The following is a 56227-nucleotide window of genomic DNA, read 5'->3' on the forward strand; positions in this document are numbered from 1 at the left end:
CCGGCGGGCCAGAGCACGGCCACGAACAGACCCCCGCCGAGGGCGAGGGCCACTCCGAGGTACGCCACGGCGCGGCCGACCGCGGCGACGACGGGGACCGCGCGGTCGGTGTCCTGCTCCGCCGGGACGGCCGTCGCGCTCGGGTGGCCGACGCTGAAGCTGAACGCGCCCGACACCACGTGCGAGTCCACGGAGGTGACCCGCCAGGACACCACGTAGGTACCCTCGGCCAGGTCCCGGGGCAGGCTCGCCCGCGCCGTGTCGATCCTGCCGTCCGCGTACTCCGCGGCGCCGATCACCAGCTCCTTGCCGGTGGGGTCGAGCAGCTGGATGGACCGCCGGCCCAGACTCACCGCTTCGTCGAAGCGCAGCCGGACCTCAGCCGGGGGCGAGGCCAGCACCTTGCCGTCGACCGGCGAGCTCTCCAGCAGGTAGGCGTGCGCGTACGCCGGCCGGGCGGCCGTACCGGGGAAGAGGCCCACGACCAGGCCGCCGGCGGCCAGGAGCACGACCGCCACGAGCCGCGCGAACAGCCGGGCCCGGCGGGGCCCCGCAATGGGCACGGCGGCTCCCGCCCCTCGCGTGACATGTCGGCGTCGCACCGTCAACCTTCCACTCCATCAGCGGCGAAGCCGGCCCGAGCGGGGCTCCGCGCTCGGGCCGGCTTCGGCTCAGACGGTTACTTGTCGCAAGAGTTCCAGCAGATCTTCTCGTCCGGCTCGCCGGCCAGCTTGCCGTCGAACCGCAGCACGTCGACGCCCCGGTTGTAGTCCGCGATGTAGACCAGGCCGTTGTGCCAGTACGCCGCCGACGCCGAGCCGGCGGTCACGCCCGTGCCCGACGGCACCCGGAAGTAGCCGACCTGGGTCGGCTTGGCCGGATCGGACACGTCGAGGAACCGGGTGCCCTGCCCGTACCACGCTATGGCCACGATGTTGCCGTTCACCGTGAACCAGTGGGCGGAGCAGCTACCGCTGGTGGCCGACCCCTCCTTGCCCCACGGCGACCAGTGGCTGACCAGGTTGAGCCGGAGCGGGGCCTCCGGCGTGGACTTCCAGCCCTCGCCGTCGTAGCTGCCCTTCAGCGAGACGATTTTGAACTCGCCGGCCTTCGAGCAGGTGGTGATGTTCTCGTTGGTCACGTAGACCAGCTCGCCCTTGTCGAAGGAGCCGAGCTTCTCGGTGTTGTGGTACGCGTTGTGGTCGAAATAGTCGAAGAAGGCGGTGCCCTGCGGGTCGGTCGGGACGGCCGTACCACCCGCGTACGGGACCGGGTCGTACGCCGTCGCCACTCGCTTGACCTTCTGCACCGGGTCGTAGTGGTTGCCCTTGGTCCAGTAGCCGCGGACGCCGCCCTCGCCGGAGACCCAGGCGACACCGTTCTTGTCGACGTCGACACTGTGCACGTAGTCCGTGACGCCGTCGAACCGGCCGAGGTCGAGCGCCAGGTCCAGGGTCTTCGGGTGCTTGACGTCACGGATGTCGGTGACCCGGACCGGCACGCCCTTCCAGGACGGGTCCTGGCCCGGCGTGCCGGTGTTGGCCGGTCCGACCGACCACAGATACGAGCAGTCGTTGATGCAGGTGGCCGTGTGGCCGGCCGCGATCGGCTGGAAGACGACGACTTCCGGCTTCCACGGGTTCTTCACGTCGACGATGTAGACACCCGACTGGCCGGTCGAGACGGTGCCGCCGAAGCCCCGCGGGTCCCTGCTGAGGAAGACCAGCTTGCGCTTCGGGTCGACGGTCATGTTCTCGCCTTCCCAGAACCTGTCCTGGGTGTCCCCCGGCTGGCGCAGCTGGGCAGCCGTGACGGTGGAGACCAGCGCCGGATGCTTGGGGTCCTTCAGCGACCAGACGGCGAGGCCGCCGGTGCCGTTGGCGAACATGAAGTCGTAGCCGTACTTGTCGTAGCTGATGAAGTTCAGCCCTGAGTAGCCACTCACGCCTTTGACGTTGTCAAGGAACGTGACCTTGCTCGCGACGGCGGTCGTCGGGACGTTGTGGACGTCCTCCAGGACCGGTCCGCCGTGGGCGGAGTTGTCGGACGGACTGGGATCGGACGGGCCGGCGAACGCCGGGCCGACTCCGGAGATCTGCAGTGCCGCCGCGGCTAGCAGGGCGACGGCACCGGCGACGAGGGGTTTCGTTCTCACACACCCTCCTTGGGGGGCAGCGACGCGGAGGGGGGAGCCGCATCGCCGAAGATCATAAGCAAATTGACTCTAATGATGACGAGTGTGGATGTCACGGGGCAAAGGTTTCAAAAAGGTATCTATAGGAACTCGGCAACATCTGCCGTTTAGGGCGTTTCCCGGCGCCTTTGGCCATAGATGGGCGCTCTGGCGGCCACTGGTTCCCCCTGGGTGAGATGCGTCGGCCCCGTTCCTCGGCTGTCGGCGTGCAGGTCTTTCCGTTCGGCCGCACGGGGTCGGGCGGGTCGCAGCGCTCCCGGGAGGTACCCCGGAAATCGGGTGACAAGGGGCTTCACTCACCGTTCGGCCGATCTTCACGTCGGTCGTGTGGTCCGCGTCACGGGGCGTTCCTAGCCTGAGCTGGTCGCAGACACCCCCCTGTGGAGGACAGCCATGCCGTCCCGCCGTATCCCCGCTCTCGCCACCGCCTTCACGCTGTCCGCGGCCTCCCTGGGCCTGTGGGCCGCCGGAGGCTCCAACGCCCAGGCGGCCACGTTGCCGACGCCGGACCACACAGTGGTCGTGGTCTTCGAAAACCACGCCTACTCCCAGGTCATCGGCAGCTCCAGCGCCCCCTACATCAACTCCCTGAAGAGCGGCGGGGCCAACCTGACCGCCTTCTACGCCGAGACCCACCCCAGCCAGCCCAACTACTTCGCCATGTTCTCCGGGTCGACGCAGGGCATCACCGACGACTCCTGCTACACCCCCGGCTTCAGCTCCGCGCCCAACCTGGCCTCGGAGCTGATCGCCGCGGGCAAGAGCTGGGCCAGCTACAACGAGACGCTGCCCAGCCAGGGCTCGACCACATGCAGCAGCGGCAAGTACGCCCGCAAGCACAACCCCTGGTTCGGGTTCTCCAACGTGCCGACGTCCACCGCGTACACCTTCGCCCAGTTCCCCACCGACTTCACCAAGCTGCCGAAGGTGTCGTTCGTCATCCCGAACCTGTGTAGCGACATGCACGACTGCTCGGTGTCCACCGGTGACACCTGGCTGAACAACAACCTCGGCGCGTACGCGACCTGGGCCAAAACCCACAACAGCCTTCTCGTGGTCACCTTCGACGAGGACAACCGGCTGAGCGGCAACCGCATCGCCACCGTGCTGTACGGCCAGCCGGTGCTGGCGGGGTCGTCCTCCGGCACCACCTACAACCACTACAACCTGCTGCGCACCATCGAGGACATGTACGGCACCGGCCACGCGGGCAACGCGGCGTCGGCGTCGGCCATCTCCGGCATCTGGAACTGACCGCGTGTACCTCGCGGACAGTCGCGACGCGCCCGCCGTCGTCCCGCACCCGGGACGGCGGTGGGCCGCGGTTCCGGGAACCGTACTGGCCCTGGGCGCGGTGAGCCTGATCACGGACGTGTCGGCGGAGATGATCACCGCCGTGCTGCCGCTCTATCTCGTCTCCGGGCTGGGGCTGTCCCCGCTCGGCTTCGGCGTGCTGGACGGCGTCTACAACGGGGTCGGCGCCCTGGTGAGGCTGGCCGGAGGCCATCTCGCCGACGGTGGGGGCGGGCGGCACAAGGCGGTCGCCGTAGCCGGCTACGGCCTGTCGGCGCTGTGCAAGCCGCTGCTGCTGGTCGCCCACACCCTGCCGGTGATCGGCGCGGTGCTGGCCCTCGACCGTACGGGCAAGGGCCTGCGCACGGCCCCCAGGGACGCCCTCATCTCCCTGGCCACCCCGCCCGAGCGCCGGGGGCAGGCGTTCGGCGTGCACCGGGCGATGGACACCGCCGGAGCCCTCTGCGGGCCCGTCCTCGCGTTCCTGGTGCTCGGGGTGGCCGTGGAGGGTTACGACGCCGTCTTCACGGTCAGCGCCTGCGTCGCCGCGCTGGGCGTGCTGGTGCTGGTGCTCTTCGTCCCCGGCCGTCCCGGCGGCGTGGGCGCCGCCGGGAGTGCGGCGCCCACCAGCCCGCTCCGGGCATCCGCGCTCCTGCGGATGCCCGGCCTGCGGCGGCTGACGGCGTGCGCGGTGCTGCTGGGGCTGACGACGGTGAGCGACTCCTTCGTCTACCTGCTGCTGCAGCGTAGGTTCGAGGTGCCCGCGCAGTGGTTCCCCCTGCTGCCGCTCGGGACCGCGGCCGCCTTCCTGCTGCTGGCCGTACCCGCCGGTGCCGTCGCCGACCGCATCGGGCGGCGGAAGCTGTTCCTGCTCGGGCACCTGGCGCTGCTCCTCGCGTACGGGCTGGTGCTGGCCGTTCCCGGCGGGCCGCTGCCGGCGGTGGTGGCGGCGCTCGTACTGCACGGGGCCTTCTACGCGGCGACCGACGGCGTGCTGGCGGCCGCGGTCGCCGGCGTCGTGCCGGACGCGATGAGGGCGAGAGGGCTGGCCCTCGTGGGCACCGGACAGGCCCTCGCCCGATTCGCCTGCTCGATCGGGTTCGGTGCCGCCTGGACGGCCTGGGGCGACGGCCCGGCGCTGGCCGTCGCGGCGGCGGGGCTGGCGGTCTCCACCCCCATCGCGATCGCCGCACTCCGCTCCTCCGCGTGCCCCTCCGCGCAGCGGACGACCTGACCGTGCGACGAGAAGGGAACCCCATGACCGTCCCACCCCGCCTGACGGTCCTGCTGGCCGCGGTCCTGCTTCTCGGGGGCCTGTCCGCCTGGGCGGTGGTACACGCCGCCGCCCGGGCGGAGAGCCGGGGCCTGCCGCGGGCGGGGGAACCCCCCGCCGGTCGTGGTGCGGTCACGCTCGCGTCGGGACAGGGGCGCCGGATGCTCTTCCGGACGATGGCATGGGGTCCGCACCGCGACGAGGTGGTCTCCGTGCCCGCGGACGACCCGGAGGGCCCGCGCGTCTCATCCGGGGTGCGGTGCCTCCGATTCCACGCCTCGTCCGGCACCGGCACCTGCCTCCAGGCCGAGCACGGCTCGCTGGGCGACACCTACCGAGCCGTGGTGCTCGACGCGCGACTGCGGGAGCGGCGAGCGTTTCCCCTTGCCGGCATCCCCACCCGCACAAGGGTCTCCCCGTCCGGCCGCATGGCGGCCTGGACCGTCTTCGTGAGCGGCGACTCATACGCGGGGACGAACTTCTCCACCCGCACCTCGATCCTGGACACGCGCACCTGGTCCCTGCAGGACAACCTGGAGGCCTACCACGTGGTCAAGGAGGGCCGTCCCTATCACGCAGCCGACGTCAACCTGTGGGGGGTGTCCTTCGCCGACGACGGCCACTTCTGGGTCACCCTCGCGACCGGGGGCCGCACTTGGCTGGCGCGCGGCGATGTCGCGGCCCGCACCCTGACCACGGTCCGGCAGAACGTGGAGTGCCCGTCGCTCTCCCCGGACGGCACCCGCATCGCGTTCAAGAAGCGGGTGCCCGGCCTGCCCGAGGACGCGCCGTGGCGGCTGTACGTCCTCGACCTTCAGACCATGCGGGAGACCCCGATCGCCGAACGGCGCAGCGTCGACGACCAAGCGGTGTGGCTCGACGCCCGCACGCTCGGCTACGCCCTGCCGGGGGACTTCGGCGCCGACATCTGGACGGCGCCGGCGGACGGCTCAGGTGCCCCGCGCCGCCTACTTTCCGCGGCGCTCGCGCCCGTCGTCGTCGAGTGAAAGCCGCCCCCCGCGGGCCCGGCCAGCGGGGAAGGCGGCGACTCATCGCATGTCGATCCCGCGCCCGCAATCGCCCCTGGCCGTTCCCCCCACAGCCCCGGCACTCGCCGTAGCCGGAAACTAGCGACACGTACGCCGGGACGGCGGCCACCCGCCGGGCAACCCCTCAGGTCTACAGCCGTCCCCCGTCAGCCAGATCCAGCCGCTGGTGGAGGAGGGCCTGCTGGGCCGGGTTGGCGGTCAGGCCCAGCGCCCGCTCGTCTGAGAGCCGCGCCTGGCCTGTCTGGCCCAGGGCACGCAGCAGTTCGGCTCGGGTGGCGTGCAGGAGCGGGTAGCGGGACAGGGCCTCCTCCAGGCCGGTCAGCTCTGCCAGCGCGGCCGCGGGCCCCTTGACGTAGCGCAGGGCGACGGCCCGGTGCAGCCGGGTGACCGGCGAGGGCGCCACGGCCAGGAGCATGTCGTACAGCACGAGGATCTGTGCCCAGTCGGTGTGCTCGAAGCCGGCGGCCTCGGCGTGGCAGGCCACGATCGCGGCCTGCAACTGGTACGGCCCCGGCCGGCGATGGGCTCTGGCGGTGCGCGTCAGCAACGCGGTCGCGTCGGCGATCGCGGCGCGGTCCCACAGGTCGCGGTCCTGGTCGGCCAGTGGCACCAGACGCCCAGCGGGGTCGAACCGGGCCGCGCCGCGCGCCCGGTGCAGGCGGATGAGCGCGAGCAGCCCGGCCACCTCCGGCTCGTTCGGCATGAGCCCGGCCAGGAGAGCGGCCAGCCACTCGGCGTCGTCGACCAGGTCGCGCGCCTCGGCCCGTTCGCCGCCGCTGGACAGATAGCCCTCGTTGAACAGCAGGTAGACGACCGCGAGCACGGCGTCCAGCCGCTCGGGCAGCTCCTCGGCGGCTGGAATCCGGTAGGGGATGCCCGCTTCGGCGATCTTTCGTTTGGCGCGGGTGAGCCGCTGGGCCACCGTCGTCTCCGGCACGACGAAGGCCGCGGCGATCTGCGCGGTGTTCAGCCCGCACACCACCCGCAGGGTCAGCGCGATCCGGGCCGCCGGCGACAGCGCCGGATGGCAGCACGTGAAGATCAGCCGCAGCCGGTCGTCGGCCTGGGCGGGCTGCGGCCACCGCAACTGGGCCAGCTTGGCGCGGTAGTTCGTCTCCCGCCGCAGCACGTCGAGGCCGCGGCGGCGGGCCACGGTGAACAGCCAGGCGTCCGGCCGGTCCGGCACGCCCTCGACCGGCCAGCGGCGCAGCGCGGTCTCCACGGCGTCCTGCACCAGGTCCTCCGCCGCGGAGAAGTCGCCCAGCAGCGACACCAGGCAAGCCGCGAGGCGGCCCGCGTGCTCGCGCACGACGCGGGCCAGCGCCTCCCGGCTCCTCCGGCCGTCGTCCGGTCCGCTCACGAGACCGGGCGGATCTCCACGACCGGGCACGCCGGCCAGGACCTGACCATCTTCAGCGCCTCGTCCAGATCGGCCACCTCCACCTCGGCGTAGCCGCTGACGACCTCCTTGCCCTCGACGAACGGCCCGTCGGTGACGACGGGATCGCCGCCGCCGAGACGTACGGTGGTCGCGCTGTGCGCGGGTGACAGATGCGCGTGATGCGTGATCTTATTGGAGTTCTCGGCGAACCAACGGCCCACCGCCTCATAGGCGGCCTCGCGCTCCAGCTCGCCCATCGCCTCCAATCGCTTGGCGAACTCCTCGGTCTCGACGAACAACAGCACGTACTTCATGGTTGACTCTCTTCCTTCGCTACGCATCCAGCAGAACCCCGATGATCGGTCTGCAACAGGAAGACGAACGGGCGGCTGCCTCATACGACACTCGGCAACGAGACTTCTGCCGCGTCGCTGTCGCGGGACCATGCAGAAGGGTTCAGTGAGCCGTGGCGCTCAGCACCTTGCGGAGCAGCGTGCCGAACTCGGCGGGGTGTGTGCTGAGCCCCGTGTGCCCACCCGGGAAGTGGACGAGCGACGTGCCGAACCTCTCGGCGAGGAAGGCGGCGGGACGGTAGGGCAGCTCACCGCGTGAGTCCGATCCAGCGGCGAGCACGAGCCGGTCCGACAGAGCCTCCAGGCGATCCACGTCCGGCGTGTAGGACATGAAGCTCGGCACGATACGCCCGAGGAAGTAGGGCATGTCCGCCATCGTCCGCTCCACTCGGGCCGCCGCCTGCGGGGGTGGTTCGGTGGCCACCCGGGCGTCGACGGGATCGGCGCCGGGCCGTCTGAGGCCGGCCGCGAACACCGCCGCTGCGGGCATCAGCCCCTCTCGGCGGAACGTGTCCTGTACGCGGGCGAGCAGCGCGCGATGCTCGGCGGCGTCCGGCAGCACCTCCACCACCGGCGGCTCGTGCGCCACGACGCGTTCGATCCGATCGGGATGGGTGGTGAGCAGATGCAGCGCGACGATCGCCCCCGAACTGCAGCCGGCCACGCGGGCGGGCACGCCCGGAGACAGCAGCTCAAGCAGCCGGAACGCGTCGTCGGCGTGCTGCGCCACCCGCTGCCGGGCTTCCGGGTCGTCCAGTGGGCTGCGGGACAGGCCGCGCGGGTCGTAGGACGCGACCGTGTAATCGGCGGCCAGTTCGTCGGCGACGCCGTCATAGGAGGCCGCGCCGCCCGTGCCGCCGGGGATCAGCAGCAGGAGCGGGCCCTTTCCGCGCACCTCGTAGTGCAGAGTGGCGCCGTCCACGCGTAGATGGCCGATGGCCGGGCTGGTCACGTTCGGTCTCCTTCGTCGTGCGTGGGCCAGCGCTCCAGGAGCGTGTGCAGGGCGTCGAGGCAGCGGGCCCAGGTGTCTTCCGCCGGGCGCGCGTGTGCGAACCCGCCCGCGGCCTCAAGACTGGTGAAGCCGTGGAGCGTGCTGCGCATCAGCCGCACCGCGTCGGTCAGGTCGGGTTCCTCCAGTGCGTAGGCGCGCAGCATGCTGTAGGTCAGCTCGACGGCGCGTCGTGGCCCGGCCGCCCGGGCCACGAGCTCGGGATCGATCTGTATCGGGATCTGCGTCGCCGTGTATCGGCCCGGGTGGTCGTGGGCGTACTTCCGCCAGGCGTTGGCGTACGCCACCAGTGCGTCCTTTCCGGCCCGCCCGGCGGTCGCCTCCGCGATGCGGATGGTCTTCTCGTCCGCCGCCAGCAGTGCGATCCGCCCGCGCAGGTCCTCGAGGCTGCGGACGTGCGCGTAAAGGCTGGCGTCCTTGACCCCGAGTCGTCGCGCCACCGCCGACATGGTGACGTGCTCGAGCCCGACCTCGTCCGCCAGCTCGGCACCGGCGAGCGTCACCCGATCCGCCGTCAACCCGGCCCGCACCATGTGCATGCCGCCCTTCTGCGCCTAGAGGAATTGCCTAGGAATATTAGCTTCTTCCTAGAGATCCTAGGTTGCCTCAGGCAGAGTGAGCAGCACAAGCGGTTATTGAGGTGACGGCTCGGAGGGCAGGTGCCAGGGGCGGTCGGGGTCGGTGGTCTTCGCCTGGACCGACACCCGCAGCGCGTAGGTGGCGGGGTGGGCGCCGGGAACCGGACCGAGGTAGGCGTGGCCGGTCAGGTGGCACCAGGCGGGCAGGTCGATCGGAGCGGCCGGGTCAGTGGCGATCAGGTGCACCACGGTGCCCGGGGCCAGGCCATCGACCAGGCGGCGCAGCTCGATGAGCAGGAGGACGCAGCGGCGGTCGCCGCCGTCCAGAACCACCGGCGGCTGCCGGCCGGTCATGCCGTGACTCCCGTCGCGACCGGCAGATCCGCCAACCGCCACTCCAGCATGCCCTCGGCCAGGCGGGCCGCCGGACGGCCCCGGGCGGTCAGGGCGCGTACGGCCTCGTGGGCGAGCACGCAGTAGGGCACCTGCAGGTGGTTGGAGGCGGTGGTCAGCCTCAATCCGGCGGCCTGCGCCAACGCCTCGACCGAACGCTCTCCCCGGGCCGGCAGGTCTACCAGCTCCGGCCGTTTGCCACTGGCCAGCGCCTTGCCCACGGAGGCGAAGGCCTCTGACAGCTCGATTTTTGCTGTCCGGTCACTCATTGACATTCCTCCAAATATCCCTGGCCTCTGAAGCGTGTCATCCTTGCGGGCCCGTGGCCGTCATGTTCGGTGTCCTCACTTCTCCGGGGGTCAGAGGTCGATGACGAGTCTGCGGCCGCGCGCCCTGCTCACGCTGCGCAGGAACGTGCGCCCGGCGGCCCGTTCCATATTGGAGACCGGACCCGATCGCCGCCGATGCCGCCGGCTCGGGGTGGAACGGCATCGTGGGCGGCGCCACGGCCGCAGTAGATCCTTGACCGTGCCGCACACAAGTGGTCACTCGGGTGATCGCCCTCCTCGATCGGCGGACGATGCGGTTTTCAGACTGCGCCGTGCCGTCGACGGCGTGAGCCGGCGCTTGAGAACCTATGCCCACGAGCTCATGCCGTCTCCTCCCCTGTGGTGATCAGCTCATGGAGGCGCCGGGCCTCTCTGACGAAGGCGCTGCCGCCGGGACGCTCCGTGATCGTGGCCAGCCGTGGTATCCGCAGGCGGGCGCCGGTGAGGGAGGCGGCGGTCGCGGCGACGCCGAGCAGGTCGGTCATGCCGGTGCGAGGTCGCTCCCGCGCTTCGGGGAGGAGCTCGGCGAGCATGCACGCGGCGGCGGCCCAGACCTGCGCGTGCGCACCCGCCGCCAGGGCGTCCGCGAGAGCGGTGACGACGCGGCCGAGCCTGACCATGCCCGCCGCCGTGAGGACGGACAGGAACCCTCCGAGGTCCTCGCCGTCCAGGTCGCCGCGGGCGGCGTGGACCAGCAGCGCGTCGACCGCGATGCCCCGTGCGCCGTCGTCCTCGCAGCCGAGACCGTGGGCGAGCGCGGCGGCGGTCACCGCGCCGACCGGCCCCTGCCCGCACGCCAGCCGGTACAGCGGTGCCAAGCCGGCCCGACGGGAACCGACCAGCGGGGGAAGTCGCGGCAGGATCCAGGCGGTGATCACCTCCCGGTGGGACGGCATGAGCAGGGGCCACCAATCCATCGTCCGGGAGGCGGTGTTCACGGCGTCGGCGGGATCGACCACGCACATGCGCCGGACGAGGCCCGGCAGGTCTTCCTCGCAAGGCCGTACGGCGGGGAAGATCCGGGTCACGGTCGTGGCGGAGCCCTGATAGGAGGGCAGCCGCACGACCCGGTGGCCGATCATCGGGTCGGCGAGCCCGCCCCGGCGCAGCCACGCCGCCAGCTCCCGGCCCGCGGCCGACGTCAGTGTCCCGGCTCGGGCGGCCGCTGCCGGGGGGATCGTCCGCGGTAGCCGCAGGAGCGCCTGCTGGAAGTCTGCATCCAGGGGCTCGGTGCCGGCCGCTTCCAGCAGCTCCATGCGCTCGACCAAGGTTATGGGGTCGATGTGCCCGGACGTGACGGTGGGCGTGGCCAGCAGCACCGGCACATCCGCGGTTTCGAGCTCGCGGACGATCTCTCGCAGGCGTGTCACGACGAGGATGTCGGGAGCCGGGTCCCAGTCGCGGAAAGGATAAAAGCTCAGGACGCCGCGGAGCCTTCTGCCGGCCTCGGGCGCCACCGCGGCGAGCACGGCGCGCATCGTCAGCAGATGCGGCTCGTCGTTCATCCCGCCGATGCCGTAAGCGGCGAGCTCGGCATCGAACAGGTCCGGCCGGCTCGCGCGGAGCACCGGCTCGACGACCGCGCGGACCGCCTCGCGGTCGCGGTGGACGAGCGTCACCAGCCCGGCGAGCAGCCGCTCGACCGTCAGCGGATCCCGCGCGGTGACGGCCAGTTCGGCGAGTTCCTCTGGCGACTCGACGGCAGGGACCGGCTCGGCATCCTCCGCCGGCGGGGTCGGCAAGACGGCCGGAGTGGGGACCGGCCGCGCGTCCAGGCGGAAGGCCGGGGCCAGCCCGTCCCGTAGATCTGCGGGGAGAGCGTCCGCCGCCGCGCGGACGGCGGCATGACCGTCCTCGTCCGAGTGACCGGCCAGCCGTGACGCCGCCGCGACGGCGCGTTCGGCGATGTCGCGATGAGCGCTGCCGAAGGCCGCGGCGAGCGCTCGCAGAGCGGCGCCGGTCCGCTCCCGCCTGCCGCGGGTGCCGGCCTGCGCCCAGGTGAGGGCCGCCCGGACGATTTTCTTCTCCGGACGGAACATCAGCGTCTCGGCCGCTTCGGCGAACAGCTCGTCCGAAAGCAGCCCGGCGTCGTCCGCGCGCCGCAGCTCGCTCACCGCGAGCTGAACGACCGGTCCCGGGGCGGTGGGCACCAGCCGCGCCAGATCGCTGACGGGGATCTCATCCGGGCTCGGCCGCAGGGCGGCGTAGAGGTCGGTGAACGGCCGGGTCTCGCCGTCGTAGAACGCGCCGGCGCAGCCCTCCAGCAGGGTGCTGCGCTCCAGTACGCCGTCGCCTGCCTGGCGCGCCACGGCGGCGGCCCATGCGGGAGCCACTTCTCCCGTTCCACGCAGCTCCGCCGCCAGACCCCGGCTGCGCAGCAGGCTTCCGGCCAGATGACGGGTCAGCCGCTCATCGGTGACACCACCACCGGAGCCGGCCACGGCATACAGCCAGCCGAGCACGAAGGCGGAATCACCGGGCGGCTCGATGCCGGTCTCCTCCACCAGGCGGGCGGCCGGATACCACGCCGACAGCCGGTGCGCCCACCCCCCGTCGGCCTCGTCCCTCCACACGTGCTCGTCCGCCAGCCGGCCGACGAGTTCCGCCCGCCACCGCGCCGGCCGGCCGCGCACCACCCTGACGATGCGGCGGGCATCGTCCTCGTACCCTTCGAACAACCACAGGTCGGGACGGGTGAGCCAATGTGCGACTTCGACGGCGTCGTCGAGACACGCCGCGGCGGCGACACGCAGCGCGGGCGCCTGCGGGTCATGCGGCGGGCCGTCCCACCAGCCTCTCCCGAGCCCGCCCTGTCCGGCGAATGTCCGCAGGTGCCCCGCCAGCGCGCGCCTTGCCTCGTCATCCGCCCGCTCGAGCAGATCGGCGGCGCCTTCCGCGTCGCCGGTCCTGATACGGCCCGGCAACCCGTTCATCGCGTGCCGCCCTTCGGGGCGGACTCGACCTGGTCGCGCACCTGCTGAGCTGCCAGCACGTGCTTGCACGGGCCGCGGCTGCCCCGGAAGTCGGCGTACCAGGGGCACGTGCAGATCGGGCCGTCCGGAGTCAGCCGCACCCGCCGCTCCCCCACCACGGCGGTGTCGGGTGCGGTGAACCGGACGGCTCCCCTTTGGGCCAGGTCCCTGGCCGCCTTCAGCCGAGGATTCATCGCCGCCACCCGGCCGGGGTCGTAGGGCAGCTCCCGGTGGAAGTGCGCCGCCTCGGCCACGTCGTAACCGACCCGGCCCGCCGTGCCGAGCTGCGTCAGCGCGGCACGGATCCGGTCCCTGGGCAGCCCGCACCGTTCCGCCAGCAGATCGGCGTCCAGGCGCGGCTCGAACGCCAGCATCGCGCCGACCAGGTCGGCGTCTTCCCGCGCGTGGGCGGTGGCCAGGTCGTCCAGCACCGCGCCCTCCCCGGAGAACCCCCTGCGCGGCTCCGGCGACAGGGTCAGCACGTAACGCATGCCGGGGAGCTCCAGCTCCCAGGCGCTCGCGACCGGAAGCCCATGCGCCGGGACGGGCGGGCCGTACACCCGCAGGCCGGTGGCGAAGCGCAGCAGAGGCAGCAGGGTAGCCAGCCGGTCGGGGCCGGGCAGGCAGACCGCGCCGGCCGCCGGGCAGGCCGACAGCCGCAGCGACCTCCCGGCAGGCACCGCCCACAGCACCCCGCGCCTCGGCAGCGACCGCAGGAACCGCACCGCCTCCGGTCCGGTCAACTCCGCGCGCAGGTCGAATCCCGAGGCGATGACCTGCACCTCGGCGAAGCCCCGCACCCACCGCTTGGGCAGCGGCACCTTCTTCTCCACCACCGCGCCGTCGAGCGTGGTGGCCACCAGCTCCTCGGCGCCGACCCGCAGGTGCAGAGGGTCGTTGCCGCCGACCCGGACCAGCGCCCGCCGCAGCGGGTCGTTGACGTCCACGTTGGTGGTGCCGAGCTCGACGACTTCGCCGTCGAGGGCCTGCTGCAGGACATCCAGCCGGGCATAGACGCCGCCGCAGGCGGAGAAGGACTCGAAGCGCAACCGGTCGCCGTTGCACGTCACCACCGGATCACGAACGATCCCGGTGGGCCGGGCGTCGTAGTAGCGGGCCCGAGCCACGTCGGCGACACCGAGCAGCCCGGCCGCCGCCGGCGCCGCCCGTGTCAGCAGGCCGCTGAAGAACGCGGGGTGGGAGGCCGGCCCGCTGGGGGTCATGCCCCCAGAGGTGGACAGGTCGAGCAGACCAGAGGAGAGGTCGAGCCCGGAGGAACGCACGTAGGAGTACGCCAGCACCGCATCAGCCATGGCCCGGGACGGTACAGATCATGACCGACATTCCTCCGACGCCTTGCTCGACCGGCCGTCTGGTCGAGCACGCCCTGGGCGGCGGGCGGAATGTCGGTGGCGCCCGGCAGACTGCGGCCCATGAGGAACGGCGATGCGCTGGAGGGGCTGGACGAGATTCCCTGGAGGAAACTGGAGCACGCCTACGGCAGTGCGCGAGACGTCCCGAAGCTGCTGCGGGCGTTGCGCTCCACATCTCCCGGCAGGCGGGAACGCGCCCTGGACGAGCTCTACGGCAACATCTTCCATCAGGGCAGCAGATATCAGGCGAGCGCGTACGCCGTCCCGTTCCTGGCACGCCTGGCCGTCGATCCGGCGACACCGGCACGGCCCGAGCTCGTGTACCTGCTCGCCGCCCTGGCGATCGGATACGACCAAGCGCACCTGCCGGGCGGCTTCGACATCGCGGCGGAGCGGATGCGGGCGACGGACCCCGCGCAGCTGTGGCCGCGGCGGTGGCGCTCGCGCGGCTCGGCGTCGTCGGACCCGATGTGATCGCCGCACTGTTGGCGGCCTGCGCCGACCCGCCCGCAGACGGTGTGGGCTTCCTCGACGGGGATTCGCGGGGGTACGCGGCGCGCACCCTGGCCCGGCTGGGCGATCGGCTCCCCGAGGAGGCCGTCGAGAGCGTGCTGCGGGGCCTGCGGCAGAGCGCGGAAAGGGCCGCGTTCCCATGGCGACCACCGCACTGCGGCTGACGTGCCCTGATGGCGCCCTTCGCCCGCTGCCCGCGTTCGAGGAGCTGACCGAACTCCAGCGGCGGGCCGTGCGTACCCTGGCCGAACTCGACGCGGCGACCTGGTGCTGGGCCGACTTCATGGAGATCATGCGGGCCTGGAACCTGCCGGCGACGCGGGCTGACTGCCGCACCTACGCGGGCCTCGGCCCGGAAGCATGAGTGGTTGTTCGCCGAGCAGGGCGCGCGACGCCGGCGGCGCCGGTGGACTGGCTGAGCTGGAAATCGGCTGCCTGACGCGTGAACAGGCGGGCGTACTCGCCGCCGAGGGCCATCAGCTCGTCATGGGTGCCCTGTTCGGCTATCCGGCCGTCGGCGAGGACGACGATGTGGTCCGCGCCGCGCACCGTGTTGAGACGGTGCGAGATGAGAAGGCTCGTACGGCCGCTGCGGTAGTCGCGGAGTCGCTGGTGGATGGCGTATTCGGCCTCGGGGTCGAGTCCCGAGCTGGGCTCGTCGAGGATGAGCAGGTCGGCGGTGTCCGCGCGGAGAAGGGCGCGGGCGAGGGCGACGCGCTGCCACTGCCCGCCGGAGAGCAGTACGCCCTGGCCGGGATCGTCGTCCGGGTCGGGGGCGAAGAACCGCGACAAGATGGTGTCGTAGCCGCGAGGAAGGCTCGCGAGTTTTTCGTGGATGTCCGCCCGCTGGGCCGCCTCGTGGATCCGTTCCGGCTGATCGAGGGAGTCGACGGCGCCGACGGCGATGTTCTCCGCTGCGGTGAGGTCGTAGGCCATGTAGTCCTGGAAGACGGCTCCGATCCGGCGGCGCAGGTCGTCGATGCGCAGTTCGCGCAGGTCGGTGCCGTCCCAGCGGACACTGCCGCGCTCGGGGTCGTACAGGCGGCACAGGAGCTTGACTATGGTGCTCTTGCCCGCGCCGTTCAGGCCGACCAGGGCGACGCTCCGCCCGTACGGGATGGTCAGGTTCAGGCCGCGGAGCACGTAGGGATGGCCGGGGTCGTACCGGAACCAGACATCGCGGAGTTCGATGCCGCGCCGCAGTGGTCGCACGTCGCCACCGGTGGCGGGTTCCGGCAGGTCGGGTCCCGTGGTCACGACATGCGCGTAGTGGCCGGCCAGGACGAGTGCCTCGTTCAGGTGTGCCAGCTGGATCACCATGCCGGAGAGGGAGGACTGGGTGCCGGCGAGAGCGGCGGTGAGAACGGCCAGATCGCCGATGCCGGCCTGGCCCCCCGCTATCCGGGAGACCAGCACGATCAGCGCGGCGCCCGCGATGACCGTGCTGAGGGCGGTGAGCGCCCCGTTGTAGCGGATGGCCGTCAGGTCCATCCGGCGTTCCGCCCGCTGCTCGGCGGCCAGTTCGCCCAGCATGCGCCGCCGCAGGAAGCCTCCGATGCCGAACAGCCGGATCTCCTTGGCGGCCTGGTGGTCGAGCATCAGGGTCTGGTAGAACATCCGGCGGCGTTCCGCGGGGGCGATCTCCAGGCGGAGGTACGCCCGGCGGCGGCCGAGCCTGAGCTGGACGATCAGTTCGGGTACGGCGGCCGCGGCCACGACGGCGGCGAGTAGCGGGCTGAGCGTGGCGAGCGCGCCCAGGAACCCGGTGATGGTGATGCCGCCGCGTGCCGCTCCGAGCGCCGACTCGGCGACGAGTTGCGGGGCGGTCTGGGCGGACTGCTGGGCCAGCTGGAGCCGATTGTGGAAATCCGGGTTCTCCAGCCTGGTCAGTCCTTGCATCCGGCACACCGCGGTGAACAGTTCGTCGCTGGTGCGCCATGCGATGCGGCGCTGCTGCTCCCGCTGGACGTACCCGGACAGGTGGGGCAGCAGCGCGGTCAGAGCTCCGAGCACGGCCATCGCGGCGGCAAGCGGCGTCGTCGAGGGGCCCGACCCGGTGGTCAGGCGATCGATCAGAAGCTTGGTGAGCCACGTGATCGCGACGGGCGAGGCGCCGTTCAGAACCGCCATGACGAGCTGGCCCAGGGCGAGAACCGGTCCGGCGCGCCAGACGAGCGCCAGGGTGAGCCGCAGCGGCCCGAGTCGTGACCTCACGCCGGTCAGGCCGGGGACGGCACGGCCGCCGGCAGCTCCGGCTTCAGGCTGCTGCCGGCGACGGTCCCGTCGGGGCCGACCAGGAAGAACGACGGGAAGGCCCTGACCTCGAACGCGTCCGCCATCGCGCCGCCCTCGCTCTCCACGACGACGCTCACGTCGTCCGTCAGGGCGGCGAGCAGCTCGGCGGTTCTCTTCTCGCCCTCCACCACCACCGCCAGCGCCCGTACGCCGTCGGCGGCGGCGTCACGGGCGGTTGCGACGAAGGCGGGCGCCTTCGGCAGGCAGTGCGGGCAGTCGGTGCTGAAGAACCCGACGAGGGTGCGCTCGCCCGCGAAGTCGTCCGTGGTGACCTTCCTGTCCGTGACTGTGAGCGCGGAGAAGGCCGGGACCTCGGCGCCCACGGCGAGTCCGGGGCTTCCGGGAACTCTCCCGGCAAGGGACTCCTTGGTGATTTTCCGGAGTTTCCTGATGACCGCGCCGGTCAGGAGCAGGTTCACCAGGACGAGCCCGCCGAGCAGGACGACGGCGGCGGCCAGGACGGCCATGGGCGTTCCCTTCGATTCGAGGGTCAGCGGAGGAGGTGGAGCAGGTCGTCGAGGAGCACGACGGCGCCGACGGCGACCGAGGCCCCGAGCAGGCAGAGCGCGGCGGCGGGCGGCGCGACGGGCGTGCCGCCCGCCACGGACGTCATGGCGGCCCCCGCCATCGCGCACGCGACGAGAACGGCGTTGCGCGCCACGTGCCGGCGGTTGACCGGCTCGTCCGATCCGCCGAAGCATCGGCACGCGACGGTCGTTCCGCGCCGCAGCGCCGTCACCAGGACCGCGGCGAACCCGAGGAGCAGACCCCCGGCGAGCAGGAGGCCCGCCCTGGCGTCGCCGTCCAGACCGGGCGCCGCCAGCATGACGACGGTTCCGGCCTCGACGGTGACGACCACCACGGCGGCGGGCGTCCCGAGACGCATGGGAACGCCGCCGAGTCGCCGTACCGCCGTGGTGAAATCACCGAAGGCCTGCCGCGTGCGCAGCTTGGTGAGGACGGAGACCAGGAAGACCCCCATCAGCACGAGCCGGACAGTCAGCACGGCATAGACCATGGGACCTGTTACCCCGCGTCAGCAGAAACCCACGTTGTACCAAGTGCCGCAGTCTGAACGGATGTACTTCACGCAGATGGCGCCGGTGGGGTTCGGGTAGCAATGCTTTTCGTGGTGGCACTCGTAACCGGGCGGGCCATATACGGACCCCACCATGTAACACGTCTCGGCCTGGGCTTCGGCGCCGGGGAGGAGCCTTTCGAGTAGGCGGTCTCCCAGGCGGTTCAGAGTGCGGATCATGTGTTGTCCCTTCGCTGGGTTCGGGCGTGGTAGGCCGCCCGCTCTGTGAGGATGCGTGGTGCCGCCTTCGCCGCGGTTGCGGCCGGTTGCGCGATGGGCCGCAGGCGTCCCGCTACCGCGGCGCTACCGGAGCCGTTCAGAATCGCGATCGCCCGACCAGGCCGAAGGGGTGATCATGCGATATCTCGTCATTCTGCTGTCGCTGGCCGTGGCGGCAGGGATTGTCGCGGCCCGGCGCCGCTTCGTCGTGGTACGGGTGGCCGGGACGAGCATGGTTCCGACGTACCAGCCCGGAGATCGGGTGCTCATCCGGCGCGGCGGGCGGGCCGTCCTGCGGCGCGGCCAGGTGGTGGTCTTCCGGCGCCTCCAGCCGGACGGCGCGGGCTCTTCGGGACGCACGCCCGGACTGCGCGGGACGGAGTGGCTGATCAAGCGGGTCGCCGCGATGCCGGGCGACACGGTGCCCGACCAGGTCGCGCCGGGCGTGCACGCCGTGCCGGGCGACGTGGTCCCGGCCGACCGGCTGGTGGTCCTCGGCGACGGCCCCATCAGCAGTGACTCGCGGCACTGGGGTTATCTGCCGGTGAGCGAGGTCCTGGGCGTCGTCATCCGCAGGTTGACATGATCGGGCGAGACCCCGTCCGCGCCCGCCACGGCGATCTCGGCGGCCTCGGCGGTGTTGCCGAGCCGCTGGAACAGCCGGTGGGCCGCCGCCCAGGACCGTGCGGCCGCCTCCTGCTCGCCGCGGTCGTGGTGGGCCTGCCCGAGGGCTCTCAGCGCGAGCGCCTGCTCGTGGAGGTCGTGCAGCCCCCGCGCCGTGCGCACCGCGTCGTCGAGCGTGCGTACCGCCAGGTCCGCCCGGCCGTTGGCACGGTGAGACTGACCCAGGACGCGGAGCCCGGCGGCCCGTCCCAACGGGACCGCGTACTCGTCGAACACGGCCAGCGCCTGCTCGATCAGCTTCGCCGGATCCCGGCGCCCGAACCGCAGGGACAGGTCGCCGAGGGCGAGCATGAGGTACGCCTCGAGCAGCGGCTCGCTCCGCCGCCGGCATGTCTGCAGGCCCTCCCACAGCTGATGGGAGATGCGCGTCAACGCGGTGTCGTCGCGGCAGGCGGCGGCCATCTCCCGCAAGGCGAGAGTCCTGGCCAGGACGCTGCCTCCACGGATCGCCAGTCGGAGCGAGCGTTCCGCGCAGGCGGCCGCCGCCCTGTGGTCTCCCTGCTCCCGGTGCGTGACGGCGCGGACGTACCAGAAACGGCTCAGGGCGAGCTCGTAGCCGATCTCCTCAGCCACGGCCATCGCCTCGTCCGCCACCGCGCGGGCCTGGTCGGGGTCGCCCGCGCGGCACAGCGCGAACGCCCGCAGGCACAACAGGTCGACCACGCCGTGCCGTTCCCCCGCCGCGAGGAACACCGCGAGGGCCGCCTCGGTCTTCTCCGGGGCCATGCCATGCCGCGGCTCCACTCCTGTCGTGCGCAGGTAGCCGAGGTTGCGCGTCATCACCGCCTCGCCCCAATGGTTGCCGGCCAGCGCGCATGCCCGCAGCGCCAGGTCGTGTGAGGAGGACCAGTCCCGGTAGTGGCCGCGGAAGGCGTAGTAATTGACCGCCCTGGCGGACAGCTCCCAGGCCGGCTCGTCCAGACCGAGCCGGCTGGCCTGCGCCACCCCCGCCAGCAGGGTCAGCCGCTCGCTGTCGAACCAGGCCGCCGGATCGCCCACCAGGGCCCTGGTGGTGGCGGGGTCGGCGTACCAGCGAGGGGCCGCGCCACGGATGCCGGAGGCCACGCGTTCCGGCAGGCCGCACTCCGCGGCCTCGGCCATCGCGAGCAGCGCGCCGAGAACACGGGTGATCGCCTTCTCCCGTTCGCCGGCGGTCTCCTCCAGCTCGGCACGTTCCCGCGCGAAGGGCCGTACGAAATCACGGAAGCGATAGCGGAACTGGCCGTTCTCGTCACTGCCCTCGCAGCTCAGCAGCTGGGCGTCGACGAGCAGATCGGCGTACGTCTCGCCCTCGCGCACCGTCACGTCGAGGGCCGCCGCGAGCACCCAGGCGGCGAAGTCGGGAGCGTCGAGCAGGCCGAGCATCCGCAGCGCCCGCCGGGTGGTCTCGTCGAGCATGCTGTAGTCGGCGGCCAGCCCCGCCCGGACCGACAGGTCGCCGACGACGAGCTCGTCCAGGCGCTGTTGCTCCACTCGCAGGCGATCCGCCAGGTGTTCGAGGTGCCAGTGCTCGCGCAGCGCCAGTTTCGCCCCGGCGATCCGTATCGCCAGAGGCAGGTGACCGCAGAGCCGGACGATCTCGGCCGCGACCGCGGGTCGCGCCGCCACCCGATCCGGCCCGGCGATCCGGCCGAGCAACTCCGACGCGCATGCTGGGTCGAGCGGGCCGACGCGGACGGAGCGGGCGCTCAACCCGGCGACCCCGCGCCTGCTCGTCACCAGTACGGCGCAGCCCGCACCGCCCGGCAGGAGCGGCCTGACCTGCTCCTCGCCCGCGGCGTCGTCCAGCACGACCAGCACACGGCGATCGGCCAGGACGCTGCGGAACAGCTTCCCGCGCTCCTCGGCCCCGTCGGGCACCGCCCGCCCGTCCACCCCGAGGGCGATCAGGAACCGCGCCAGCGCCTCGGCCGGGTCGATCGGCCGCGGGCTGGTCCCGCCGAGGGCGATGTAGAGCCGGCCGTCGGTGAACGTCTCCCGCAGGCGGTGGGCGACGTGGACCGCGAGCGTCGTCTTGCCGGTGCCCGCCCCGCCGTACAGCGCCACGACCGGCGTCGCGGCGGAGTGTCCGTCCGCGCCGGTGAGCCACAGCCGCAGCGACTCCGCCGTGTCCTGGCGTCCGGTGAAGTCCGCGATGTCAGGTGGCAGATGGCACGGCACGGTCGTCGCGGGCGCCGACCACCCCTCACCCGCCCGGCCCTCCGCGTCACTCCCGGCATCGTCCCCGGCGGGGTTTCCGGCTTCGAGGTACGCGGCGCGCCCGTCCGCGCAGACCGTCCCCTCCGGCCCGAGGAACTCGTCGACGAGCGGGCCGGTCGCTTCATCACGCAGGATCGCCTCGTGCACCCGTCGCAGCATCCGGCCGGGTTCCACGCCGAGTTCCTCGCCGAGCACGGCCCGCGTCCGCTGGTAGACCCGTAACGCCTCGACCTGGCGCCCGGCCTGGCTCAGGGCCAGCATCAGGCAGGCGTGCAGCCGCTCCCGGTACGGATGCAGCTCGGCCATCTCGGTCAGGCCGGTGACCAGCTCCGCGTGGCGGCCACGGGCCAGGCTGACGACGGCCAGCTCCTCACAGGTCAGCAGCCGCTCCTCCTCAAGCCGCCGGGCCTCGTCGGCCACCAGCGCCACGTCCCCGATGTCGGCGTAGGCGGGCCCCCGCCACAGACCGAGCGCACGCTCGAACAGCATGCCCGCCTTCGCCGGATCCGCGTTCCTCCTGGCGGCCCGCCCCGCCGCCGTGAGCTCCTGGAAGCGCAGCGCGTCCAGCTCCGGCGGCAGTACGGTGACGGCGTAACCGCCGGTGTCGTGGACGACCCGGTCGCGCTCGCCCATCGCCTGCCTCAGTCGCAGCACGTATATCTGAAGGGTCTTGTGCGCGCTGCGCGGCGGCGTGTTCCCCCACAGGACCTCGATCAGCGCCGGCACCGCCACCGGCCTGCCCGGCGTGCACAGCAGGGCCGCCAGCAGGCGTCGCAGCATCGCCGCGCCCAGCGGGACGGGCACCCCGTCGCGGCTCACCCGCAGCGGTCCGAGAACGTCGAACTCGAACACCGTCACCCCTCGCGAGGCCGGTCGCCGCGGCGAGCTTCGATCGGCCGAGGTGCCCGCCGCCTCTCCCCCGGCCATGCCCTGCCCCGGCAGCCCCCGTCGCATGGTCGCCTTCTCTTCGCGTGAGTGTGCGGGCGGGCCCGAGCATCGAAGACGCCGGTATATGCGAGGTATAGGCCCTGGTGGAGCGGCCGGGGAGCTGTTCGCGCCGGAGGTGACGGGTGTCAGTGGCCGCCGGTGAGCTGCCCGGCCAAGGTCTTGTGGAGTTCGGCGCTGGGCTTGTTGAGACCGACGACGGTGACCTTCTTGCCGCGCGCGGCGTACTTGTTCTCCACCGCGTCGAGGGCGGCGACCGAAGAGGCGTCCCAGATGTGCGCGCCGGTCAGGTCGATCACGACGTCGTCGGGGTCGCCGGCGTAGTCGAACTGGTAGACCAGATCGTTGCTGGAGGCGAAGAACAGCTCGCCGGTGACGGCGTAGACGACCTGCCCGCCGTCCGGGTCGAGGCAGGCGGTGACGTTGGCCAGGTGCGCCACCCGCCGCGCGAAGATCACCATCGCGGCGATGCTGCCGACGACGACGCCGATCGCCAGGTTGTGGGTGGCGACGACGACGGCGACCGTCGTCACCATGACGATGGTCTCGCCGTACGGCATGCGCCGCAGCGTGGCCGGCGCGACCGAGTGCCAGTCGAAGGTGCCGAACGACACCAGGATCATCACCGCGACGAGGGCGGCCATGGGGATCTTCGAGACCCAGGGGCCGAAGACGATGCAGAGCACCATGAGGAAGACACCGGCGGCGAAGGTCGACAGCCGGGTGCGGGCGCCGCCGTTCTTCACGTTGATCATCGTCTGGCCGATCATGGCGCACCCGCCCATGCCGCCGAACAGGCCGGTGACGATGTTGGCGATGCCCTGGCCGATGGACTCGCGGGTCTTGTTGGAGCGGGTGTCGGTGATGTCGTCGACCAGTTTGGCGGTCATGAGCGACTCCATCAGGCCGACCAGCGCGAAGGCGAGCGCGTAGGGGGCGATGAGGGTGAGCGTGTCGAGCGTGAAGGGCACGTCGGGCAGCTGCGGGACGGGCAGCGAGGACGGCAGGCTGCCCTTGTCGCCGACGGCGGGCACGGCCAGACCGGCGCCCAGGGTGACGGCGGTGAGGATCGCGATGGACACCAGCGGCGCGGGCACCACCCGGGTGATCCTCGGGAACAGGACCATCAGCGCCAGGCCGCCGGCGACCAGCGGGTAGACCGCCCACGGCACGTCGGTCAGCTCGGGCACCTGCGCCATGAAGATGAGGATGGCCAGGGCGTTGACGAAGCCGACCATCACGCTGCGCGGCACGAACCGCATCAGCCGGGCCACGCCGAGTGCGCCGAGCACGACCTGGAACAGACCGCCGAGGACGACGGTGGCGATCAGGTAGCCCAGCCCGTGCTCCCGCGCGAGCGGGGCGACGACCAGGGCGATCGCACCGGTGGCGGCCGAGATCATGGCGGGGCGGCCGCCGACGACGGCGATCGTGACCGCCATGGTGAACGAGGCGAACAGGCCGATGCGCGGGTCGACGCCGGCGATGACCGAGAACGAGATCGCCTCGGGGATCAGGGCGAGCGCGACGACCAGGCCGGAGAGCAACTCGGTGCGCAGGACTCGGGGAGCGAACGTGCGCAGCGCGTTGCGGAGGTCAAGGCGGCCGGCGACCGCCGGGGGTTGAAAAGACAAGACAGCGCCAATCCAGGACAAAAGGCCATGAACACGTGGGTGTCCATGGCACGGCACAAGCGGGGTCGTCGCAGCGTAAGCGAGGAGACCTGGCACACTCGGGAGCCAGGACGAGGCTCACGGACGTGAGCACGTCCCACAACCTACCGTGACGTGAGGTTAGGGATGACGCAGAGGGGCGTGAGAAAGATCTCATCGCCTGCGGACGCCGGCCGGTCGATGACGTCCAGCAGGGATTCCTTCCTCCCACTCCGCCGATGCAGAATCTAACTTCACGTCACCGTAGGCTGAACGCGATTCACGCGCCGGCTGTCCGCGGGTCCGTCGATGCGGTCGCCGATCTCCCGTCCCGGCGGTTCGGAAGGACCCCGCCGAGGACCGCGACGACGACCAGGACCACGGCTGTGATCGCGAACGCCCGGCCGTAACCGGCCACGGTGGCCTGCGCTGTCCCGGAGTGCCGGCCGGTCAGCGCGACCAGCGCGGCCAGGCCGAGCACCCCGCCGGTCTGTTTGGCGGTGTTCATCAGCCCGGACGCCGCGCCCGCGTCGGCGGAGGGCACCCCGGAGGTGACGACGACGGTCAGCGGCGTGGTGAGCAGGCCGCCGCCCACCGCCAGCGCGATCCCCGGTCCGAGCACGGCCGAAATATAGGTGTCGTCGGCGGTGATTCGGCTCTGCCAGGCGAACCCGGCCGCCGCGACGAGCGCCCCGGCGACGACCAGGGGCCGGGTGCCCACCCGCCGCATCAGCCATGGCGTCAGGCGCAGGCCGACGACGAGCATCACCAGCGTGTGCGGCAGGAACGCCAGGCCGGTCCGCAGCGCGTCCAGGCCGAGCACCTGCTGCAGATACAGGGTCAGGAAGTACCACATCGGGATCTGGAAGGCCGCTCCGGCCAGCAGCATCTCCAGGTTGCCCAGCCAGATCGCGCGGGAGCGGAACAGACGCGGCGGAACCAGTGGCTCCCGCGCCCAGCGCGCCTCGACCGCCACGAACGCCGCCAGGGCGGCCAGGGCGGTGACCAGCGCGCGGCGGTGACGGCATCGGCCCAGCCGCGGACGGGGACGGACGTCAGACCATAGGTCAGCGCCGCCAGGCCGGACGTGACCAACACCGGCCCCCGCCACATCGAGACGGCCCGTGCGAGCGCGGACCGGTGCGCCCGGCAGTACGGCCACGGCAAGTGCGGCGGCGACCGCGCCGATCGGCACGTTGATCAGCAGGGTCGAGCGCCAGGTCAGATACCCGGTCAGCGCGCCGCTGAGGAGATTGCCCGACGCGCCGCCGGCGAGGCCGACCGCGGTCCAGATCGCCACGACGCGGCCCCGCCTGGTGCTCACCGCCGTGCTCGGCGAGCTGATCCCCGCCGATCCCGCGACCGAAGCCCACATGCGGGTACGCCAGTCCTTCAACGCCCTGGCACTGGCCGACCAGGCCATCGCCGCCAAAGTGCGCCTGCTCTACGACGACTTCCACCGGCAGATGGCCGATCTCGTGCGCAGGGACCAGCAGGCCGGGCACATCCCCGCCGCCCTGGACGCCCGCGAGGTGGCGGCCGGCCTCGTGGCCCTGGCCGAGGGACTCGCCTTCTACGTGCTCATCGACGTCACCCCCGCCGCCACCGCCCGCGAGCGTCTCAGTGCCGCGATCGCCGATCTCTACGCGAGCGCAGGGCCCTCATCCCTGGACGTGGGCGAAGAACCACGCGCCCAGGGATGAGGCCGGCTCACAGCTGCTCGCCGAGCTTGAAGCCGCGCTCGACGTCGCCCTCACGGGTGTAGGAGAAGCCGTCCGCGCCGACCGTCACGGCCATCTCGCTGCTGTCCGTGCGCTTCACGACCGGCACCAGGTTGCCGTCGAGGTCGAGCACCGCCGACGCCTCGGTGTACCAGCTCGGAACGACCGGGTTACCCCACCAGTCGCGACGCTGATTGTCGTGGACGTCCCACGTGACGAGCGGGTTGTCCGGGTCACCGGTCCAGTAGTCCTGCGTGTAGATCTCCACGCGGTGGCCGTCCGGGTCGAGGATGTAGAGGTAGAACGCGTTCGAGACGCCGTGACGGCCCGGGCCGCGCTCGATCCGGTCGGAGATGCGCAGAGCGCCCATCTTGTCGCAGATCGCGATGATGTTGTGCTTCTCGTGGGTCGCGAAGGCGACATGGTGCATGCGCGGGCCGTCGCCACCGGTCATCGCGGTGTCGTGCACGGTCGGCTTGCGGCGCATCCATGCGGCGTACACGGTGCCCTCGGCGTCCTCGATGTCCTCCGTCACCCTGAAGCCGAGGTCCACCATGTGCTTCGCCGCGCGCGGGACGTCCGGCGTGACCTGGTTGAAGTGGTCGAGGCGGACCAGCGCACCCGGGGTGTGCAACTGGTAGTGCCAGGCGAGGCGCTCGACGTGCTCGACCTCGTAGAAGTACTCGATCGGGAACCCGAGGGGGTCCTGGACGCGGACCGCGTCGCCGATGCCCTTGACGAACCCCTCCGTGCGGCGCTCGACACGGCAGCCGAGCTCGGTGTAGAACGCGACGGCCTTGTCGAGCTCCTCGGGAGAGCGAACCCGGTAGGCGAAGGCGGCGACAGCGGCCACCGGGCCCTGACGCAACACGAGGTTGTGGTGGATGAACTCCTCGAACGTCCGCAGGTAGATCTCGTTCTCGGTCTCCTTCGTGACGACGAGACCGAGCAGGTCGACATAGAACTCGCGCGACTTCCGCAGGTCGGTGACGACCAGCTCCATGTACGCGCACCGGATGATGTCGGGCGCCGGAGCCTTCGGGGTGGGGATGTCGGTGGTCACGGTGCTTTCCTCGCTCATTTCTGCGTCGTGAACGACGTGGCCGCCTCGGGTCCGCGGCCGAAGCGCGGCGAGTGGGCCTCGTTTAGGGTGATGTGCACGGCCTGCTGATCCGTGTAGAAGTCGATCGACCGGTAGCCGCCCTCGTGGCCCAGGCCGGAGGCCTTCACGCCGCCGAACGGGGTGCGCAGGTCGCGCACGTTGTTCGAGTTGAGCCAGACCATGCCCGCGTCGACGCTCTGGGAGAACGTGTGGGCGCGCTTGAGGTCGTTCGTCCAGATGTACGCCGCGAGGCCGTACTTGACGCCGTTGGCGAGCTTGAGAGCCTCCTCGTCGCTGTCGAACGGGGTAATCGCGACAACCGGGCCGAAGATCTCCTCCTGGAAGATCCGGGCGTCCGGCTTGACGTCGACGAAGACGGTCGGGGCGACGTAGTTGCCCTCGGGGAGGCCCTCCGGACGGCCACCACCCGCGACGAGACGGGCCTCGTTCTTGCCGATCTCGACGTAGCTCATGACCTTGTCGTAGTGCTCGGGGTGCACGAGCGCCCCGACCTCGGTCGCGGGGTCGTGCGGGTCGCCGACCACGATGTTCTTCGCGCGCTCGGCGTAACGCTCCACGAACTCGTCGTAGACGGACCGCTCGACCAGGATGCGGCTGCCGGCCGTGCAGCGCTCCCCGTTGAGCGAGAACACCCCGAACACCGTCGCGTCCAGCGCCGCTTCCAGGTCCGCGTCGGCGAAGACCACGGCCGGCGACTTGCCGCCGAGCTCCATGGAGAGGCCCTTGAGGTGCGGCGCCGCGTTGCCGAAGATGATCTGCCCGGTGCGGCTCTCGCCCGTGAACGAGATCAGCGGCACGTCGGGGTGCTTCACCAGCGCGTCGCCGGCGTCCTCGCCGAAGCCGTTGACCAGGTTGAAGACACCGTCAGGCACGCCCGCCTCGCGGAAGATCTCCGCCCACAGCGATGCCGACAGCGGGGTGAACTCGGCCGGCTTGAGCACCACGGTGTTGCCGGTGGCCAGCGCGGGGGCGAGCTTCCAGGACTCGAGCATGAACGGGGTGTTCCACGGCGTGATGAGGCCCGCGACGCCCTTGGGCTTGCGGTTCACGTAGTTCACCTGGCGGCCGGGCACCTTGTAGGTGTCGTCGCGCTGAGCGACGATCAGGTCCGCGAAGAACCGGAAGTTCTCGGCGGCGCGCTGGGCCTGGCCGAGCGCCTGCGTGATCGGCAGGCCGGTGTCCCACGTCTCCAGCTCGGCGAGCCGCTTGTCCTGCGCCTCGACCAGGTCGGCCACCCGGTGCAGCACCCGCGAGCGCTGGCGGGGCAGCAGCCTCGGCCACGTGCCGTCGAAGGCCCGCTGCGCCGCGGCGACCGCGAGGTCGATGTCTGCTTTCTTCCCGGCCGCGGCCTTGATGTAGACCTGGTTGGTGACGGGGTTGAGCACGTCGAAGGTGTCGCCGTCGACGCTGTCGACGAACTTCCCGTCGATGAAGTGCCGGATGCGATCCGGCAGCCCGTCGGGGGCGTGCTGTCTCATGGTTGCTCCTGGGCAGGTGAGTGGGTCGGGTGAGTTCGGTGGATCGGGGTCAGCGGTCGGCGTCGGACGTGGCATGCCGCTGGCGGTCGGCCTGGTAGGCCAGCACCGCGTCGAGAGTGCGGAGCCGGTGGTCGCGAGCCGCGAGTTCGATGGTCAGGGGTGTCTCTCCGGCCTCGATCAGCCGTAGGAGCGCCTCGTGCTCGTCGACGGACTCGTGCGCGCGACCGGGCACGAAGCCGAAGACGGAGTCACGGAGCACGGTCAGCCGCTTCCAGCCGCGGTGGACGAGGTCGACGATGTGCGGATTGGGGCACTCCTCGAAGAGCACCGCGTGAAAGGCGCGGTTGAGCTCGGTGAACCGGTGCGGGTCGAACGCCTTCAGGGACTCGGCCATCTGGTCGTTGACCGCTCTGGCCCGGGCGATGTGGTCCCCGGTGATGCGGGGTGCCGACAGCGCGGTCGCGGCGCCCTCCACGAGTGCGAGCGTCTGCATCGTGTACACGTACTCCTGCTCGTGCATGAAGGCGACCTGGGCACCGATGTTGCGCTCGAAGGTCACCAGGCCCTCCGCCTCGAGCAGGCGGATCGCCTCGCGCACCGGGACCGTGCTGACGCCGATCTGCCTCGCGACGGCGTCGAGGACCAGGCGGTATCCGGGCGAGAATCGACCGGTCTCGATCCGCTCGCGGATCCAGTCGTACGCGATCTGCGACTTGCTCCTGGTCTGGGTCAAGCCTGTTCCTCCCGCCAGGCCTGATAGCGCCGGCGCCACTCGGCGTTGAGCGGGAAGAGGCCGTCGACGGGGTGACCCTCCGACACCCGTGCGGCGACCCACGCGTCCTCGGCCTCCTGGTCGGCGGCTCCGGTGGCGACCCGTTCGACGAGCCGCTGCGGGATGACGACCACTCCGTCGTCGTCGCCGACGACGACGTCACCGGGCACGACGGCGGCGCCTCCGCAGGTGATCGCGGCGTCGACCTCCCACGGGACATGCCGCCTGCCGAGCACGGAGGGATGCGCGGCCTGGGCGAACGTGGGAATGCCGATGCCGGCGACGGCGGCCGAGTCACGCGCGGCCCCGTCTGTGACGATCCCGGCGGCGCCCAGCGTCCTCGCGCGCAGAGCGAGGACGTCGCCGACGGTGCCCGCTGTGGCGTCTCCGCGGGCCTCGATCACCAGCACCTCGCCCTCCGCGAGAGAGTCGAAGGCCTGCTTCTGGGCGTTGAAGCCGCCGCCGTGCGACTCGAACAGATCCGGCCGGTGCGCGACGAAGCGCAGGGTCCGCGCGACTCCGATCATCTTCGTCCCGGGGACCAGCGGGTGGACGCCGTCGATCGACGCGTGCGGATAGCCCAGCTTGCGCAGCTGCGCGCTGATCGTCGCCACGGCGGCCGAGGAGAGCTTGTCGCGCAGCTCGTCGGTCAGGACGAACGGCGCCGGCACGGTGACACCCGCCGTCTCGGCGTCGCCCCACGCCTCGATGCGCTGCAGATCGTCGACATGGGGCTTCGCGCCGTACTCGGCGAACGGCGTCGTCCCCTCGACCACCCTGGTGATCAGGCGGCCTGTGCTGGGCGCACCGGGGGCGGTCGGCGCGTCGACCTCGACCTCCACCACGTCGCCCGGGACGGCCACGGAGGAGCCGGCCGGTGTGCCGGTCAGGATGACGTCACCCGGCTCAAGGGTGATCAGTTGGGACAGGTCGGCCACGAGCGTTCCGAACGGGAAGACCAGGTCCGCGGTCGTGTCGTCCTGCTTGAGCACACCGTTGACCCAGGTGCGGACGCGCAGGGCCGTGGGGTCGACCGACGCGGCCGGGATCACCTCCGGGCCCAGCGGGGTGAACCCGTCTCCCCCCTTGTTGCGCAGGTTCGAGCCCTTGTCGACGAGGCGGAGGTCGTAGACGCCCCAGTCGTTGGCGGCGGTGATCCCCGAGATCGACGCCCACCCCTCCTCGGGCGTGACCCGGCGCGCCCGGGTGCCCACGATCAACGCGACCTCCCCCTCGTACGCCAAGAGCTCCGTGCCGGCGGGACGCTCGATGACGTCGCCGCTCGCGGCCATCGACGAGGTCGGCTTGAGGAAGAACGACGGGTGCGCCGGGGTGCGCCCGCGCTGCGCGATGCGGGACGGGTAGTTCAGGTGCAGGGCGATGATCTTGCCGGGTCGTTCGAGCCCGCTCACGGTGTCTCCTCGATGAACTCGGCGGCGAGCCTCTCGCTCCCGCGGGCGAGCAGTTGGACGTCGGCGCCGACGAGGATGAAGTCGGCGCCGGCGGTGAGGTATCGCCTGGCCAGCGCCGGCGCGAAGGCGTTGAGGCCGACCTTGACGCCGGCCGCCGCGGCGGCTCGGAGGCAGTGCTCGACCGCGGCCACCACCTCGGGATGGTCCTGCTCTCCGAGCACGCCCATCGAGGCGGCCAGATCGGACGGTCCGACGAAGATGCCGTCGACTCCGGGCGTGGAGGCGATGGCTTCGACGTTCCCGACCGCCTCGGCGGACTCGATCTGGAGATAGAGCGAGATGGTCTCGCGGGCGGTGCGCAGATAGTCGGGGACCCGGTTCCAGCGAGAGCCCCGCGCCAGTGCGCTGCCCACTCCCCGGATGCCGCGCGGCGGGTACTCGACCGCGCTCACCGTCGCCGCGGCCTGTTCCGCGGTGTCGACCATCGGGATCAGCAGGTTCTGCACGCCCAGGTCGAGGTACTGCTTGATGACGACGGGGTCGCCGGCCGGCGGGCGCACCAGCGGGGTCACGGGGTAGCCGTGGACGGCCTGCAGCTGGGCGAGCAGGGACTCCAGGCCGTTGGGGCTGTGCTCGGCGTCGATCAACAGCCAGTCGAGTCCGCTACCGGCACAGATCTCGGCGACCAGCGGGCTGCCGCTGCACACCCACATGCCGATCAGCGGCCGGCGGGCCGCGGTGAGAGCGTCGCGGAAGGTCGGGTCTACTCGAAGCGGCACGTGATCGCCCCCAGGTCGCCGTAGTCCGCGTGGACGGTGTCGCCGCGCTCCACCCACACCGGACGGGTGAACGAACCGGCCAGGATGATCTCCCCGGCCTCGAGCGTGGTCCCGTGCTGGGCGAGCTTGTTGGCGAGCCAGGCCACGCCGGTGGCCGGGTGATTGAGCACACCCGCGGCGACCCCGGTCTCCTCGATCGTCTGGTTCTTGTAGAGCAGGGCGCTCACCCAGCGCAGGTCGACCGCGTCGACCGCGACAGGGCGCCCGCCGACGACCATCCCGCCCATCGCCGCGTTGTCGCTGATGGTGTCGACGATGGTCCGGCCCTGCAGCTCGATGTGGGAGTTGAGGATCTCCAAGGCAGGGACGACGTACCTGGTGGCGTCGAGCACGTCGAACAAGGTGCAGGCCGGGCCGGTGAGCGGCTTGTCCAGCACGAAGGCCAGCTCGACCTCGATGCGCACGTTGGAGAAGTCGTCGAACGGGATCGCGGCACCGTTCTCGAAGACCATGTCGTCGAAGATCACCCCGTAGTCGGGCTCGGTGATCCCGGTGGCGGCCTGCATCGCCTTGGAGGTCAAGCCGATCTTGTGGCCGACGATCCTGTGGCCCGCCTCGACCCTGCGCCTGGCCCACAGCGCCTGGACGGCGTAGGAGTCCTCGATCTCCATCCCGGGGTTGCGCGCGGTCAGGAGCGGCACGACGCTCCGCTCACGGTCGGCGGCGAGCAGCTCGTCGGCGATCCGCTCGATCTGTTCTTGCTGCAGCAAAGTTACTCTCCGTTACGTACATTTACGACTTCATGCGTTCCGATATGGCGAGTTCGACTAGGTGACGACCATGAGGATCAGGAGGACGTTCAACGCCGCGACGGCCGCGCAAACCACGCCACTGACGGCACGAAGCGCGGGACCGTTGGCGAAGTCGCCCATGACGCGACGCCGGCTCGTGTACCAGACGAGCGGCACGAGCACGAACGGGATTCCCACCGAGAGCACCACCTGGGTGAGGACGAGGGTCCAGGTCGGATCGACGCCGAGCCCCAGCACGATCAGCGCGGGGACAAGGGTCGCGACCCGTCTCAGGAGGAGGGGCACCCGGACGTGGAGAAGGCCGTCCATGACCGCCGCTCCCGCATGGCTTCCCACGGAGGTGGACGCCAGCCCGGAGGCGAGCAGACCCACTCCGAAGACGAGACCTGGGACGACTCCGAGATGGGCGGTGATGGCGCGCGCGGCCCCCTGGATCGTGTCGACGTCGGCCACGCCCCGCAGAGCCGCTGCCGCGAGTAGCAGCATGGCGACGTTGACGCCGCCGGCGACGACGAGAGCGCCCACGACGTCGTAGCGCGTGACCTTCAGCAGCCGCCTCGTACGTCGCGGATCCTCGTGGAAGCCATGACGATCGCGCACCAGGCTCGAGTGGAGGTAGACCGCGTGCGGCATGACGGTCGCACCGATCATGCCGGCGGCCAGCAGCACCGTGGGCGACCCGTCCAGCCGGGGAACCAGGCCGCCGGCCGCGCCGGACCAGTCCACGGGGCTCACCAGCAAGCCGCCGGCGAATCCGATCGCGATCACTGCCAGCAGGCCGATGACGAGTATCTCGAAAGCCCGCTGGCCATGGCGGGACTGCAGTTCGAGCATGACCGTCGAGAGCACGCCGACGAGGATGCCGCCCACCGGAAGGGGCAGACCCAGCAGAATCTCAAGGGCGATCGCACCGCCGATCACCTCCGCGAGGTCGGTGGCGGCCACGGTGACCTCGGCCTGCGCCCAATAGAGCAGACGCGCCGGTCGTGACAGTCGGTCACCGAGAATCTCGGGGAGCGTGCGCCCCGTGACCAGTCCCAGCTTCGCGGACAGATATTGGACCAGGACCGCCATCGCGTTCGCGAGGACGAGGACCCACACCAGCAGGTAGCCGTACTTCGCCCCGGCGGACAGATTCGCGGCGACGTTACCGGGATCGACGTAGGCGATCGCGGCGACGAAGGCAGGGCCGAGCAGCCGGAGCAACTGACGTTCCGGCCGAGGGGTGACGGGAGTCCGGAGGTCGGCCACCAGGGGCCCGGCGGTCATCGCGCGGGCTCCGTCGCGGCCAGCCGGGCACGGTTCGGACGGGCACGGTTCGGACGGGCACGGTTCGGACGGGCACGGTTCGGTCGAGCACGGTTCGGACGGGCGCGGTTCGGACGGGCGAGCGGCCATCGCCCCGCCATCGTGCCGTGGGCCACGCGCGCCACCTCCCCCGCTACCAGCCGGAGCGGCGCAGGTCACGGCGCCGCGGTCGATCGCCACGCACCATATACGATCTCGCATCAGAATGGAACCGGTTGAACCTATTCAACATGCTGAATAGGCCCGCAGTGACAGCACAGCCACAGATCAACCCTATTAAACATGTCTAATATGCACTATCGTGGCCGCTGCCACGTCTCCTTGTGACTGGTGACGCTGCCGTGGACTGGAAGGACACGATGAATCAGAGTGCTATCGAAGCGCCCGGCGTCGGACTCGCGACGGGCGCCGTGGGGCTGCCCGCCGATCTCAGCGGGCTCTTCGTTGGTGGGCCGCTTCGATGACGGCGATGCAGCTCGACCGACCGCTTGAAACCGGCGCGAAGGCGCAGCCGCCGTCCCTGGCCCTACGTGTCGTCACACTGCATTGGGAAGCGGCGGGAATCGTGTCCGTCGTGCTCGCCTCGGACGACGGGGCCGCTCTTCCGGCGTGGGCGCCGGGCGCTCACGTCGACGTCGAACTGGCGCCGGGCCTGCTCCGGCAGTACTCCCTCAGCGGTGATCCCGCCGACAGTTCGTCCTACCGGATCACCGTTGCTCTCGAGCACGGCGGCCGCGGCGGGTCGAAGCACGTCCACGAACGGCTTCGGGTCGGCGAGATCCTGAAGGTGAGCGCGCCGCGCAGCACGTTCCCCTTCGTCGACGCCCCGCGTTATGTCTTCCTCGCGGGCGGCATCGGCATCACCCCGCTCCTCCCGATGATGCGGCGTGCCGCCGCCGAGGGGAGACCCTGGGTTCTGCACCTCGCCGTCCGTTCGCGCCACGCCATCCCGTTCCGTGACGAGCTCGGCGACGGCAACGGCACCGGGACCGTTCACGTGTTCGCCTCGGACGAGGGACAGCGTCTCGACCTGCGCGATGCCGTCGCGCGAGCGCACCCGTCGGCGGCCGTCTACTGCTGCGGCCCCGAACGGATGCTGGTCGAGGTGGAGCAGCACGCGCGCGACCTCGGGCGCGAGGTCAGAGTGGAGCGCTTCCAGGCCAAGCCGTTGAGTGAGCCGTTGCGCCAAGGGAGTTTCGTGGTGCGTTGCGCGCGCTCGCAGCAGTCTATGACGGTCGAGCCCGACCAGAGCGTTCTCGACGCCCTGGCGAGTGTCGGCATCGACCTCCCGTCTTCCTGCCGCGAGGGCGTCTGCGGCACCTGTGAGCTGGCCGTGCTCAACGGCGTGGTCGACCACCGCGACTCGATCCTCACCGACGCGGAGAAGCAAGCAAACGACACGATGATGGTCTGCGTCTCGCGGGCCCTGACAGAAGAGCTGGAACTCGATGTCTGACGCGACAACAACCCCCGCCACCGAAGCCGCACTCGACACAGGAACCGCCTACGGGCTGAAACTCGGCGGGCCGCTCAACGAGCTCGCCCAGGTCGGCCCCGGCACGCCGTACGGGGAGGTGATGCGCCGATACTGGCATCCGATCTCGAAGGCCGAGAAGGTGACCACCACCCCGCGCCGCGTCAAGGTGCTGGGCGAGGAGCTCATCCTCTTCCGCACCGGCCGCGGCAAGCCCGCCCTGCTGCATCCGCGATGCATCCACCGCGGCGCCTCGCTCTACTACGGAGGGGTGGAAGAGGACGGCATCCGCTGCTGCTACCACGGCTGGGTCTTCGATCCGACCGGGCACTGCCTGGAGCAGCCCTGCGAACCCGACCTCGGCCGGCACCGCGACAAGGTCCGTCAGCCCTGGTATCCCGTGCAGGAGCTGTACGGACTGGTGTGGGCCTACATGGGGCCCGCGGACAAGAAGCCCGTCCTGCCCCGCTACGACGTCTTCGAGAACATCCCCGACGGTTGTCATCTCATCGTCAACGACGCCGGCGTCGGCGGCGGCGGGCCCGAGGTGCTGGACTTCAACTGGCTGCAGCACTGGGAGAACGTGATGGACCCCTTCCACGTGCCGATCCTGCACGCGCGGTTCAGCGGCGAGCAGTTCACCCCGGAGATGGCCGTGATCCCCGAGGTCACGTTCGAGTACACACCGGTCGGGGTCCGCTCGACGCAGATCAGGAAACTCGACGACAAGCGGGCGCTGCGCCGCCGGACCGAGGTGATGTTCCCCAACCTCCGTGTCGTGCCCAGCCCCCGGCTCACGCCCGGCCAGACCAATCTGATCGGGTGGGTCGTGCCCGAGGACGACACCACCTTCCGCATCTTCACCCTCGCGGTCCACGAGGACCCCGACTTCCTGGTCAAGCTGCGCTCCACCTTCGGCGGCAAGCCGTGGGCCGAGCTCACCGAGGAGGAGCACCGGCGCATGCCCGGTGACTACGAGGCGCAGAAGAGCCAGGGACCGATCTCGCTGCACTCCGAGGACCACCTCACCACCACCGACCAGGGCGTGGCGATGCTGCGCCGGATGATGGCCAAGCAGATCCGCGCCGTCGCCGCCGGCGACGACCCGGCCGGCGTGATCCGCGACCCCGCCGACGAGGTCGTCACCATCACCGGCGGCAACTTCTTCCTCACCCCGGAAGAAGCACTGGCGGAGGGACTCGTGGATGCCTGACTCCGTCGCGCTCCTGGCCAAGTACACGCCGGCGGCCGTCTCTTCCGAGACACCGCTGGCCGTGCTCGGCGTCGACGGCGTCGTCGTCCTCGAGGGCGAGGCGCGCGTCCCGGCCCGCGTCGAGCATCTGTCTGCGCGAGGAAAGTGGGCGCGCGACCTCCGGGTGCCCGATGGCACCCGCGAGGCCGTCGCCCACCTCGCCCAGCGCTACAGCATCGTCTGGGCCTCCGAATGGGGACCGAACGCCCACCTCGCGCTGGCCGACGTTCTCGGCCTCCCGGCCACCCCGTGGCCCTACCTGCCGTTGCAGTTCAACAAGCTCGCCGCCATCCGGCAGTACGCCGGTGGCCGGCCCTGGGTGTGGATCGACGACCCGGTCGTCGATCTGGAGCCGCTGCCCGACGATCCGGGCGGCGTCGTCGTCCGGGTCGACCCGTCTGAGGGCCTGGTGGGACTCGACCTGTCCGCGATCGACGAGGCGGTCGCCCGCGCGGCGTCTCGAGGAGCGTCCCGTCAGGGAGCCTCGACGACGTGGAAGTCGTCGTAGACGGTCTGATGGCGCCTGACGGCATCCGCGGTGGCGATCCGGTCTCCCGCCACGATCGCCGCGACCAACTCCTCATGGATCTCGAGCCGGATCCCGGAGTTGGGCGGGATGCCGTCATCGGCGACATAGAAGTCGTCGTGTGACTCCACGTACGCCAGCAGATTGAGGTAGACCGTCTTCAGGACGGGGTTGGGCACGATCTCCGCGATCCGGCGGTGCAGGCGCCAGTTGGTACGCAGGCCGGCGACCCGGTCACCCCATGTCGTGCGGAGCTTCTCGAGGATCAGGTTGAGGTCTTCGGCGTCAGCCGCGGACCGGTGCTCGGCCGCCGCCTGCGCGACGGCCGGCTCCAGCGCGTCGATCACCCGGACGCAGTCGATCGCGGTGCTCGTCACGTCCTGGAGGTTCAGGAATCCGTTACCGATCACGGCCTGCGCCGTCCGCTGGGCGACGAAGACTCCGCCCTGGGGGCCGGTGCGGGTCGTGATCAGTCCCTTGGCCTCGAGGACGCGCACCACCTCGGCGATGGTCGTCGGCGCCACACCGTATCTACCGGCGAGCTCCGCGCGGGTGCCGAGTCTGCTGCCCACCCGGAGCCGTCCCTCGGTGATGCCGTCTTCGATCTCGGACGCGACAGCGTCGACGGCTGAGCGCCGGCGTGGAACAGCTCGTGCAACAGACATGGTGCATCCAGTATCTCAGGCCGGTGGCGTTCAAGCAGCCGACAAAGACCGGCAAGTCGGTCGCTGATCGCGTCGTCGCGGCCCCCGGGCCGGCGCGGCTCAGCCCTTGGGGGTGCCGAAGACGTCCTTGAACTTGGCCGTCATCGGGTCCCAGAGAGAGGTGATCTCCTCCGGGCCGGGGATGTCGAGCAGCTTCACCTGGTCGAGCGGGACCAGGCCCTGGACCGCGGGCGCGCCCGGCATCGTGGGCAGCGCGTCGATCCCGGCGAACGCCTGCTGCGCCTCCGCCGTGAACAGCCAGTTCATGAGCAGCTCGGTGGCCTCGGGGGCGGCGCCGTCCTTGAGCGCGGCGAAGTAGGTCGGGGTCGACACGTTCCCGTCCTCCAGCGGGAAGGCGAACCCGATCGGTGCGCCCTTCCTCTTGGACGGGAAGTAGAAGTCCGACAGCGTGGTGAGCAGGATGTCGAACTCGCCACGCGCGACCGACTGGTCGGCGATCTCCAGTGACGACTTGAACGTGACGTCCTGCGCCTTCAGCCGGTCCAGCCAGGCGTCGTCGATGGCGTGCGCGCCGTACAACCGGATGAGCGTGCCGGAGGTGGCGCTGGGCGTGGTGGCGTCACCCGCCACGATCCGGCCCTTCCACTTCGGGTCCAGCAGGTCGGACCACTTCTTGGGCACGTCGGCGCCGGTCACCTTGTCCGAGTTGTACTCGATGCCCCAGACCGTGGTCGTCGGCGCGTAGAAGATGCCCGCGTCTTCGCGGTAGGCGGCAGCCAACGTCTTGGCCGCCGGCAGGTCCAGGGGCTTCAGCACGTCCTTGCGCTGGAAGTCGGGACCGCCGAGCAGACTGCCGACGTGCTTGCCGGAGGAGCGCTCGGCGGACAGCTTGGTCGTCAGCTCGGGTCCGTTGACCGCCAGGCCCTTGGTGGTGATCCCGGGGAAGCGCTTCTGGAAGGCGTCCCACACCTTCTGGTACTGCTCCCAGCCCTGCATGTATCCGACGATCTTCGTGTCGCCGCTGTCCGTGGCCTTGGTGTAGAGGTCCTTCAGGTGGGCGGCCGTGGCCGCGTCCACCTTCAGCGGCGCGAGGTCGAGTTCGTCGGCCCCCACAGACGTGCCGGCGGATCCGCCGCAGGCCGCCGTCAGCGAGAGCGAGACCGCGGCGGCCAGCGTGCAGGCCGCCCTGAACAGGTGCTTCATCGGTTCTCCTTGAGGCGCCGGCCCAACGCGCGGGCCGACAGAGCGAGTACGGCAAGCACTCCCCAAACGGCGAGCAGCAACCCGAACAGGGCGGCCGCGGTGGCGGTGTCCCCCGATCGGTTAAGGTTCAGGACCTCGATCGCCACGGTCGCGACGTCGGGTGAGGCCAGCAGAAGCGGGACGGCGAGGTTGCCGGAGATGAGGATGGCCGCGACGAGCCAGCCGTACCCGAAACTGGGGATGAGCAGGCGCAGGATCAGACCGAGGAAGGCGCGCACGCGACCGGCCCCGGAGACCCTGGCGGCCTCCTCGAACTCCGCCGGGATCTGCGCGACCGAGCCCTCCGCGGTGCGTACCGCGACCGGGACCGCGGCGATGACCAGGCCGATCAGCATGATCCAGACGGTGGCGTACAGCTGGTTCAGGCCGGGGACCGAGAGGAACGACCACATGATCCCCATGCCGAGCACGATCCCGGGCACCGTGACGGTCACCCAGAGCGCGCCGCCCATGTAGCGGCTGAGCAGGCCGGGCCGCGTCCTGATCACCCAGGCGAGCACCACGCACAGGAGCATGGTCGCGAACCCTCCGACGAAGGCCAGGCCGAAGGTGGTGGTGATCGCGCTGACCGTGTCCGGGTCGTCGAGCACCCTGCGGTAGTTGTCGAGCGTCCAGTTGTCGTAGAGCCCGAAAAAGGACTGGAAGCTGCCGATGTAGAGCTGGATCAGCGGCAACACCAGGGCGAGCAGCGCGTGCAGCGCGATCATCGCCGTGCCCAGCCAGCGCACCGGACCGAGCGACCATCGCTCCGTGCGGTAGGACTTGCCGCTCATCGTGGTGTAGCGCTTCCTGCCCAGCACCCGGGACTGCACCGCGATCAGCACCACGATGATCACCATGAGCACCAGCGCGAGGCTGCTGGCCTCGGCGTACCGGCCGCCGGCGTCACCGCTGATGTAGCGGTAGATCTCGGTGGAGAACACCCGGATTCCCGCGGGGAGCCCGATGATCTGCGGGAAGTCGAACGCCTCCAGGAAACTCACGAACGCCAGCAGCAGGGCTCCCAGCAGCGCGGGGGCGAGCAGCGGCACGTGAACCCGGAAGAACGTGCGGATCTTTCCCATCCCCGAGACCAGCGAGGCCTCCTCCAGCGACCGGTCCATGGCGAGGAAGGGCGCGAGGATCAGGAAGTAGTTGAACCCGACCGCCTTGAGCACACACACGAAGATCAGGCCGGGCCACGACGTGATGTCGATCGGCCCTCGCTCCGCCCCGGTCATCGCCATGATGACCTGGTTGATGAGGCCCACCCGCGGGTTGCCGAGCATGTCCCAGGAGATCGCGAAGAACAGGTTCGGGCTGACCATGGTGAGCAGCATCAACGGCGTCACCAGCCCGCGCAGCGGCACGTCGGTGCGGGCGACCATCCAGGCGAAGACCGCCGCGATCAGCATCGACAGCACCGACACGACGCTCGCGAGAAGGACCGACTGGCCGAGCACGGCGAGCGTGCCGGGGTCGGAGAGCGTCTCGACCAGAGGTCCGGCCGTCCAGGTCCCGCCCGGGTCGCTGATCAGGCCGTCGTGGAAGGCGGCGACCACGATCATCGAGACCGGCCACACGAAGAGCACCGTGCAGAGCGCCGCCAGCGCCCACGCGCCCGGGCCGATCCCCCGCGCCCGCGCGATCAGGCGGCCGGGGAGGCCGCGCGGCACGCCGGGGTACGGCGGCGCCCCGGCGGTCGCGCGGCCGTCGGCGGTCATGCGGCCACCCCGGCCGAGATTCCGGCCATCCCGAGCACCACGGCGTGCCCCGCGCTCAGCGTGACCGCGATCCGCTCCCCGGTGCCGGGAACCCGGACGCCGTCGTCCTCGTGCCCGTCCCCGGGTGCGTACGCGTGCCCGGCGCCGGGCCCGTGCGGCACGGACACGGTGATCGGCAGTCCCTCCGCGTCCACCGTCAGCTCGGTCCGCCCGCCGAGGTAGACAGCGTCGCGGACCACGGCCCGGCGCACGCCGGGCTCCTCGCCCGCCGCCCCTCCCGGGACCACCCGCACGTGGGCGGCCCGTACGGCGACCTCGACGGCGGAACCGGACGGGCCCGGCGGCGGCCCGGCGACCCTCAGGGGCGGCCCGCCCGGGGACGGGTGGAAGGCGAACCCTGTGGCGTCCGCCTCCCCCACGGTCCCGTCGAAGATGTTCTCGAACCCCATGAAGTCCGCGACGAACCGGTTGGCCGGGCGCGTGTAGACCTCACGGGGCGTGCCCTCCTGCTGTATCACCGACTCGCTCATCACCACGACCCGGTCCGAGAGCGCCATCGCCTCTTCCTGGTCGTGCGTGACGTAGACGGCGGTGGTGCCGATCTCCCGCTGGAGCCTGCGGATCGCGGTACGCATGCCGACCCGCAGCTTGGCGTCGAGGTTCGACAGCGGCTCGTCGAAGAGCATGAGCCGGGGGTGTCCGGCCATCGCCCTGGCGAGCGCGATCCGCTGCTGCTGCCCGCCGGACAGCTCACCCGGATAGCGCCCGGCGAAGTCGGCCAGGCCGACCGCCTTCAGCATCTCGGCCACCCTCGCCCTGCGCTCGGCCGCTGCCATCCGGGCCGCGCGGAGCGGGTAGCCGACGTTGGCGCCGGCCGTCAGGTGCGGCCAGAGCGCGTAGCTCTGGAACACCATCCCCACGCGGCGCCGCTCCGGCGGCACGCACACGCCGCGCGCGGCGGAGTAGACGGTGTCGCCTCCGATGGCGATCTCGCCACCGGTCGGCGTCTCCAGTCCGGCGAGGCAGCGTAGCGTGGTCGTCTTGCCGCAGCCGCTCGGGCCGAGCAGCGTCAGGAACTCGCCGTCGGCGATCGTCAGCTCGACGTCCCGTACCGCGGTGACGTCCCCGAAGCGCTTCACCAGTCCGGTGATCCGCACTTCTGCCATACCGGCTCCAACCAAACGAAAGAGATGATTTCTGATCCCGCGGCCCCTATGGGAGAACCGCGGTACGACCCGTCACGTGAGCGGTGACGCTTCAGGCGACGCCTTCGGGCAGGCCGACCACGGCCTTGGTCTCCAGGAACTCCTCGATGCCGTAGCGTCCGCACTCGCGGCCGATGCCCGACCGCTTGTAGCCGCCGAAGGGCGCCGCGACGTTGAGTCCCGCCCCGTTGATGCTCACCATCCCGGTGCGCAGGCGGCGGGCCACCGCCAGGGCCCTGGCCGGGTCCGCCGACCACACGCCACCGGACAACCCGTAGTCGGAGTCGTTGGCGATGGCGACCGCCTCGTCCTCCGTGGCGTAGCTCATGATCGAAAGGACCGGGCCGAAGATCTCCTCACGTGCGATCGTCATCTCCGGGCGCACGCCGGAGAAGACCGTCGGGGAGACGTAGGCGCCCGGCCCCTCTGTCGCCGCGCCGCCCACGATGAGCCGCGCGCCCTCCTCGATGCCGGCGCGGATGTAGTCCTGGACGATCCGCTGCTGCCGCCGCGACGCCTGCGGGCCGATCCGGGTCGCCGGGTCGGAGGGCGGCCCGGGCACCCACCCGGACGCCGCCTCGATCGCGAGCCGTTCGACCTCGTCGAGCAGGTGTGCGGGGACGAGCAGCCGGGTCAGCGCGGCGCAGATCTGCCCCGCGTTCGCGAAGCACCCGCCGACCGCCTGCGGGACGACGGACGCGAGGTCCGCGTCGTCGAGCACGATTCCGGCCGACTTCCCGCCGAGCTCCAGCGTGACCTTCTTGATCGTGGGGGCGGCCAGTTCGGCCACCCGCGCTCCCGCCCGGACGGATCCGGTCAGCGTCACGACGTCCACCAGGGGATGCGCGACGAGCGCTTCACCGGTGACCGGCCCGTCGCCCGGCACCAGATTGAACACGCCGGCGGGCGCGCCGGCGGCCTGCACGATCTCGGCGAAGACGTAGGCGTCCAGCGGGGTCAGCTCGCTCGGCTTCAGCACGACCGTGCACCCGGCCACCAGGGCCGCGCCCACCTTGAGCGCGATCTGGTGCAGCGGGAAGTTCCACGGAGTGATCGCGGCGACCACGCCGGCGGGCTCACGCACCACCAGGGCGCCGCCGACGACCTCCTCGGCGGCGTAGTCACGTCCGGCCTTGACGATCTCGTCGAGGTCGGCCAGCGTGACGCCGAGCTGCGCCTGCCTGGCGAACGTGATGGGCGTCCCCATCTGGAGCGTGAGCAGCCCGGCCAGTTCCTCCCGCCGCGCCTCGACACCGGCCCTGATCCGCTCGACCAGCGCGACCCGCTCGGTCATCGGCACCTGGGACCAGGCCGGGAACGCCGCGGCGGCGGCCCGGACCGCGGCGTCGACGTCCTCGGCCGACGCGATCGGGACACGTCCCACCACCTGGTCGGTGGCCGGGTCGACCACGTCGATCGCGCCGGAAGCGCCGAGGGCGTCGCCGCGCGCGGCGGTCCACTCGCCGCCGATCAGCAGGTCGTTGCGCTCGATCACGGCTTCTCCAGCGGCTCGGGGCGCGGCACGCCCTCGTGGATCAGGTGCCAGGGGCCGGGGAACTCCCCGACGGGCGCGTCGACGAGCACGGGCTCGTCGGCGGCCAGCGCCTCCTTCAGCACCGCCTCCAGCTCATCGGGGCCGGTCGCCCGGGCGGCGGCGATGCCGAACGAGTCGGCGAGCTTGACGTAGTCGGGGTTGACCAGGTCGGTGGCGAAGTAGCGGGCGCCGAAGCGGTTGCGCTGGATCCGCCGGACGTTGCCGAAGAAACCGTCGTTGAACACGACCGTGACTGTGGCCAGGCCGTACTTCTTCGCGGTGGAGAGCTCCTGGAGCGTCCAGGAGAAACCTCCGTCGCCGGTGACGGAGATTACGGGCCGGTCCGGGTCGGCCGCCTTGGCGCCGAGCGCGGTGGCGAAGCCGTACCCCAGCGTGCCCTGGTATCCCGGGGTCAGGTATGTGCGCGGCTGATAGACCGGGAAGCAGACGTTGGCGGCGTAGCCGACCTGGGTCAGTTCGCTGACCAGGACGCCGTCGTCCGGCAGCGCGGCGCGGATCGCCCGCAGGTAGGCCCGTTGCGGGGCGATGTCGGCGTACTGCTCCTCCAGCCAGCCCCGCGCCGCCTCGAACTCGGCCGTGCGGGACTCGCGGTCCTCGCCGCGCAGCTCCTCGGCCAGCGCGGCGAGCGCCAGCCGGGCGTCGCCGAGCACGGCGAGGTCCGGGGTGCGAGGCTCGCCGAGATCGGCGGCCTCGGCGTTGATCAGGACCAGCCGGGCCCCGGCCGTGTTCACCTGGGCGCTGAACGCGGTCACGAAGCGGGTGCCGACCGCGATCACGACGTCGGCGTCCTCGCGCAGCCGGCGGAACGCGAGCGCGTCGAACGCGAGCGGGTGCCTGGCGGAGATCGCGCCACGGCCGTTCTCGCTCACCACGACCGGCGCGTGCAGGATCTCCGCCAGCTCGCGCAGCTCCTCCGAGGCGTCGGCGGCGATCACGCCGCCGCCCGCGTAGATCAACGGCCGGCGGGAGCCGCGCAGCAGCTCGGCCACGGCGTCGATCAGCTTCTGGTCAGGAACGGCGGGCGCGTGCGGGGCGGCGCCGGGGATCTGGACGTCGGCCCGCGCGGCGAGCACGTCAGGGGGGATCTCCAGGCCGACCGGCCGGGGCCTTCCCGAGCGCATCTCGGAGAACGCGCGGTGGACCAGGCCCGGGATGTCCTCGGGACGCTCCGCCAGGCCGCTCCACTTGGTGAGCGAACGCAGGATGCCGCTCTGGTCGGGGATCTCGTGCAGCGCGCCGAGTCCTCTGCCGATCGCCGTCGAGTCGATCTGCCCGCAGAGGTAGAGCAGCGGTGAGGAGCAGGCGTACCCGGTGGCGAGGCCGGCCAGGCCGTTCAGCATGCCCGGGCCCGGCACCACCATCGCGACGCCGGGCCGGCCCGTGGAGCGTGCGTAGCCGTCGGCCATGTAGGTGGCGGCCTGCTCGTTACGCACGCCAGTGAAGGCGATGTCGTCGCTCGCGTGGTAGAGCGCGTCCGCGGCGTGGTCGAGCTGCACGCCGGGGATGCCGAAGATCTGGCTGACGCCGTTGGCCGCCAGCGAACGGGCGAGAGCCTCGCCGCCCGTCATGTCCATGTATCTCCTTAGGGAAGTTCATCGGTCGAGGACCAGGCGGGGCGAACGGCCGTATCTCGTGGACGACCAGCCGGACCGGCACGGGGGCGTCCCCGATGGCCGTGAGGGAGGCCCGAGCCGATCCCGTAAATCATGTATATGGTTATGTCTGTTGAGGGAGAGTGTCAACCATTTGTATGGTTTCTATGGATCGAGGACGCGTGAACGACGCCCCGACGACACGGCGAACGATCTACAGTTGACGGGTCGCCGCCCCAGAGAGAAGCCGGAATGTACGATGCAGACGCGGTCACCCAGGTGACCTTCGACCGCAGCGACGCGCGGTCGTCGATCGCCGAGACGCTGGTCGAGCGCCTCGAAAACGCGATCCGCCGCAACCACCTCGCGCCAGGCCACCGCCTGGGCACCAAGGACGACCTCCGCCAGCAGTTCGGAGTCGCGCCCGCGACATTGGCCGAGGCGATCCGTGTGCTGCGGCTGCGCGGCGTTCTGGACGTGCGCCCAGGGCCGGGTGGCGGCATCTTCGTCGCCGAGCAGTCCCCGCTGGTCCGGCTCGGTCACGACATGCTGCAGATCGGCGCCGACGGCGCGTCGGTGAAGCACTGCCTGGCCGTCCTGGACGTGCTCGACCAGGAGGTGGCGCTCGACGCGGCCGCCCACCGCACCGAACAGGACATCGACGAGCTGACCGAGATGCTCGAGCAGCTGCGGCGGTCCTGGCCGGACGCGGCCGAAGCGCAGCGCTGCAACTGGGACCTGCACCGCCGGCTCGCCCTGATCTCCCCCAACATCCTGCTGCGGACCATGTACACCCGGCTGGTCGACTACATCAGCAGGGATCTGTCCTCCGCCATAACCGCGGAGGACTTCCGCAAGGGCTCGGCCGACCGGCTCCAGGTGCACGTCGACCTGGTCGAAGCGGTCATCCGGGGCGACCAGCGTGGCGCCGAGGCCATGGCACTGCGCCACCGCGGTCTGACGCGCGACGACCGCTGACCTCGCCCACCCGGAAGGGGCCGGCGCCTGACAGGCGCCGGCCCCTTCCGTGTCTTGCGGCCCAACCAAAACCATTATATAGATTTACGTGATTTCGTCCTGCCGTAAGAGGAGTGAGATGACCGTCAAGCACCGCGCCGCCATCGACGAGTTGGCCGCCTACAAACCGGGCCGGGCTCCCGTGGCGGGCCGCCCCCAGGTCAAGCTCTCTTCGAACGAGATGCCGTTCGGACCGTTGCCAGCCGTGGTGGACGCGATCTCGCGGGCCGCCGCCACGTTGAACCGCTACCCCGACTTCCACCGGGTGGAGTTGACCGAGGCGCTCGCGAGGCGGCATGGCGTGGATCCGTCGCAGGTGGTCGTGGACAACGGCTCCGGCGCGCTGCTCCAGGTTCTGGCCTCGGTCATCGCCGGCCCCGGCGACGAGATCCTGCACGCGTGGCGGGCCTTCGAGAGCTACCCGATCGTGACCGCGGTCTCGGGGGCGACCGGGGTCACGGTCCCGCTGGACGGCCGGCACACCCACGACCTGACCGCGATGGCGGCGGCGGTGACCGACCGGACCCGGATGGTGATCGTGTGCAACCCGAACAACCCGACCGGCACCGTGGTGTCCCGCACCGAGCTGGACCGGCTGCTCGACGCGCTGCCCGATGACGTGCTGCTCGTGCTGGACGAGGCCTATTGGGACTTCGTCACCGACCCCGGCTCGCCGTGCGGCATCGACCTCGTCGCCGAGCGGCCCAACCTCGCTGTGCTGCGCACGTTCTCCAAGGCGTACGGCCTTGCCGGACTGCGGGTGGGATACTGCGTGACGCGGCCGGAGACGGCGGAGCTGATCAGGAAGGCGATCGTCGGATTCTCGGTCTCCACCCTGGCTCAGGCCGGCGCCCTCGCCGCGCTGGCCCCCGAGGCCGACGTCGAGATCAAGCAGCGCATCGCACACGTCGTCGAGGAGCGCACCCGCGTGACCGACGAACTGATCCACCTGGGCGTGCCCGTTGTGCCCAGCCAGGCCAACTTCGTGTTCATGCCGATGCCGGACGGCCCCGCCATGGCCGCCGCGTTCGAGGAGCGCGGGGTGATCCTCCGGGCGTACGGCACGGACGGGCTGCGCGTCACCATCGGCACGACCGAGGAGAACGACCGCTTCCTCGCCCTCGCCGCCGAACTGCTGCGGAGGTCCTGACCCCTGCGGCGCCGACGCGGCGGCGGTCTGCCGCGTGTCGTCGGCGCCGCAGGCGGGCGGCAGGAGGTCGATACGCCGAGGGCGCTCAGCCCCGGGCCGCGACGTGTCGCAGCGCGAGCGCGGCCAGTGCCACAGCCTGGTCGGCGAGCACGCCGTCGTCGAAGAGCGCACGAGGCGAGTGATTCATCTCGGCCTGCGCCGGGTCGACGTGAGAGGGCGTCGCCCCCAGGAACACGAATGCTCCGGGCACCTCGTCGAGCACGAACGAGAAGTCCTCCGAGGCCATGATGGGCGACTCGAGCCGCTGCACGCGGTCGGCCCCGAAGGTCTCGGACAGCGTCTGCAGGGCCGTTTCGGCACGCTCCGCATCGTTGACGGTGACGGGATAGACGATCTCGAACTCCGTCTCGGCGCGGCAGCCATGGGCCTCCGCGATACGCGTCGCGAGCGCGGGCAACTCCGTGGCCAGGCGTTCGGACGACGCCTTCGACATGGTGCGCACCGTCCCGCCGAGCTCGGCGTCATCCGGGATCGCGTTCAGCACCTCGCCCGCCGAGAGCTTCGCCACCGAGATGACGACCGGATCGAACACGGAGACGCGACGGGTGACGTACGACTGAAGCGCGAGCACGATCTCCGCGAGCACCGGCACCGGGTCCACCGCTTCGTGAGGGCGTGAACCGTGTCCGCCGCGTCCGGCGACCCGCACGCGCAGCACGTTCGCGCCGCCCATGAGCGGACCGGGACGCGTGGAGAACGTGCCGGGCGCGCCGGGGAGGACATGGATGCCGTAGGCCGCCTCGACGCGCTGCCCGGCCGCGTCGAGAACTCCCTCGTCGATCATCAGGGGCGCGCCCCCGCCCGCTTCTTCCCCGGGCTGGAACATGAAGACGACGGAACCGCTGATCTCGGACCGCCGAGCCGCGAGCAGCCGGGCCGCGCCGACGAGACCGGCGACGTGCAGATCGTGACCACAGGCGTGCATCGCACCGTTCCGCGACGCGAACTCGAGGCCGGTCTCCTCGGGGATCATGAGCGCGTCCATGTCCGCCCGCAGCAGCACCGAGGGGCCGGGCCGGTCGCCGCGGAGGACGGCGGTCACGGAACTGAGGCGCTCGCCCAGGCGGATCTCGAGGTCGAGCGGCTTGAGCGCCTCGACGATCGCCGCCTGGGTGCGCGGCAGGTCGAAGCCCACCTCGGGTTCGCGATGCAGACGGCGTCGAAGCGCGACGAGACCTTCGGCGAGTCCGGCGGCGTCCGCACGCAGCGACTCGGGCGTCGACGCGCTCATCGCCCGGCCCACCGATCCGCCACGATCGGCGCGCCGTTCTCGACCCGGTAGACCTCGCGTCCGAGGATGTGCACGCGCTCGACGGTCGAGCCGACGTCGAGCGGGTCTCCGCTCCACACGACGACGTCGCCGTCGCGGCCGGGCTCGAGGGCTCCGACCCGCTCGTCGAGCCCGGCGATCCCGGCCGCGGCCGAACTGATCGCCGCGATCGCCTCGTCCCAGGTCAGTCCGGCTCTTCTGGCGACGGCCGCCTGCAGGACGAGAGCGTCGACCGGCACCACCGGGTGGTCGGTGCAGATGGCGGTGCGGACGCCGGCGCGCGTCAGCGCGACGAGATTCTTCACGGACGCCTCGCGGGTCTCGACCTTGCCCCGGGTGCAGAGCACCGGGCCGAAGATGACGGGCACGTCGCGTTCGGCCAGCTCGGCGGCGAGCCGGTGGGCCTCGGTGCCGTGGTTGAGCACGAGGCGAAGGTTGAACTCGCCGGCGATCCGCAGCGCGGTCGCGATGTCGTCGTGGCGGTGCGCGTGCTGGTCCCACACGAGGTCGCCGGCAAGCGCGGCGGCGAGCGCCTCCTTGCCGAGGTCGCGCGCGAAGAACTCGCCCTTCTCCTGGGCGCCGGCCCGCCGGGCGGCGTACTCGCCCGCCGCGATGAGCGCCTTCCGGATGACCAGCGCGACGCCGAGCCGCGTGCGCGGCAGCTGGCCGCGTTCCCCCCAGGCGTTCTTGGGGTTCTCGCCCAGGGCCGACTTCATCCCGACCGGATGCTTCACGACCTGCTCGTCGACGGTCCGGCCGCCCCAGGTCTTCATCGCCACGCTCGTCCCGCCGATCGGGTTGCCCGATCCGGGCTTGACGACGACGGTCGTGACTCCGCCCGCGAGCGCGTCCCTGAAGGCGCGGTCCTCGATGTTGACGGCGTCGATGGCACGCACGGCGGACATGTCGGGTGCGCTGACCTCGCTGGCGTCCGCACCCGCCGGGCCTTCGCCGTCCTCGTGGGCGCCGATGTGGGTGTGCGCGTCGACGAACCCGGGGAGCACCCAGCGTCCGTCCACCTCCACGATGGGGACGCCCTCGGGTACGAGTGGATCGTCGTCGACGCGTTCGATGACGCCGTTCCGCACCAGGACCGTGCCGCGGTCGATGACGCGACCGGTGCCTGTCACCACGCGTCCACCGACGAATGCGACCTCCGCCATGCTCACTTCCCTTCCCTGCCGTTGCCGAGCGCGGCCGTCCGCCGCGCGAGTGTGTGGATGCCGGCGCCCGCGCTCCCGGCGTTGTCGATCACGCCGTTCCCTCGCGGACGAAGGCCCTGAGGTCGGCCGACAGCGCGGCCGAGCTGTGGGGGTCGGTGTACATCATGTGTCCGGCCGGGTAGCGCCCCTCGCGCAGTCGCGCGGCCGGCAGTCCGTACTGCGAGAGCAGGTGCTCGAGCGAGCCGACGGTCGTCAGGGTGTCGAAGTATCCGGTGCCGAAGAACAGGCGCGCGCCGGCGTTGGCACGGAGCAGCGCCGCGAGGTGCGCCGGGTAGTCGAACAGCGCGAAGGGCGAGGGCATCGCGCTGCCGCCGAACCGCGCGACGGCGGCGTCCTCGAGGTAGTTCCAGCGTTCGTGAGCGGCGACGGCGACGCGGTAGCGGCGCTTGCGGGGGATCCCCAGGTGCTCGGTGAACAACCGCCGTGCGGCGGCGTAGAAGACGGGATCGAGCCGTACGGACGCGGCGTCGACATGCGGCCCGCCCGCGCCGGCAGCCGGGGCGGGCAGGGTGTAGCGCGCGTCGGTCAGCCCGACCACGAGTCCCCGGTCGGCCAGGAGCAGCCTGCGGTACTCCTCCTTGTCGACGCGGAGGCGGCGTGCCCGCAGTTCCACGGCGCCGAGCCCGGTGAAGCCCGCCAGCCGCTCGACGACCGGGTCAGGCATCTCCCCGGTGAGCAGCGCCGCCGCGTACTCGTCCACGGCGAACGCATGCGCCCGGCGCACCACCTCGTCCAGGGCGAGCGCGCCGTAAGCGCTCTTCCCGTGGTACCACGCGGTGGCGGCGAGCAGCGGGAGGGCGGCGATGAACCCGACGGGGTTGCCGGGACGTTGCGTGGTCTCCTGCGCGTTCACGCACTGGCCGAGCATGGCGACGCCGGAGACCGCGACCGGCTCCTCGGCGGTGAGAAGGGCTGTGGCGGTCAGCGCGGCCCGGGTCGTGCCGTAGCTTTCGCCGAGCAGGTAGACGGGCGATTCGAGCCGGTTGTGGCGCTCCAGCCACGACCGCACGATCTGCGCGGTGATCGCGGCGTCGCGGTCGACACTCGAGATCGCGGCGGGTTCGACGCCGTCGGCGAGCCGGCCGAAGCCAGTGTCGATCGGGTCGATGAACACCAGGTCGGCGGTGTCGATGAGGGCGTCGGGGCTCGGCGCCAGCGTGTCCCGCGCGACGGGCGCGGCGTCGAGTTCGCGGGGAACCGCGGCACGCCAGGGGCCGAGCCCCCCGAGGTGGAGCCATATGGAGGAACAGCCCGGCCCGCCGTTGAAGAGGAAGAGGACCGGACGCTCCGCCTCTCCCCCGTCCCGGACGTACGCGAATGTCCAGGCGTCGCCCAGCGTGCGCCCCGACTCGTCGGCGATCGAGACGCGACCCGCCTCCGCCGTGAAGTCGATCGAGACGTCACCGATCACCGCGGAGTGCCGGCTCGTGTAGTGCTTGGGCATGTCGGGGTCCTCGCGAAGCCATCACATAAATGGTTATAATCATTTATGATCGTATGAAACAGGAGTTACGGGTGTCAACAGCACCCGGGACACGGAAGCAGGGGCCCGGAGACGACCTGGGCGCACACTCCGCGCGAACGGGCATCCACAGGGCATTCCGCTAGGCTATTCGCAATAATCTATATATTGATTGGAGCAGGATGACCGAGCCCGGAGCGGCGGTCGACGCGGAGGAACGCGTCGAGACCCGGCACACGATCCGATTCGGCGAGCGCACGCTCGAGTACACCGCGGCCGCGGGAACCGTCCTCGTCCACGACGACAACGGGCGCCCGAGGACGAGCATGTTCTACGTCGCGTACTCCGCCCTGCGTGAGGAGGGCGCCGCGAGGCGACCGATCACCTTCCTCTTCAACGGCGGACCCGGCTCGGCGAGCCTGTGGCTCAACATCGGCGGATTCGGGCCGAAGCGCACGCCGACCGCGACCCCGGCGGCGACCCCGCCCGCGCCGTACACCGTCGGCGACAACCCGCACAGCCTGCTCGAGCACAGCGATCTCGTCTTCCTCGACGCTCCCGGCACCGGCTATTCGCGCCTGCTCGGCGACACGTCGGCCGCGGAGGTCTGGGGCGTCGACCAGGACGTCGACGCGTTCGCCCGCGCGATCACCCGCTACCTCACCCTCACGAACAACTGGAACGCCCCCCGGTTCCTCTTCGGCGAGTCGTACGGCACGACCCGGGCCGCCGCGCTCGTGCACCGGCTGCAGAACCAGGGGCTCGATTTCAACGGCGTCGTGCTGCTCTCGACCATGCTCAACTGGGCGGAGAACCACCTCGGTCTCGACCAGGAGCACATCAACCTCCTGCCTTCGCTCGCCGCGACCGCCTGGTATCACGGCCGGTCTCGCATCGGCGCGACGAGCGTCGAGGAGGTGCTGGATCAGGCGCGCGAGTTCGCGCAGACCGAATACGCGACCGCGCTCCAGCTCGGCGACCGGCTCCCCGCCGATCGCGAGCAGGCGGTGGCCGAGCGGTTCAGCGCGTTCACCGGCCTCGACGCCGACCTCGTGCGCAAGCGTCGGTTCCGCATCGGCATGGAGCCGTTCCGCTATGCCCTCCTCGCCGACAAGGGCCAGGTCGTCGGCCGCTTCGACACCCGCTTCGTCGCCGATCACCAGTACGTGGTCGGCACGGGCTCGCATGACCCGGCCACCGACGACGCGGCGACCGCCGGCGTGAACAGCGCACACCTCTCGGCGTTCCGGGAGCACATCGCCGGCGATCTCGGCTACACGAGCGACCTGCACTACCGCCACCTGTACAACATGGTGATCTCGCGCGCCTGGGACTGGCACCACAAGGCCCCCGGCATCGACGAACCGATGCAGGTGCCCGTCGTGAGCCTCGATCTCTCGGCGGCGATGCGCCGCAACCCGAACCTGCGGGTCGCGGTCATGGGCGGCGTCTACGACCTCGCGACTCCATTCTTCGGCGCCGAAGTCGACATCGCCAAGCTGTACCTCGCCCCGCACCTGCGCGAGAACGTCGAGTTCCGCTTCTACGAATCGGGCCACATGACGTTCGTCGACGAGGTCGTCGTGGCGAAGATGAAGGCGGACCTCGCGGACTTCTACGCCCGATCGACCGCTCACAGGCCGGTCGACCCCTCCTGACGGCCTGAGGCGGAGCGAGCCGCGCGAGCGTGAGCACCGCGGCTCGCAGACCGCCTGGCACAGCAGATCATCCACGCGCACGCACGCGGAAGCCCGTCGACCACAGGCCGCCCGACGACGTCCTCGGAGTCAGCCGAGGTGCCGGATCGCCAGCGAGGCGAGCGCGACGGCCTGGTCGGCGAGGACGGCGTCGTCGAAGACGACGTGGGGCGAATGGTTCGGCGCGGCCGTCTCGTGATCGATGTCGCGCGGTGTCGCGCGGAGGAAGACGAAGACCCCGGGCACCTCGCGGAGGACGTAGCTGAAGTCCTCCGATCCCATGACGGGAGCGGGTGATACGCGGACGCGTTCGTCGCCGAAGGTCGCCGACAGCGTGGCCAGCGCGCCGGTCGCGAGGGCGGGGTCGTTGACCGTCGGGGGGCACAGCACGCGGACCTCGACGTCGGCGGCACACCCGTGAGCGGCGACGACGCCCCTGACCAGCTGGGGAAGCTCGGCCCGCAGCCGGTCGAGCACATCGGCGGACAGCATGCGGACCGTCGCGCCGAGCCTGGCCTCGTCGGTGATGATGTTGCGGGCCGCTCCCCCCGCCTGGAGTTGCGTGGTGGTGAGCACCACAGGGTCGAAGACGTCGAACCGGCGCGTCACGAACGTCTGGAGCGCCTGGACGAGCTCGGCGGTGGCGGGCACGGGATCGACCGTGAGATGCGGCGCGGACGCGTGACCGCCCCGGCCCCGGACGACGACATCCAGCTCGGCGCATCCGGCCATGAGCGGTCCGGGACGCGTGGAGAAGACGCCGTACTCCCCCGGCACCACGTGGATGCCGTAGGCCGCCGTGGGACGCACCCCCGCGGCGTCGAGCACCCCCTCTGCGATCATGCGAGCGGCGCCGTCTCCGAGCTCCTCACCGGGCTGGAACATGAACACGACGTCGCCGGCGAGCTCTTCCCGCCGCTGGTGCAGGAGCCTCGCGGCGCCGACGAGTCCGGCCACGTGGAGGTCGTGCCCGCACGCGTGCATCGCGTCCCCACGCGCCCGGTACGGCACGTCGGCCTCCTCGCGCATGGGCAACGCGTCCATGTCGGCGCGCAGGAGCACGACCGGCCCGGGACGGCCGCCCCGCAGCACCGCCACGACCGAATCCAGCTCCGTGCCGAGCGTCACCTCGAGGTCGAGGTCCGCCAGCGCGTCGATGACCCGCTTCCGGGTCCTCGGCAGCCTCAGGCCGAGCTCGGGGTCGGCGTGGAGCTCGCGGCGCAGCCGGACGAGCTCGGGCAGGATCCGGCCGGCGTCCTCACGCATCATCGGAGACCCTCCGTATCGGCGAACCGCAGCAGGTGATCGGTGCCGGCGTTCTCGATTCGCGGGATCGCCGACACGAGTGCCCGGGTGTACGGCTGCCGCGGATTCGCCACGATCTCCTCCGCGTCTCCGTACTCGACCACGCGTCCGCGGCTCATCACCGCGGTGGTGTCGGCGATGTAGCGGACGGCGGCGAGGTTGTGGGTGATGAAGATCATCGAAAGTTCGAGCTCCCGTTGCAGGTCGCGGATGAGGTTGAGCACCGCACCCTGGACCGAGGCGTCGAGCGCAGAAGTGATCTCGTCGGCGACGATGAGCCGCGGACGCACGGCGAGGCATCGCGCGATGGCCACGCGCTGCCGCATCCCGCCCGATATCTGCGACGGATACTGGTCGGCGACCGCCGGCTTCAGGCGCACGAGATCGAGCAGTTCGCGAACGGACGCGGCCCGCTGCTTCGCGTCGAGGTCGCCGTGCGTCGTCAGGGCCTCCTCGATCGTCTCGCCGACCGTCATGCGCGGGTTCAGCGACGAGTAGGGGTCCTGGAAGATCATCTGCACGTCCCGCGCCCGTCGGCGGCGGTCGACGCCGCGCGTACGCAGCAGGTCGTCGCCGTCGAGCGTGATACGCCCGGAAGTCGCCGGCTGTAGCCCGGCGACCGTGCGCGCGACGGTGGACTTGCCCGACCCCGACTCTCCGACCAGGCCCACGATCGTGCCGTGCGGCACGGTCAGGGAAACCCCGTCGACGGCGTTGAAGGCGCGGTTACGGTGACCGAAGGTCACGACCAGATCCTCGATGACGAGCTCGGCCATCAGGCTTCTACCTCCTCGCGCCCAGGTGCGGTGTCCGGTGCGGTGTCAGGTGCCATCGCGTCCTGCGGATGCCAGCACGCGACCCTGCCGCCGTGCCGGTGCGGAGCCAGGACGGGGGTCTCAGCCCGGCAACGGTCGGTCGCGAACGCGCAGCGGGCGGCGAAGGCGCACCCGGTTATGGGACGCGACAGGTCCGGCGGCTCGCCGGGGATCGTCACCAGCGGCTTGGTTCGATCGGTGTCGAGGTCCGGGAGCGATGCCGCGAGCGCCCTCGTGTAGGGATGCGCGAGCTGCTCGGGGGTCGCCAGGAGGGCGATGTCGACGTCCTCGACGATCCGGCCGGCGTACATCACGAGAATCCGCTGACAGAGCTCGGCCAGGACGGCGACGTCGTGCGACACGACGATGGCGGCCGCGCCGGACTCGGCGCACTCGCGCCGCAGGAGCGCGAGCACACGCCGCTGGACCGTCACGTCGAGCGCCGTGGTGGGCTCGTCGGCGATGATGAGCGACGGCGAGCCGATCTGCGACATCGCGATGAGCGCGCGCTGGCGCATCCCTCCCGAGAACTCGTGCGGGAACTGCTGAGCGCGGTGCGCGGCATCGGGGATCTGCACGTCGTCGAGCGCTCGAACCGCCATCTCATGCGCCTTCCTGCGGCCGGCGCCGTCATGGACGCGCGGGATCTCGGCGAGCTGGGTGCCGACGCGCAGGGCGGGATTGAGCGCCGTGAGGGAGTCCTGGAAGACCACGCCGACGCGGGTCCCGAGCACCTTGCCCGCGGCCGCGGGCGTGAGACCGGTCAGGTCCTCGCCGTCGAAACGGAGCCGCCGGGCGGTCACGGCGGCACCCGCAGGGGCGAGCTGCGCGACCGACATCATGGTGACGCTCTTGCCGCTGCCGGACTCGCCGACCACGCCGACGATCTCACCCGGGGCGATGCGGAAGGAGACATCCTGGACGGGGCGGATCCAGCCGTCCGGTCCGGGAAAGGACACCGAGAGCCCGTCGACCTCGAGGAGCGGGACAGCCGTCTCCGCGCGCTCGGTCTCGGTCGTGGACGGCGTCTGCGCCGGTCGCTCGGCGACCGGCGCAGGACCGAGCCGGCGAGGCGGCAACGCCTTCCCGCGCTCGCGGTTGCGCAAATGCGCGGCGAGCGACTCACCGAGCATGCTGAACGCGAGGCCGGCGAACACGACGGAGACACCCGGGCCGACGGCGGCGACGGGCGAGTTGTACACCTGGCCGAATCCCTCGCTGAGCAGGCGGCCCCAGTCGAAGTCCGGCGGCTGCACGCCCACGCCGAGGAAGCTCAGGCTGGACAGCGCGAGCAGGCCGCCTCCGATCGAGGTGGTCACGTTGACGATGACGGGCTCGGCGATGTTCGGAAGCACGTACCGGGTGAACTGGCGCCCCCGGGAGACGCCGAGCATGCGCGCGGCGGCGAGGTACTCGGAGCCGCCGACGCGTGAGGAGAGCGTCTGCGCGAGGCGCGCGAACGACGGTGTCATCGTGAGCGCGAGGGCGACCACCGCGGTCGCGGCCCCCGGCCCGAGGAGGATCACCGTGAGCATGGCGACGAGGAGCACGGGGAACGCGAGCCACGTGTTGACGACACTCGCGAACCAACGCTGGGCGCGCGCGCCGAGCACCGCGGGCAGGGCCCCGAGCAGCAGTCCGACGCACGCGCCCATGAGTGTCGCCGCGACGGCCATCACCAGCGAGAGCCGCGCGGCCACGAGTGTGCGCAGGAGGATGTCGCGACCGAGCTTGTCGGTGCCGAGCAGGTGCGCGGCCGACGAGGGCAGCGCGATGGCGTCGGGATTCGCCGCCACGGCCTCCTCG

The 56227-nt window shown here is 71.2% G+C and carries 49 protein-coding genes (2 of these 49 only partly in view); 14 read left to right on the plus strand and 35 right to left on the minus strand.

Annotated elements, in window-relative coordinates; all coding sequences use genetic code 11:
• On the minus strand, window positions 1-563 hold the 5' end (the start) of the coding sequence (locus ACQEVJ_RS25965) for a copper resistance CopC/CopD family protein (protein ID WP_433105300.1). It extends 1330 nt beyond the left edge of the window; only the first 563 of its 1893 coding nucleotides appear in the window; its start codon is at window positions 561-563; its stop codon lies off the left edge, out of view.
• 116 nt (window positions 564-679) lie between these two features.
• On the minus strand, window positions 680-2155 hold the full coding sequence (locus tag ACQEVJ_RS25970) for an LVIVD repeat-containing protein (protein ID WP_433105302.1): 1476 nt from the start codon (window positions 2153-2155) through the stop codon (window positions 680-682).
• A gap of 432 nt (window positions 2156-2587) precedes the next feature.
• On the opposite strand from ACQEVJ_RS25970, the gene ACQEVJ_RS25975 reads away from it, so the two are divergent.
• From ACQEVJ_RS25975 to ACQEVJ_RS25985, 3 genes are read left to right on the plus strand one after another with little or no spacing between them, the layout of a single operon-like run.
• On the plus strand, window positions 2588-3448 hold the full coding sequence (locus tag ACQEVJ_RS25975) for an alkaline phosphatase family protein (RefSeq protein WP_433105304.1): 861 nt from the start codon (window positions 2588-2590) through the stop codon (window positions 3446-3448).
• Between the two features lie 4 nt (window positions 3449-3452).
• Window positions 3453-4721, plus strand: coding sequence for an MFS transporter (locus tag ACQEVJ_RS25980; protein WP_433105306.1), 1269 nt, complete (start codon window positions 3453-3455; stop codon window positions 4719-4721).
• Between the two features lie 23 nt (window positions 4722-4744).
• Window positions 4745-5767: a TolB family protein gene (locus ACQEVJ_RS25985; RefSeq protein WP_433105308.1), complete on the plus strand. Its 1023-nt coding sequence runs from the start codon at window positions 4745-4747 to the stop codon at window positions 5765-5767.
• Window positions 5768-5939: 172 nt separating this feature from the next.
• On the opposite strand, the gene ACQEVJ_RS25990 is transcribed toward ACQEVJ_RS25985, so the two are convergent.
• From ACQEVJ_RS25990 to ACQEVJ_RS26025, 8 genes are all read right to left on the minus strand, one after another.
• The gene (locus tag ACQEVJ_RS25990) at window positions 5940-7169 is read right to left on the minus strand and encodes an RNA polymerase sigma factor (protein WP_433105310.1); all 1230 of its coding nucleotides are present in this window, start codon (window positions 7167-7169) and stop codon (window positions 5940-5942) included.
• Window positions 7166-7504: a YciI family protein gene (locus ACQEVJ_RS25995; protein ID WP_433105312.1), complete on the minus strand. Its 339-nt coding sequence runs from the start codon at window positions 7502-7504 to the stop codon at window positions 7166-7168. Before ACQEVJ_RS25995 ends, ACQEVJ_RS25990 begins: the two co-directional genes overlap by 4 nt.
• A gap of 142 nt (window positions 7505-7646) precedes the next feature.
• A complete protein-coding gene (locus ACQEVJ_RS26000) occupies window positions 7647-8495 on the minus strand; it encodes an alpha/beta fold hydrolase (protein ID WP_433105314.1) in 849 nt (282 codons plus the stop codon).
• Window positions 8492-9085, minus strand: a complete 594-nt coding sequence (locus ACQEVJ_RS26005) for a TetR/AcrR family transcriptional regulator (RefSeq protein ID WP_433112977.1) — start codon at window positions 9083-9085, stop codon at window positions 8492-8494. Before ACQEVJ_RS26005 ends, ACQEVJ_RS26000 begins: the two co-directional genes overlap by 4 nt.
• A gap of 99 nt (window positions 9086-9184) precedes the next feature.
• The gene (locus ACQEVJ_RS26010; RefSeq protein WP_433105316.1) at window positions 9185-9484 is read right to left on the minus strand and encodes a sulfurtransferase TusA family protein; all 300 of its coding nucleotides are present in this window, start codon (window positions 9482-9484) and stop codon (window positions 9185-9187) included.
• Complete coding sequence (locus ACQEVJ_RS26015) at window positions 9481-9792, minus strand: hypothetical protein (RefSeq protein WP_433105318.1); 312 nt, start codon at window positions 9790-9792, stop codon at window positions 9481-9483. The genes ACQEVJ_RS26010 and ACQEVJ_RS26015 overlap by 4 nt, the downstream gene beginning before the upstream one ends.
• A 380-nt stretch (window positions 9793-10172) precedes the next feature.
• Window positions 10173-12785 carry a DUF6493 family protein gene (locus ACQEVJ_RS26020; RefSeq protein ID WP_433105319.1) on the minus strand — a complete coding sequence of 871 codons (2613 nt, stop codon included), beginning with the start codon at window positions 12783-12785 and terminating at the stop codon, window positions 10173-10175.
• The gene (locus ACQEVJ_RS26025; protein ID WP_433105321.1) at window positions 12782-14137 is read right to left on the minus strand and encodes an SWIM zinc finger family protein; all 1356 of its coding nucleotides are present in this window, start codon (window positions 14135-14137) and stop codon (window positions 12782-12784) included. Before ACQEVJ_RS26025 ends, ACQEVJ_RS26020 begins: the two co-directional genes overlap by 4 nt.
• A gap of 120 nt (window positions 14138-14257) precedes the next feature.
• Between ACQEVJ_RS26025 and ACQEVJ_RS26030 the strand changes: the two genes are divergently transcribed.
• From ACQEVJ_RS26030 to ACQEVJ_RS26040, 3 genes are read left to right on the plus strand one after another with little or no spacing between them, the layout of a single operon-like run.
• Window positions 14258-14671 (plus strand): hypothetical protein, encoded by a 414-nt coding sequence (locus ACQEVJ_RS26030; RefSeq protein WP_433105323.1) that lies wholly within the window; start codon window positions 14258-14260, stop codon window positions 14669-14671.
• Window positions 14668-14874 (plus strand): hypothetical protein, encoded by a 207-nt coding sequence (locus ACQEVJ_RS26035; protein ID WP_433105325.1) that lies wholly within the window; start codon window positions 14668-14670, stop codon window positions 14872-14874. The genes ACQEVJ_RS26030 and ACQEVJ_RS26035 overlap by 4 nt, the downstream gene beginning before the upstream one ends.
• Window positions 14850-15074 (plus strand): hypothetical protein, encoded by a 225-nt coding sequence (locus ACQEVJ_RS26040; RefSeq protein ID WP_433105327.1) that lies wholly within the window; start codon window positions 14850-14852, stop codon window positions 15072-15074. Before ACQEVJ_RS26035 ends, ACQEVJ_RS26040 begins: the two co-directional genes overlap by 25 nt.
• Here the strand turns inward: ACQEVJ_RS26040 and ACQEVJ_RS26045 are convergent.
• From ACQEVJ_RS26045 to ACQEVJ_RS26055, 3 genes are read right to left on the minus strand one after another with little or no spacing between them, the layout of a single operon-like run.
• A complete protein-coding gene (locus ACQEVJ_RS26045) occupies window positions 15047-16924 on the minus strand; it encodes an ABC transporter ATP-binding protein (protein WP_433105329.1) in 1878 nt (625 codons plus the stop codon). The genes ACQEVJ_RS26040 and ACQEVJ_RS26045 overlap by 28 nt on opposite strands.
• A gap of 5 nt (window positions 16925-16929) precedes the next feature.
• A complete protein-coding gene (locus tag ACQEVJ_RS26050; protein ID WP_433105331.1) occupies window positions 16930-17472 on the minus strand; it encodes a peroxiredoxin family protein in 543 nt (180 codons plus the stop codon).
• Window positions 17473-17495: 23 nt separating this feature from the next.
• The gene (locus ACQEVJ_RS26055) at window positions 17496-18011 is read right to left on the minus strand and encodes a MauE/DoxX family redox-associated membrane protein (RefSeq protein WP_433105333.1); all 516 of its coding nucleotides are present in this window, start codon (window positions 18009-18011) and stop codon (window positions 17496-17498) included.
• A gap of 427 nt (window positions 18012-18438) precedes the next feature.
• Between ACQEVJ_RS26055 and ACQEVJ_RS26060 the strand changes: the two genes are divergently transcribed.
• The gene (locus tag ACQEVJ_RS26060) at window positions 18439-18888 is read left to right on the plus strand and encodes a S26 family signal peptidase (RefSeq protein ID WP_433105335.1); all 450 of its coding nucleotides are present in this window, start codon (window positions 18439-18441) and stop codon (window positions 18886-18888) included.
• On the opposite strand, the gene ACQEVJ_RS26065 is transcribed toward ACQEVJ_RS26060, so the two are convergent.
• The 3 genes from ACQEVJ_RS26065 to ACQEVJ_RS26075 all read right to left on the minus strand — a co-directional run bounded on the left by ACQEVJ_RS26065 (window position 18837) and on the right by ACQEVJ_RS26075 (window position 25106).
• Window positions 18837-22139: an AfsR/SARP family transcriptional regulator gene (locus tag ACQEVJ_RS26065; RefSeq protein ID WP_433105337.1), complete on the minus strand. Its 3303-nt coding sequence runs from the start codon at window positions 22137-22139 to the stop codon at window positions 18837-18839. The two genes, ACQEVJ_RS26060 and ACQEVJ_RS26065, sit on opposite strands and share 52 nt — an antisense overlap.
• 119 nt (window positions 22140-22258) lie before the next feature.
• On the minus strand, window positions 22259-23713 hold the full coding sequence (locus tag ACQEVJ_RS26070) for a SulP family inorganic anion transporter (RefSeq protein ID WP_433112980.1): 1455 nt from the start codon (window positions 23711-23713) through the stop codon (window positions 22259-22261).
• 349 nt (window positions 23714-24062) lie between these two features.
• On the minus strand, window positions 24063-25106 hold the full coding sequence (locus tag ACQEVJ_RS26075; protein WP_433105339.1) for an MFS transporter: 1044 nt from the start codon (window positions 25104-25106) through the stop codon (window positions 24063-24065).
• Here ACQEVJ_RS26075 and ACQEVJ_RS26080 point away from each other — a divergent pair.
• The gene (locus tag ACQEVJ_RS26080) at window positions 25099-25485 is read left to right on the plus strand and encodes a TetR family transcriptional regulator C-terminal domain-containing protein (protein ID WP_433105341.1); all 387 of its coding nucleotides are present in this window, start codon (window positions 25099-25101) and stop codon (window positions 25483-25485) included. The two genes, ACQEVJ_RS26075 and ACQEVJ_RS26080, sit on opposite strands and share 8 nt — an antisense overlap.
• A gap of 7 nt (window positions 25486-25492) precedes the next feature.
• Here the strand turns inward: ACQEVJ_RS26080 and hpaD are convergent, their stop codons facing one another.
• The 7 genes from hpaD to ACQEVJ_RS26115 are packed head-to-tail and all read right to left on the minus strand — an operon-like array spanning window position 25493 to window position 33148.
• Window positions 25493-26566 carry a 3,4-dihydroxyphenylacetate 2,3-dioxygenase gene (gene hpaD, locus ACQEVJ_RS26085; protein ID WP_433105343.1) on the minus strand — a complete coding sequence of 358 codons (1074 nt, stop codon included), beginning with the start codon at window positions 26564-26566 and terminating at the stop codon, window positions 25493-25495.
• Between the two features lie 14 nt (window positions 26567-26580).
• Window positions 26581-28104: a 5-carboxymethyl-2-hydroxymuconate semialdehyde dehydrogenase gene (gene hpaE, locus ACQEVJ_RS26090; protein ID WP_433105345.1), complete on the minus strand. Its 1524-nt coding sequence runs from the start codon at window positions 28102-28104 to the stop codon at window positions 26581-26583.
• A gap of 49 nt (window positions 28105-28153) precedes the next feature.
• Complete coding sequence (locus tag ACQEVJ_RS26095; protein WP_433105347.1) at window positions 28154-28837, minus strand: GntR family transcriptional regulator; 684 nt, start codon at window positions 28835-28837, stop codon at window positions 28154-28156.
• Window positions 28834-30288: a fumarylacetoacetate hydrolase family protein gene (locus ACQEVJ_RS26100; RefSeq protein WP_433105349.1), complete on the minus strand. Its 1455-nt coding sequence runs from the start codon at window positions 30286-30288 to the stop codon at window positions 28834-28836. Before ACQEVJ_RS26100 ends, ACQEVJ_RS26095 begins: the two co-directional genes overlap by 4 nt.
• A complete protein-coding gene (locus tag ACQEVJ_RS26105; protein WP_433105351.1) occupies window positions 30285-31067 on the minus strand; it encodes an HpcH/HpaI aldolase family protein in 783 nt (260 codons plus the stop codon). Before ACQEVJ_RS26105 ends, ACQEVJ_RS26100 begins: the two co-directional genes overlap by 4 nt.
• Window positions 31052-31837, minus strand: coding sequence for a 2-oxo-hept-4-ene-1,7-dioate hydratase (hpaH, locus tag ACQEVJ_RS26110; RefSeq protein WP_433105353.1), 786 nt, complete (start codon window positions 31835-31837; stop codon window positions 31052-31054). Before hpaH ends, ACQEVJ_RS26105 begins: the two co-directional genes overlap by 16 nt.
• A 57-nt stretch (window positions 31838-31894) precedes the next feature.
• Complete coding sequence (locus ACQEVJ_RS26115) at window positions 31895-33148, minus strand: Nramp family divalent metal transporter (protein WP_433105355.1); 1254 nt, start codon at window positions 33146-33148, stop codon at window positions 31895-31897.
• Between the two features lie 508 nt (window positions 33149-33656).
• Here ACQEVJ_RS26115 and ACQEVJ_RS26120 point away from each other — a divergent pair.
• From ACQEVJ_RS26120 to ACQEVJ_RS26130, 3 genes are read left to right on the plus strand one after another with little or no spacing between them, the layout of a single operon-like run.
• A complete protein-coding gene (locus ACQEVJ_RS26120) occupies window positions 33657-34643 on the plus strand; it encodes a PDR/VanB family oxidoreductase (protein ID WP_433105357.1) in 987 nt (328 codons plus the stop codon).
• Window positions 34636-35874 carry a Rieske 2Fe-2S domain-containing protein gene (locus ACQEVJ_RS26125; RefSeq protein ID WP_433105359.1) on the plus strand — a complete coding sequence of 413 codons (1239 nt, stop codon included), beginning with the start codon at window positions 34636-34638 and terminating at the stop codon, window positions 35872-35874. The genes ACQEVJ_RS26120 and ACQEVJ_RS26125 overlap by 8 nt, the downstream gene beginning before the upstream one ends.
• A complete protein-coding gene (locus ACQEVJ_RS26130) occupies window positions 35867-36421 on the plus strand; it encodes a hypothetical protein (RefSeq protein WP_433105361.1) in 555 nt (184 codons plus the stop codon). Before ACQEVJ_RS26125 ends, ACQEVJ_RS26130 begins: the two co-directional genes overlap by 8 nt.
• Here the strand turns inward: ACQEVJ_RS26130 and ACQEVJ_RS26135 are convergent.
• From ACQEVJ_RS26135 to ACQEVJ_RS26160, 6 genes are all read right to left on the minus strand, one after another.
• Window positions 36388-37104 carry a FadR/GntR family transcriptional regulator gene (locus ACQEVJ_RS26135; RefSeq protein WP_433105363.1) on the minus strand — a complete coding sequence of 239 codons (717 nt, stop codon included), beginning with the start codon at window positions 37102-37104 and terminating at the stop codon, window positions 36388-36390. The genes ACQEVJ_RS26130 and ACQEVJ_RS26135 overlap by 34 nt on opposite strands.
• 99 nt (window positions 37105-37203) lie before the next feature.
• The gene (locus ACQEVJ_RS26140; protein ID WP_433105365.1) at window positions 37204-38307 is read right to left on the minus strand and encodes an ABC transporter substrate-binding protein; all 1104 of its coding nucleotides are present in this window, start codon (window positions 38305-38307) and stop codon (window positions 37204-37206) included.
• On the minus strand, window positions 38304-40070 hold the full coding sequence (locus tag ACQEVJ_RS26145; protein WP_433105367.1) for an ABC transporter permease: 1767 nt from the start codon (window positions 40068-40070) through the stop codon (window positions 38304-38306). Before ACQEVJ_RS26145 ends, ACQEVJ_RS26140 begins: the two co-directional genes overlap by 4 nt.
• Window positions 40067-41236, minus strand: coding sequence for an ABC transporter ATP-binding protein (locus ACQEVJ_RS26150; RefSeq protein ID WP_433105369.1), 1170 nt, complete (start codon window positions 41234-41236; stop codon window positions 40067-40069). Before ACQEVJ_RS26150 ends, ACQEVJ_RS26145 begins: the two co-directional genes overlap by 4 nt.
• A 91-nt stretch (window positions 41237-41327) precedes the next feature.
• Window positions 41328-42770 (minus strand): aldehyde dehydrogenase family protein, encoded by a 1443-nt coding sequence (locus tag ACQEVJ_RS26155; protein ID WP_433105371.1) that lies wholly within the window; start codon window positions 42768-42770, stop codon window positions 41328-41330.
• Entirely contained in the window at window positions 42767-44404 is a 1638-nt protein-coding gene (locus tag ACQEVJ_RS26160) for a thiamine pyrophosphate-dependent enzyme (RefSeq protein WP_433105373.1), read from the minus strand. Before ACQEVJ_RS26160 ends, ACQEVJ_RS26155 begins: the two co-directional genes overlap by 4 nt.
• Before the next feature lie 270 nt (window positions 44405-44674).
• Between ACQEVJ_RS26160 and ACQEVJ_RS26165 the strand changes: the two genes are divergently transcribed.
• Complete coding sequence (locus ACQEVJ_RS26165) at window positions 44675-45400, plus strand: FadR/GntR family transcriptional regulator (RefSeq protein ID WP_433105375.1); 726 nt, start codon at window positions 44675-44677, stop codon at window positions 45398-45400.
• 118 nt (window positions 45401-45518) lie between these two features.
• On the plus strand, window positions 45519-46589 hold the full coding sequence (gene hisC / locus ACQEVJ_RS26170) for a histidinol-phosphate transaminase (RefSeq protein ID WP_433105377.1): 1071 nt from the start codon (window positions 45519-45521) through the stop codon (window positions 46587-46589).
• Window positions 46590-46674: 85 nt separating this feature from the next.
• Here hisC and ACQEVJ_RS26175 read toward each other — a convergent pair whose 3' ends face one another.
• The 3 genes from ACQEVJ_RS26175 to ACQEVJ_RS26185 form a co-directional block, all read right to left on the minus strand.
• Window positions 46675-47880: a M20 metallopeptidase family protein gene (locus tag ACQEVJ_RS26175; protein WP_433105381.1), complete on the minus strand. Its 1206-nt coding sequence runs from the start codon at window positions 47878-47880 to the stop codon at window positions 46675-46677.
• On the minus strand, window positions 47877-49082 hold the full coding sequence (locus ACQEVJ_RS26180; protein WP_433105383.1) for an amidohydrolase family protein: 1206 nt from the start codon (window positions 49080-49082) through the stop codon (window positions 47877-47879). The genes ACQEVJ_RS26175 and ACQEVJ_RS26180 overlap by 4 nt, the downstream gene beginning before the upstream one ends.
• 88 nt (window positions 49083-49170) lie before the next feature.
• Complete coding sequence (locus tag ACQEVJ_RS26185) at window positions 49171-50586, minus strand: S10 family serine carboxypeptidase-like protein (RefSeq protein WP_433105385.1); 1416 nt, start codon at window positions 50584-50586, stop codon at window positions 49171-49173.
• 200 nt (window positions 50587-50786) lie between these two features.
• Between ACQEVJ_RS26185 and ACQEVJ_RS26190 the strand changes: the two genes are divergently transcribed.
• Window positions 50787-52262 (plus strand): S10 family peptidase, encoded by a 1476-nt coding sequence (locus ACQEVJ_RS26190; RefSeq protein ID WP_433105387.1) that lies wholly within the window; start codon window positions 50787-50789, stop codon window positions 52260-52262.
• 129 nt (window positions 52263-52391) lie between these two features.
• On the opposite strand, the gene ACQEVJ_RS26195 is transcribed toward ACQEVJ_RS26190, so the two are convergent.
• The 3 genes in view from ACQEVJ_RS26195 to ACQEVJ_RS26205 are tightly spaced (each overlapping or abutting the next) and all read right to left on the minus strand, a layout consistent with a single transcriptional unit that may run on beyond the window.
• On the minus strand, window positions 52392-53570 hold the full coding sequence (locus tag ACQEVJ_RS26195; RefSeq protein ID WP_433105389.1) for a M20 metallopeptidase family protein: 1179 nt from the start codon (window positions 53568-53570) through the stop codon (window positions 52392-52394).
• Entirely contained in the window at window positions 53567-54382 is an 816-nt protein-coding gene (locus ACQEVJ_RS26200) for an ABC transporter ATP-binding protein (RefSeq protein WP_433105391.1), read from the minus strand. The genes ACQEVJ_RS26195 and ACQEVJ_RS26200 overlap by 4 nt, the downstream gene beginning before the upstream one ends.
• Window positions 54382-56227, minus strand: partial view of a dipeptide/oligopeptide/nickel ABC transporter permease/ATP-binding protein gene (locus ACQEVJ_RS26205; RefSeq protein ID WP_433105393.1) — the 3' portion only. 107 nt of this gene lie beyond the right edge of the window; only the last 1846 of its 1953 coding nucleotides appear in the window; its start codon lies beyond the right edge, outside the window; its stop codon occupies window positions 54382-54384. Before ACQEVJ_RS26205 ends, ACQEVJ_RS26200 begins: the two co-directional genes overlap by 1 nt.

This window comes from Microbispora sp. CA-102843, from assembly GCF_050936215.1.
GTDB lineage: Bacteria > Actinomycetota > Actinomycetes > Streptosporangiales > Streptosporangiaceae > Microbispora.

Excerpts from the sequence above, each read along its gene's own strand:
- ACQEVJ_RS25975 (WP_433105304.1), top strand. The coding sequence starts at position 2,588 with ATGCCGTCCCGCCGTATCCCCGCTCTCGCCACCGCCTTCACGCTGTCC.
- ACQEVJ_RS25985 (WP_433105308.1), top strand. The coding sequence starts at position 4,745 with ATGACCGTCCCACCCCGCCTGACGGTCCTGCTGGCCGCGGTCCTGCTT.
- ACQEVJ_RS25995 (WP_433105312.1), bottom strand. The coding sequence starts at position 7,504 with ATGAAGTACGTGCTGTTGTTCGTCGAGACCGAGGAGTTCGCCAAGCGA.
- ACQEVJ_RS26005 (WP_433112977.1), bottom strand. The coding sequence starts at position 9,085 with ATGGTGCGGGCCGGGTTGACGGCGGATCGGGTGACGCTCGCCGGTGCC.
- ACQEVJ_RS26010 (WP_433105316.1), bottom strand. The coding sequence starts at position 9,484 with ATGACCGGCCGGCAGCCGCCGGTGGTTCTGGACGGCGGCGACCGCCGC.
- ACQEVJ_RS26015 (WP_433105318.1), bottom strand. The coding sequence starts at position 9,792 with ATGAGTGACCGGACAGCAAAAATCGAGCTGTCAGAGGCCTTCGCCTCC.
- ACQEVJ_RS26020 (WP_433105319.1), bottom strand. The coding sequence starts at position 12,785 with ATGAACGGGTTGCCGGGCCGTATCAGGACCGGCGACGCGGAAGGCGCC.
- ACQEVJ_RS26025 (WP_433105321.1), bottom strand. The coding sequence starts at position 14,137 with ATGGCTGATGCGGTGCTGGCGTACTCCTACGTGCGTTCCTCCGGGCTC.
- ACQEVJ_RS26030 (WP_433105323.1), top strand. The coding sequence starts at position 14,258 with ATGAGGAACGGCGATGCGCTGGAGGGGCTGGACGAGATTCCCTGGAGG.
- ACQEVJ_RS26040 (WP_433105327.1), top strand. The coding sequence starts at position 14,850 with ATGGCGACCACCGCACTGCGGCTGACGTGCCCTGATGGCGCCCTTCGC.
- ACQEVJ_RS26050 (WP_433105331.1), bottom strand. The coding sequence starts at position 17,472 with ATGGCCGTCCTGGCCGCCGCCGTCGTCCTGCTCGGCGGGCTCGTCCTG.
- ACQEVJ_RS26060 (WP_433105335.1), top strand. The coding sequence starts at position 18,439 with ATGCGATATCTCGTCATTCTGCTGTCGCTGGCCGTGGCGGCAGGGATT.
- ACQEVJ_RS26065 (WP_433105337.1), bottom strand. The coding sequence starts at position 22,139 with ATGCGACGGGGGCTGCCGGGGCAGGGCATGGCCGGGGGAGAGGCGGCG.
- hpaE (WP_433105345.1), bottom strand. The coding sequence starts at position 28,104 with ATGAGACAGCACGCCCCCGACGGGCTGCCGGATCGCATCCGGCACTTC.
- ACQEVJ_RS26115 (WP_433105355.1), bottom strand. The coding sequence starts at position 33,148 with ATGACCGCCGGGCCCCTGGTGGCCGACCTCCGGACTCCCGTCACCCCT.
- ACQEVJ_RS26120 (WP_433105357.1), top strand. The coding sequence starts at position 33,657 with ATGCAGCTCGACCGACCGCTTGAAACCGGCGCGAAGGCGCAGCCGCCG.
- ACQEVJ_RS26125 (WP_433105359.1), top strand. The coding sequence starts at position 34,636 with ATGTCTGACGCGACAACAACCCCCGCCACCGAAGCCGCACTCGACACA.
- ACQEVJ_RS26130 (WP_433105361.1), top strand. The coding sequence starts at position 35,867 with ATGCCTGACTCCGTCGCGCTCCTGGCCAAGTACACGCCGGCGGCCGTC.
- ACQEVJ_RS26135 (WP_433105363.1), bottom strand. The coding sequence starts at position 37,104 with ATGTCTGTTGCACGAGCTGTTCCACGCCGGCGCTCAGCCGTCGACGCT.
- ACQEVJ_RS26140 (WP_433105365.1), bottom strand. The coding sequence starts at position 38,307 with ATGAAGCACCTGTTCAGGGCGGCCTGCACGCTGGCCGCCGCGGTCTCG.
- ACQEVJ_RS26145 (WP_433105367.1), bottom strand. The coding sequence starts at position 40,070 with ATGACCGCCGACGGCCGCGCGACCGCCGGGGCGCCGCCGTACCCCGGC.
- ACQEVJ_RS26150 (WP_433105369.1), bottom strand. The coding sequence starts at position 41,236 with ATGGCAGAAGTGCGGATCACCGGACTGGTGAAGCGCTTCGGGGACGTC.
- ACQEVJ_RS26160 (WP_433105373.1), bottom strand. The coding sequence starts at position 44,404 with ATGGACATGACGGGCGGCGAGGCTCTCGCCCGTTCGCTGGCGGCCAAC.
- ACQEVJ_RS26165 (WP_433105375.1), top strand. The coding sequence starts at position 44,675 with ATGTACGATGCAGACGCGGTCACCCAGGTGACCTTCGACCGCAGCGAC.
- hisC (WP_433105377.1), top strand. The coding sequence starts at position 45,519 with ATGACCGTCAAGCACCGCGCCGCCATCGACGAGTTGGCCGCCTACAAA.
- ACQEVJ_RS26175 (WP_433105381.1), bottom strand. The coding sequence starts at position 47,880 with ATGAGCGCGTCGACGCCCGAGTCGCTGCGTGCGGACGCCGCCGGACTC.
- ACQEVJ_RS26180 (WP_433105383.1), bottom strand. The coding sequence starts at position 49,082 with ATGGCGGAGGTCGCATTCGTCGGTGGACGCGTGGTGACAGGCACCGGT.
- ACQEVJ_RS26185 (WP_433105385.1), bottom strand. The coding sequence starts at position 50,586 with ATGCCCAAGCACTACACGAGCCGGCACTCCGCGGTGATCGGTGACGTC.
- ACQEVJ_RS26190 (WP_433105387.1), top strand. The coding sequence starts at position 50,787 with ATGACCGAGCCCGGAGCGGCGGTCGACGCGGAGGAACGCGTCGAGACC.
- ACQEVJ_RS26195 (WP_433105389.1), bottom strand. The coding sequence starts at position 53,570 with ATGATGCGTGAGGACGCCGGCCGGATCCTGCCCGAGCTCGTCCGGCTG.
- ACQEVJ_RS26200 (WP_433105391.1), bottom strand. The coding sequence starts at position 54,382 with ATGGCCGAGCTCGTCATCGAGGATCTGGTCGTGACCTTCGGTCACCGT.